Below are 45,991 nucleotides of genomic sequence, written 5' to 3'. Positions count from 1 at the left end.
TCCGGCCCCTCCGCTACGCTACGGGGTTCCCTCGCGCCGGTCTTGCTCCCGGGAGGACGCGCTGCAGGCCCCATCCATGGGGCCTCAGCGCTTGACGGGCATCCATGCCCGTCACCTCCCTCCGCAAGCCCTCTGCTCGGCCTCCTGAAGTCGCGAAGATCAAGATCAAGATCAAGATCAAGATCAAGATCAAGATCAAGATCAAGATCAAGATCAAGATCAAGATCAAGATCAAGATCAAGATCAAGATCAAGATCAAGAGCAAGAGCAAGAGCAAGAGCAAGAGCAAGAGCAAGATCAAGATCAAGAGCAAGAGCAAGAGCAAGAGCAAGAGCAAGAGCAAGAGCAAGAGCAAGAGCAAGAGCAAGAGCAAGAGCAAGAGCAAGAGCAAGAGCAAGATCAAGAGCAAGAGCCGGGGACTTGTCTGGGTTTCAGGTTACTTCACTTTGCATGCACAGTAATCGCCACCAACCGCACAACCACCGGCCTGACCATCAATACACAAACGAACGCCACAGGCATCGCCAACTGGTAAGCCTTCAGCACGTTGCCAAGGTACTCAGGGTTGACCCCCGCATTCGCTGCCGTGATCACGAAACACATCAATAGCGCCATGATCGACGACATGTAAAAGGCAAAAACGTAAGGCGTGGCGGCGGGATGCAATTTGCGTCGGCTGCGTGCCTGGAACAAGTTGCTCATGCGAACTCCTGAAAAGTAAGTAGAGACGCAGGTTAGCAACGCACCTGGCAACAGTTGTAGACCAGTCGTATTGAGTTCTTTATAAAGAGATTCTTACGAATCAAAGGGCTCAGCATGGACCTGCTCAACGCCATTCGCAGCTTCATCAAGGTTGTCGAGGCCGGCAGTATCGCCGCCGGTGCCCGCAACCTGGGCCTGAGCCCGGCTGCGGTCAGCCAGAACCTGGCACGCCTGGAAGGCCACTTGCAGGTTCGCCTGCTCAGCCGCACCACCCGCAGTATGGCGCTGACACCCGCCGGCACCCAGTATTACGAACGCGTCAGGCACATCGAGCGCGACCTGGCCTTGGCCGAACAGGCCGTCACCACCCCCGACAGTGAGCCCCAGGGGCGGCTGTGCATTGCCTCGACGTCCGCCTTCGGTCGCCACGTGCTGGCGCCATTGATACCCGCGTTCAGCGCCCGCTACCCACTGCTTTCGATAGAGTTGGTAACGACTGATCGCCGGGTCAACCACGCGCGGGAGGATGTGGACGTGAGCCTGCGCATTGCCCCGCAACTCGAAGACCAGTTGCTGGCCCGGCATATCGCCCGTATACCGTTCATATGCTGTGCCTCGCCCGGTTACCTGCAAAGCGCCGGCGTGCCGGCCACGCCCGAGGCCTTGCGTGACCACCGCTGCCTGGTGTTCCGCTACCCGGTGGATGGGCGCTTCCTGCGTTGGGGGTTCATGCGCGACGGGCTGCGGTTCGAGGCAGAGTTCGGCGGTGTCCTGATCAGCGACGACATCGATGCCCTGACCCAGATGGCGCTGCACGATGGCGGCATCACCCGCCTTGCCGAGTTCATCGTAAGGCCGCATCTGGATAATGGGGCGCTGGTGCCGTTGTTCGAATACAGCGATAGCGGCCAGGCCTATGCCCAGACCGAGCCGATGGATATCTATCTGTGCCTGGCCGACCGCTTTGCCATGACCGCAAAAGTACAGGTGTTCATGGACTACCTGCGCGAATGCCTGGGCGATGACTGGCAGGTGAAGGTGTAAAAAAACCGCCACGAGGGCGGTTTTCATGTCACGCGTATGAATCAGAAGCGGTAGGTAAGGGATGCACCAATACCGTGAGCACTGTTCTCATACTTGGCCTGATAGGTGCCTTTCAGCGCCTGTTGTGTCGGCGAGCCGGACACATTGTTCACCTTGGTATCCTCTTCCCACAGATACGAGTAGGCAACATCGATGGTCATGTCGTCGTTCGGGCTCCAACCGGCACCAAAGCTGACAGCCTTGCGGTCGCCGGTAGGAATGCGCGGCGAGCGATCATGGTTGTTGGTGGGCGACTGGTCGACGGAGAAGCCTGCACGCAGGGTCCACTCCTTGTTCACCTTGTAGGCAGCACCAATGGCGTGTGCCCAGGTGTCATGCCAGTTTTGCTCTTCGGTGATGGTCTGCAGTGGGTAGCCCGCCGGTGCTTCGTTCTTGACAACGATGCTCTCCAGGCGGCTCCAGCGAGTCCAGGTGCTACCCGCATAGAGTGTCCACTGGTCATCCAGTTCATGGGTGATCGAGAAGTCCACCGATTCTGGCGTCTTTATTTTCAGGCTGGCGTCGAATTTGCCGTTCAGACCGAGGGCTGCAATCGGGTACGACACTCGCGTGTCGCCTTCAAGCTTGTAGTCGACCATCGAGTGATAGGTCAGGCCCAGGCGGGTACGGTCTGTAGCTTGTACGAGGACGCCAATGTTGTAACCGATCGCGGTGTCGTCGCCCTTGATCTTGATTTCGCCATCCGGCCCGTTCGGGCCCAGCAGCGCCTTGCTGGACAGATTCGAGCCCAGTTCACCCTTGATACGGTTGATGGTCGGACCGAAACCGATCGACACCTTGTCGTTGAAGGCATAGCTGATGGTTGGCTGGAAGGTGACGACCTCGACCTTGCTCTTCTTGCCCCAGTAGCGTGCCGCGTCGTCGCTGCCGTAGTCCGTGATCAGGCCGTATGGCACGTAAACGCCGAAACCGACGCTCCAGTGATCATCGATCGGTTTGACGTAATAGCCCATGGGTACACCCACGACCGGGACCATGTCGCCATCGGTTTCCCCCCCGAAATTGCTACCACGACCCGAAATATCAGTTTTGGCAATGACAGCCGCGCCACCCACGGTGACCTGTTCGCGCTTGAGGCGAGACATGCCCGCAGGGTTGCCATACACCGTGCTGGCATCTTCGGCAGAAGACGAACGTCCCGCAAACCCGGTTCCCATGCCGCTGATGCTTTGTTCGTTCAGCGCGAAACCTGCGGCGAGCAGTTGGCTGGAAGCAAGTGCAACGGCTACGCCGAGGGAGGCTTTGAGCATTACTTTTTTCATTATTAGAAAACTCCTTGGGATCTCCGGGGCGAAAAGCTACCAACAAATCACGCGCCGCGCTATAGCCTCAATCGCAGGAGATAGAGCGGTTTTGTAGGACAATCCGACCAAAATTCCCTTTTTTCCGGGCACGTTGTAGGACGCGTCTTAAGATGCCTGCGGCAATCTCTGATCTATGCAGGTATGCCAGGCCTGTGTGAAGTCGCGCAGGCGACCTTGGGGGTTGAAAATCTGTCGCCAGATTCGCGCAAGCGCGAGAAGGTCATCGGCGGCCGGCAGTGGCGTGGCCTGCTCTTCGATGAGCATCCAGGCAATCGCGGTTGAATAACGCAGGTTGACGGTGAGTTCCAGGTGCGGGCCGCCGAGGAAGGCGTGCTGGCTGGCCAGGCCGCGGACCAGGCTGGCCAGGTCGGGGTCACGGGCAAGATAGTCGTCCCAGATAGCCTGGTGACGGTGTTCGCCGATACGGTACAGACCGTGCCCACGACGGTCGTGCAAGGCCGACCCCAGGGCCGACTGGCTGGCGGCGATGCCAAGCAACAAGGCTTCGGCGCTGGCGCAGTGACGGTTCAGGTAGACCAGGGTGGGTCGGATCACATACTGACACAATTCATTCGCCGCGATACCCATGATGCCCTCGAGCAGTTAAGGGCCGGACGGGCGCTGGAGCTTGGCAGCTGGTGAGTGATCAGGCCCGCCGGAAGCGGCAAGCACCGCTCGAGTTGAAGTGTAGTGTGATAATCGTGGTGTAAAGGGCTGTTTTTAAATCGATTGCTGCCTGACGTACTTGGCTATATGCCTTAAGGCAATTACGCCACGAACGTTCAGGCAGGCTTGCGATGGGATGATTCAGCGCTTGAATACCGCAGCATTCGTCGCTCACGCGGTGAGCGACTGGCGGGTTCGGGCGATGACCGCCTGCAGCGGTTCACTGCGGCTGTACTGTTCGGGGTACAGGCGCTCGGTGTGGCAGGCGACACCGTGTTCGTCTACCAGGGTGAAGCTGAAGCTGCCTTTGCGAGGGGCAACGATAAGGCACTTCAACGGCGAGAAGGCCTGGGAGAGGGTGCCAATGGCAGCCTGAATCTGATGATGAGTTTGCATATTGTTGGAGGTTCCTGCTTTAAACACGGGGGTTATGATCCGTGCATGATAGAAACGTTCCAGTGACGCCTTTATTAAGGGACGAACGAACCTGACTGGAACAGGGCAGCCAGAGGGAGCGCAATCAAAGGTGGGCGCGTGGGCTGACTGGTAGGTACTTCAGAGGACAGGCAGCACGCCGGGGCCAAGGTTCTAGGCCGTCGGGGTGGGATCCTGATCAATCTGTCACGTGATTCGTGCTTGAACAGCGCTGGGCTGGCGAGTGAATCATCGGAATGGGCCGGTCCTGGTTTCAGCAGCGCCACCCTTGGGAGGAGTGTGTCTGCAAGGACGCTTGAGGCCAGAATTGACTTTCAGCTTGGTACTAACGATGCGCACCTTAGCGAAAATACAGGTGCTTGGCAAGGACTTCGTGTAAGTACAGGTTAGCCGCGCAGTATGGCGCGTATTTTTCCTGATGGGAAGGGGCTGCAAAAGCCCCGTATCCGGCCTGATGTACCGATTTCGTGCATTCAATTGAAGGTTTTTGGTGCACTTGTTCACATTCGGAGCAGCGCTTGCAACTACCTTGCAGCATGCCATGACAGCCTCGCCAATGCCTTGACTGGCCGGTTAAGTCAATGAAAAAAAACACTATTTTTAGCTGGTGAAAAAATCGTCAGTTTGAGCGAAAGCCCCAATTCATAGGGGTTTGCGAGGGATGCCAGGGGGTTGTCCACCGAGTTATCCACAGGAACTGTGGATTGTCCCTGGCGCTTGCTCTAGGACGGGCGTGCCAGCAATACAGTGAACTGTCCGACAATCGACATACTTCAGAAGGCCAGTTGGTCATCCACTTGAAAACGTCAAGAAAAGATCATTGAAAATTTTTTCAATCCTGCAGAAATCGGAAGGCCATGTCGCAAAAAAAAGGGTAGAGTTGCGCGCCTTTCGAGTTGCCAATCCTGTTGCTCATGAAGTTTCGCGGTAAACACCTCGCCAGCCCTGCTGCATCGACGCCTGCGCCTCCCCCCAAACGTTTCTCCCTCAAAGTGGCCTTGTGGCTGCTCGACAACCCGCGCCTGGGTGACAAGCCGCAGGTCAAGCACTTGGCCGGGCGCCTGTTGAAACAGCCGGCGCGTCAGGGTGTGGTAGTGGCGCAAAGCCGCCTGGGACAGATGTTGTGCCGTGATTGCGGCAACGCCCGTGACCGGCGTATTGGCCATGAACTGCTGCGCCAGGCGGCCCGCGCCGGTGATCGGCGCGCGCAACTGGAGTATGCGCGGCTGTGCCAGCACAACGAGCCGGAGCAGGCGCGGTACTGGCTGGAGCTGGCGGCGGGGCAGGGGTCGCAGGAAGCGCGGCGGCTGTTGCGGCAGTGGTTCCATGCCTGAGGTGTGTTGCCAGCACTGGCCTTTTCGCGGGTAAACCCGCTCCCACAGGAATAGCTATACCTCGGATACTGTGCAATCCCTGTAGGAGCGGGTTTACCCGCGAAGAGGCCTGAACAGGCAACACACCGCTCAGGCTGATAAGCTGCGATGCATTCATCCAGGATCATTCGGGGTAAGCATGACAGTGGATCTGGCCAGCATTCTGCTGGGCTTGGTGGCAGGTGCATTACCTTGCCTGGGTTGGGCCATGCAGTTGCAGCGTCGCCAGGGCACGCGGCAGGGCGAGCAGGCTTTGCTCGAAGAGCGCCTCAATGCTGCCCAGCTGGCCCTGGCCGGCTTGCAGGCGCAACTGGACGCCAGCCGCGATGAAATAAGCGATCTCAGCGAAGCCAACACCGTCAAGCAGACCCAGCTGGCCGCCCAGGGCCGTGAGCTGGAACTGCTGCAGATCGACCGTGACAATGCCCGTGATGCCGCTCACGCCTGGAACCTCGAACGTGCCAACCGCGAAGCCGAACTGCGTCGCCTGGAGGCCCAGACCGCACGCCTGGACGCCGAACTGCGCGAGCAGCAGGAAAGCCACCAGCAGCGCCTGGAAGACCTGCAGGAAGCCCGCGACACCCTGCGCGCCCAGTTCGCCGACATGGCTACAAAGATCTTCGACGAGCGCGAGCAGCGCTTCGCCCAGACCAGCCAGCAGCATCTCGGCCAGTTGCTCGACCCGCTCAAGGAGCGCATCCAGGCTTTCGAAAAACGCGTGGAAGAGAGCTACCAGCAGGAAGCCCGCGAGCGCTTCTCGCTGGGCAAGGAGCTGGAGCGCCTGCAGCAACTCAACCTGCGCCTGTCCGACGAAGCCACCAACCTGACCCAGGCGCTGAAGGGCCAGAAAACCCAAGGCAACTGGGGTGAATTGATTCTCGAACGGGTATTGGAGCATGCCGGCCTGGAAAAGGGCCGCGAATACCAGACCCAGGTCAGCTTGAAGAGCGCCGATGGCGAGCGCTTCCAGCCTGACGTTCTGATCATGCTGCCCGGCGACAAGCAGGTAGTGGTGGATGCCAAGGTCAGCCTCACCGCCTACCAGCAGTTCGTCGCCGGCAACGACGAGGCTGCGCTCAAGCAGCATGTGCAGTCGCTGCGCAGCCACGTCAAAGGCCTGTCGAGCAAGGACTACAACCGCCTCGAAGGCCTGCACAGCCTGGATTTCGTGCTGCTGTTCGTGCCGATCGAGGCCGCCTTCTCGGCAGCCCTGCAGGCCGAGCCGAATCTGTTCCAGGAAGCCTTCGACCGGCAGATCGTGATCGTCAGCCCGACCACATTGCTGGCCACCTTGCGGGTGATCGACAGCCTGTGGAAGCAGGAACGCCAGGGCCAGAACGCCCGCGAGATTGCCGAACGCGCCGGCTGGCTGTACGACAAGTTCGTGCTGTTCATCCAGGACCTGGACGAGTTGGGCAGCCGCCTGCAGCAGGTGGACAAGGCCTATGCTGCCGCGCGTAACAAGCTATGCGAAGGGCGCGGCAACCTGGTCAGCCGCAGCGAACAGCTGAAGCTGCTGGGCGCCCGCGCCAGCAAGAGCCTGCCGGCCGACCTGCTGGAGCGGGCGCTGTCCGATGAGGCGTTGCCGGACGAAGCGCTTACTGAACCAGGCTCAGATGGCGATTGAGCATGGCACGCAGGGCCGCCGGCTTGACCGGCTTGGCCAGGTAGTCCAGGCCAGAGGCATGCACCATGGCGATGGTTTCCTTGCTGCCGTCAGCGCTGATCACCACGCCCGGCACCGGCTCGCCAAGGCGCGCGCGTAGCCAGCCCATCAGCCCGGTACCAGTTTCGCCGTCGTCCAGGTGGTAGTCCACCAGCGCCAGGTGCGGGCGCATGCCCTTGGCCAGCAGAGCTTCGCATTCGGCGCGGTTGCGCGCGGTCCACACCTGGCAACCCCAGCGGCTGAGCAGGCTGTTCATGCCGATCAGGATGCTGTCTTCGTTATCCACGCACAGTACCTGCAGCCCGGCCAGTGGCTGGCCGCCCTGTTCCACCGGGGCGGCGGGCGCCGGTGCGGCCTGGTGGGCAATTGGTACGCTGACGCGGAACACCGTGCCCTTGCCCGGCCACGAGCGCACTTCCAGCTTGTGCCCCAGCACCCGGCACAGGCCGTCGGCGATCGCCAGGCCCAGGCCCAGGCCCTTCTCGGCGCGGGTCTGGTGGCTGTCCAGGCGCTTGAACTCCTGAAAGATCACCTGCAGCTTGTCGTCGGCGATGCCGGGGCCGCGGTCCCACACTTCAAGCCACAACTGTTCACCCTGGCGCCGTGCGCCCAACAGGATCGGGCTCTTGCCGTAGCGCAGGGCGTTGGTCAGGAAGTTCTGCAGCACCCGGCGCAGCAGCTTCATGTCACTGTCCACCCGCAGGCGGCTGCCGCGCAGGCGAAATTCCAGGCCCTTCTCGGCGGCCAGCACCTTGAATTCGGCACCCAGGGTGTCGAACAGCTCGTTGAGGGCAAAGGGTTTGGCATCCGGGGTAATCTTGCCGTTTTCAAGGCGTGAGATGTCCAGCAGGTCGCTGATCAGCTCTTCGGCCGAGCGCAGCGAACTGTCCATGTGCTGCACCAACTGCCGGGCCTCTTCATTCATGCCCTCGGCCTGTTGCGACAAGGCGGCGGAGAACAGCCGGGCCGCGTTCAGCGGCTGCATCAGGTCATGGCTGACCGCAGCCAGGAAACGGGTCTTGGACTGGCTCACCGCTTCGGCACGGCTCTTGGCTTCGGACAACGCCTGGTTCAGTTGTGACAGCTCCTGGGTGCGTTCCGCCACCCGTTGCTCCAGGCGTTCGTTGGCATCGCGCAGGGCCTGCTCGGCCTCACGGAACGGGGTGATGTCGGTGAAGCTCATGACGAAACCGCCGCCCGGCATCGGGTTGCCGATCAGCTCGATCACCCGGCCATTGGGGAACAAGCGCTCGGAGGAGTGCGCACGGCCCTGACGCATCCAGTGCAGGCGCCGCGCCACGTGCACCTGCGCCTCGCCCGGTCCGCACAGGCCACGCTCGGCGTTGTAGCGGATGATGTCGGCGATCGGCCGGCCCACGCTGATCAGCCCGTCGGGGTAGTTGAACAGTTCCAGGTAACGGCGGTTCCAGGCCACCAGGTGCAGGTTCTGGTCGACCACGCTGATGCCCTGGTTGATGTTCTCGATTGCCCCTTGCAGCAGGGCGCGGTTGAACTGCAGCACCTCGCTGGCTTCGTCGGCGATACGCACCACGTCTTCCAGCTGCATGTCGCGGCCTTCGATGGCGGCCTTGACCACGGCGCGGGTCGACGAGGTGCCGAGTACGCCGGCCAGCAGGCGTTCGGTATGTTCGATCCAGTCGCCGTCGGCGTTCTGGTTGGGGTTGAAGCCCTTGCCTTGGCGGTAGGCGAAGCGGATGAAGCTCTGCCGGGCGCGTTCTTCACCAACGAAGCGCGAGGCCAGGGTCAGCAGGTCGTCGATCTGCACCGCCAGCAGCGGCTTGCTACTGGGCCTGGCGCTGGTCTGCTGGCCGATGAAGCGGCCGGCCTGCCAATGCTCGGAAACCCGCGTGCGCGAAAGCACCGAGACCCAGGCGAACAGAGTGAAGTTGCCCGCCAGCGACAGCACGACACCCTGGGTCAGTGGGCTGATCGGCAGGTCAAGCGGGTTGCCGTGCAGCCACGCCAACCCCGGAAACAGCTGCAGCGACCATCCCAGGCTGTGCGCCGCGATCGGCAGGACGAGGGTGTAGAACCAAAGGAAGATACCTGCAGCCAGGCCGGCGAACACGCCGCGGCGGTTGGCCTGCTTCCAGTACAGTGCACCGAGCATGGCCGGGGTCAGCTGGGTCACGGCGGCAAAGGCGATCTGGCCGATGGTCGCCAGGCTGGCGGTGGAACCCAGCAAGCGGTAGCTGACATACGCCAGCAGCAGGATCACCACGATGGTCACCCGGCGTACCGAGAGCATCCAGTGGCGGAATGCCTCGAACGGCCGCTCGGCGTTGGTACGGCGCAGCAGCCAGGGCAGCAGCATATCGTTGGAGACCATGGTCGACAGCGCCACGGCCTCGACGATGACCATGCCCGTGGCCGCCGATGCACCACCGATGAATGCCAGCAGGGCCAGGCTTGGGTGTGCCTCGGCCAGAGGAAGGCTGATGACGAACGAATCGGAGATCACCGTGCCCGGCAGCAGCATCTGCCCGGCCAGGGCGATCGGCACCACGAACAATGCAGCGAGCGCCAGGTACATCGGGAATACCCAGCGCGCCAGGCGCATGTCCTGGGGTTCGATGTTCTCCACCACGGTGACGTGGAATTGCCGTGGCAGGCAGATGATCGCCATCATCGCCACGGCGGTCTGCACCACCATCGACGGCCAATTGATGGTCTCCTGCCAATAGTCCTGAAGGTGGATCGACTGGCGGGCCTGGCTGAACAGGTCGTCGAAGCCGTCATACAGGTTGAAGACGACAAAGATGCCCACGGCGAGGAAGGCCAGCAGCTTGATCAGTGATTCGAAGGCAATCGCCAGGACCATGCCACGGTGGTGTTCGGTCACGTCCAGGCTGCGGGTACCGAAGACGATGGCGAACAGTGCCAGCACCAGGGATACAACCAGTGCGGTGTCCTGTACGCGGGTGCCGGTGGCGTCGGCGTTGGCGCCGATCAGCAGGTTCACGCCCAGCACGATGCCCTTGAGTTGCAAGGCGATGTACGGCAGCACGCCTACCAGGCAGATGAGCGCCACGACCACCGCCAGGGACTGCGACTTGCCATAGCGCGCAGCGATGAAGTCGGCAATCGAGGTGATGTTCTGTTGCTTGCTGATCAGCACCATCTTCTGCAGCACCCAGGGCGCGAAGATCAGCAGCAGCACCGGGCCCAGGTAGATCGGCAGGAATGCCCAGAGCTGTTCGGCGGCCTGGCCAACCGCGCCGAAGAAGGTCCAGCTGGTGCAGTAAACGGCCAGCGACAGGCTGTACACCCAGGCACGCAGCTTCGGCGGCAACGGCGTGCTGCGGCGGTCGCCGTAGAAGGCGATGGCGAACATGATGGCCATATAGGCCAGGGCGACCACGGCGATCAGCCCGCTGGACAACGACATGAAGACTCCGAAACAAAAAGATAACGCGGTCCCGATCAATCAGTCTGGCACGCAGGTGCCGCTTCGTCAGCGCAGACGATGGTTGTAGGAGCGAGCTTGCTCGCGAAGAGGCCGATACAGCCAACATCAATTACTGCGGGTACCCAGCCAATAAAACACCCCCGCCAGTATCACCGACAACACCAGCAGGTAGAAGATCGCCCCCGGCCACAGATGTACCAGGGCAAACCCCACCATCACCGGCCCCAGCGCCGCACCGAGGTTGGACAGGTTCTGCGCGCCGTAATACACCCCACGCAAGTGCTCCGGCGCGATCAGGTCGATGAACATGTACTCGGCCGGGATCACGATGATCTCGCCCAGGGTGAACACCAGCATCGCCAGGCACCACGCCAGCGCCGAACCGGCCAGGGCGAAGCCCAGCAGCCCGGCGATGAACAGGCCCATGCCGGCCAGCAGCCAGGGCATCAGGCGCTGGCGGCTGATGCGGCGGCCGATCAGGTACTGCAGGGCAATCACCGTCACCGCGTTGGTGGTCACCAGGTAACCGATCAGGCGCGCCGCCTCGGCCGGGCTGCTGGTTACCACCAGGTACTGCGACAGGTAAGCAGTGAACTGGCCGAATACTACCGCGCTCAGCACCCCGCCCAGGGTGAAGCATATCAGCCGTCGGTCACGGGCCAGACCCAGCGCCACCTGGCCAAAGCCGACCCCGGGTTTGTCCGGCACACTGGCCTGCAGGCCGCGGTCCCCCAGGCGCCAGTAGGCCAGGCACATACCCAGGCCGAGCAGGGCGGAGGCAATGAACGGCATATGGTCGTTCAGCTCCAGCATGGCCACGCCCAGCAGCGGGCCGGCGGCGTAGCCGACGTTGCTGAGGGTGTACTTGATGGCGAACACTTCGGCCCGTGCCTCCACCGGTAGCAATGCGCAGAAGCCCGCCTTGGCAGCGATGTCGACCACTGCCAGGGCCAGGTTGATCAGTACCAGGCAGATAAAGAACAGCAGCGCCGAGTTGCTGGCGACCGCGCCGACGAAAGCCAGGGCAAACAGCAGGGTGCTGGCGCTGACCAGGGTGTGGTTGCGTAAGGTATCCACAAGGTGGCCGCCATACAGGCTCAGCAGCGAGGCGATGATCAGCGCACCACCGATCAGCAGGCCGATCTGGCTGATCGGCAGCTGGAAGTTGTCAGCCAGGTACACCACCAGGTAGGGCAGGGTAAGGGCACGGGCGACGGTGAGGGTGAAGGTGGTGCCGAGCAGCAGGCGCACGGTGTGCGGGTAGCGTTTGATGGCGGCGAGCATTGCCACGTCCTTGTTGTGGAATAGCCGAATCGGAGCATATGACAAATGGGGGCTGCTCTGCAGCCCATCGCCGGCAAGCCAGCTCCCACCTCGACCGCATTGATCTCAAGCCATGTGCGGTACCTGTGGGAGCCGGCTTGCCGGCGATGAGGCCGGGACAGGCTTGCTACAGAATCACCGCGCTTGCCAGTCAGTGCATTTCCCATGCAGATTTGTGGCTTGTCGCGCCCTGCGCGCCTCCAATTGAAAAGCCCTCAGGACCAAGGACGATGAGTCACTCCTCGCAATTCACCTTGCTCGGCAAGCGGCGTTTCCTGCCGTTTTTCATCACCCAGTCGCTGGGTGCCTTCAACGACAACCTGTTCAAGCAGTCGCTGATCCTGGCGATCCTGTTCAAGCTCAGCCTGGGCGACGGCGACCGTTCGATCTGGGTCAACCTGTGCGCCCTGCTGTTCATCCTGCCGTTCTTCCTGTTCTCTGCGCTGGGCGGGCAGTTTGGCGAGAAGTTCGCCAAGGATGCGCTGATCCGGGCCATCAAGCTGGCCGAGATCGCGATCATGGCGGTAGGCGCGCTCGGTTTCATCACCAACCACCTGGCGCTGATGCTGGTGGCGCTATTCGGCATGGGAACCCACTCGGCGCTGTTCGGCCCGGTGAAGTACTCGATCCTGCCGCAGGCCCTGCGCGAGGAAGAACTGGTCGGCGGCAACGGGCTGGTGGAAACCGGTACCTTCCTGGCCATCCTCGCCGGCACGATCGGCGCCGGGGTGATGATGTCGGCCGACAGCTATGCCACCGTGGTGGCTGGTGGCGTGGTCGGCACCGCCGTGCTCGGTTACCTGGCCAGCCGCTGGATCCCGCGGGCCGCTGCCGCTTCACCGCAAATGCCGCTGGACTGGAACATCTTCAGGCAGTCGTGGGCGATCCTGCGCATGGGCCTGGGGCAGCCGCCGGCGGTGTCGCGCTCGATCGTCGGCAACTCGTGGTTCTGGTTCGTCGGTGCCATCTACCTCACGCAGATCCCGGCCTACGCCAAGGACTGGCTGCACGGTGATGGCACGGTGGTGACACTGGTGCTGACCCTGTTCTCGGTGGGGATCGCCCTGGGTTCGCTGCTGTGCGAGCGGCTGAGCGGGCGCAAGGTGGAAATCGGCCTGGTGCCGTTCGGCTCGTTCGGCCTGAGCCTGTTCGGCCTGCTTTGGTGGTGGCACTCCGGCGATGTGCCGGCTGCGGCGGCCCCGCACGACTGGCTGGCGCTGTTGGGCATGGGCCAGGCCTGGTGGATCCTGCTGTCGATCGTCGGCCTTGGGGTGTTCGGCGGCTTCTACATCGTACCGCTGTATGCACTGATCCAGGCCCGCACCGCCGAAGACCAGCGCGCCCGGGTGATCGCGGCCAACAACATCCTCAATGCCTTGTTCATGGTGGTGTCGGCAGTGCTCACCATCATCCTGCTGGGCCTGGCCGAGCTGACCATCCCGCAACTGTTCCTGGTGGTGTCGCTGCTCAATATCGCGGTCAACGCCTATATCTTCAGGATCGTGCCCGAGTTCACCATGCGCTTCCTGATCTGGCTGCTCAGCCATTCGATGTACCGCGTGCAGCACCGCGACCTCGAACGCATCCCCGACGAAGGCGCGGCGCTGCTGGTTTGCAACCACGTGTCGTTCGTCGATGCACTGCTGCTGGGAGGGGCGATTCGCCGGCCGATCCGCTTCGTCATGTACTACAAGATCTACAACCTGCCGGTACTCAACTTCGTGTTCCGCACCGCAGGCGCCATCCCGATTGCCGGGCGCAACGAAGACCTGGCCATCTACGAACGTGCTTTCGCGCGCATTGCCGAGTACCTGGCCGATGGCGAGCTGGTATGCATCTTCCCTGAAGGCAAGCTGACCGGGGATGGCGAAATCGACGTGTTCAAGGGCGGCGTCAACCGCATCCTCGATGAAACCCCGGTGCCGGTCATTCCGTTGGCCTTGCAGGGGCTGTGGGGCAGCTTCTTCAGCCGTGACCCGGCCAAGGGCTTTTTCAAGCGCCTGTGGTCGCGGGTGACCATCGTGGCAGGCGCCGCGATCCCTGTGGAGGCGGCGCAGCCAGAAGCCTTGCGTGAGCAGGTCAGCCGCCTGCGCGGCAACCTGCGCTAGGGAAGGGCGTCAGCTGGCGCTGACTTTCAGGCCGACCAGGCCGGTAATGATCAGCGCCACGCTGACCAGGCGTACCAGGGCCATGGACTCGCCGAACAGGATGATGCCGGCGATCACCGTGCCGACGGCGCCGACGCCGGTCCAGATGGCATAGGCGGTGCCCAGCGGCAGCTCTTTCATGGCCAGGCCCAGCAGGCCCAGGCTGATGGCCATGGCGGCGACGGTGAGGACGGTGGGCAGTGGCTTGCTGAAGCCGTCGGTGTATTTCAGGCCGACGGCCCAGCCGACCTCGAACAGGCCGGCGAAGAAAAGGATGATCCAGGACATGGTGCGTCTCCATCGTTGTGAATGATGGGGCCGTCCCCGGAATGGTCACGCGGTGCGTCGTGAGGTCGTCCTCACAGTGGGTGCCATGGTGCACATATGCAGCCCTCTGGCCAAACCCGTCCCAGCCCCTTCCGAGACATACCTGCCCCAACAAGGACTGCACAGGTCTGAAGATTGTGGAGATCTCTGTGGGAGCGGGCGTGCCCGCGAAGTGGCCAGTTCAGGCAACATCAATGCCTGGCCGGCTCCCCACCTTCGGCTTCTGCCACAGGTTCCCCCATGCGCCGGAACCAGGTAGACAGCAGCGCCCCGGAAATATTGTGCCAAACGCTGAACAACGCACTCGGCACCGCAGCCAGCGGCGAAAAATGCGCCGCCGCCAGTGCCGCGCCCAGCCCGGAGTTCTGCATGCCCACCTCCAGCGCCAGCGACTTGCGCTGTGCCAGCGGCAGCTTGCACAGCCTGCCGGTCAGGTACCCCAGCAAGTAGCCGAAGCTGTTGTGCAATATCACCACCGCCATGATCAGCAGCCCTGACTCGGCGATCTTCGCCTGGCTGGCCGCCACCACCGCGCACACGATCATCACGATACTCACCACCGACACCAGCGGCAGTACCTGCACCGCCGCCTGCACCCGCGCGCCAAGCAGCCGCTGGGCCAGTACGCCGAGCACGATCGGCAGCATCACCAGCTGCAGGATCGACCAGAACATGTCCATGAAGGACACCGGCAGCCAGGCCGAGGCCAGGAACCAGATCAGCGCCGGGGTCAGCAGCGGGGCGAGCAGGGTGGTCACCGCAGCGATGGCCACCGCCAGCGCCAGGTCGCCACGGGACAGCCAGACCATCACGTTCGATGCCGTGCCGCTCGGGCAGCAGCCAACCAGGATCACGCCCACGGCGATTTCCGGCGGCAGGTGGAACAGCTGGCACAGCAGCCAGGCCATGCCCGGCATGATCACGAAGTGCGCGACCACCCCCAGCATCACCCGCCAGGGCTGGCGGGCGAGGGCGGCGAAGTCATCGAGCTTGAGGGTGAGGCCCATGCCGAACATCACCAGCCCCAGCAGCGGCACGATGGCCACCTTCAGGGCGATGAACCATTGCGGTTGCAGGAAGGCCAGTACGGCGAACACCAGCACCCACAGGGCGAAGGTATTGCCGACGAAGCGGCTGAGGGTGGCGAGGGCACGCATGGGGGGCAATTCCTTTTTGTTTTATCGCTTCAATAATTTCACTGGCCTCTTCGCGGGCTTGCCCGCTCCCACAGGTACACCACAGTACTCAGAAGCTGTGGTGTCCCTGTGGGAGCGGGCAAGCCCGCGAAAGGGCCAGTACGGTCTGAGGATATCTCCCAGGCCAGCACCGGCATTTCAAAACCAGTCAGACCCCTTGCGGAATCTCTTCTCCACCCAGCGCCTCGAACAGCACCGGCAGGAATTCGGCAAAGGTCATCATCATCAGTTGGAAGCTGGCATCGAACTGTTGCGCAGCCTCATCGCCACCATCCTGTTCGGCCTGCTCCTGCAGCAGCTCTTCGAACTTCAGGCGCTTGATCACCATCTTGTCATCCAGAATGAACGACAGCTTGTCCTGCCAGGCCAGGGCCAGCTGGGTGACCACCTTGCCAGTGCTCAGGTGCAGCTGAATTTCCTCGCCGGTCAGGTCCTGGCGCTTGCAGCGCACGATGCCGCCGTCTTCGGCAGTGTCGCGCAGTTCGCACTCGTCCAGCACATAGAAGCCTTCGGCAGCTTCCTGCGACTTGACCCACTCGGTCATGGTGGCAACCGGTGCGATTTTCACGGTGGCCGGGCGCACCGGCAGCGAGCCCATCACTTCACGCAAGGTCGACAGCAGGTCTTCGGCACGCTTGGCGCTGGCCGAGTTGACCAGGATCACGCCCAGGCGCGGGGCGATGGCGGCGAAGATCATCGAGCGGCGGATGAACGCGCGCGGCAGGAAGGCCTGGATGATCTCGTCCTTGATCTGGTCGCGTTCCTTTTTATAGACCTTGCGCATCTGCTCGGTCTCGATCTCTTCGACCTTTTCCTTCACCGCGTCGTTGACCACGCTGCTGGGCAGGATGCGTTCTTCCTTGCGCGCGGCAATCAGCAGGTACTCGCCGCTGACATGCACCAGGGGAGCGTCTTCGCCCTTGCCGAATGGCGCGACGAAACCATAGGTGGTCAGCTCCTGGCTGGCGCAGGGGCGGGCCGGCTTGCTGGCCAGGGCCGCTTCCAGCGCTTCAGGCTCGAACGGGACTTCCTGGGTCAGACGGTAGGTCAGCAGGTTCTTGAACCACATGAGGGGCAATCTCTCCTTAATGCATAAGGCGGGCATTATTCTCCGAGCGGTGCTCTCAGGCCAACCCTGTCGGAGTGCCAGTAGCTGTAGCTGAATGTAAAGATGCACGTGGCAACGCTAGGTCTTTGAAAGGCATGAGGTTTTTTTTGAAAAAAGTTAAAAAAGTGCTTGCCAGGGTACGGGGTCGTCCGTAGAATGCGCGCCACACCGAGACGAAGGGTGATTAGCTCAGCCGGGAGAGCATCTGCCTTACAAGCAGAGGGTCGGCGGTTCGATCCCGTCATCACCCACCACTCGATGTTTAGCGCAGCGGTAGTTCAGTCGGTTAGAATACCGGCCTGTCACGCCGGGGGTCGCGGGTTCGAGTCCCGTCCGCTGCGCCATATTTCACTTCCAGGGCCTACTGAACACCCGGAAGTAACAGAGAAAGCGACCTCAGGGTCGCTTTTTTTGTGCCTGCGATTTGGTGTTTCGCGAATTTTGCAAAAAGTTTGATAAGTGCTTGCCAGAGCGCCAAGTCGCCCGTAGAATGCGCGCCACACCGAGACGAAGGGTGATTAGCTCAGCCGGGAGAGCATCTGCCTTACAAGCAGAGGGTCGGCGGTTCGATCCCGTCATCACCCACCACTCGATGTTTAGCGCAGCGGTAGTTCAGTCGGTTAGAATACCGGCCTGTCACGCCGGGGGTCGCGGGTTCGAGTCCCGTCCGCTGCGCCATATTCCACTTCCAGGGCCTACTGAACACCCGGAAGTAACAGAGAAAGCGACCTTAGGGTCGCTTTTTTTGTTTCTGCATTGAGCAAAAAACTATCTTGTACCTGTCAGGGCCTCATCGCCGGCAAGCCAGCTCCCACCTCGACCGCATTGATCTCAAGCCATACGCTATCCCTGTGGGAGCTGGCTTGCCGGCGAATGGGCTGCAAAGCAGCCCCGGCAATTTCAGCGGCGACGCTCTTCTTCCCGTAAGGTCAGCACCTCGACCCCATCCTCGGTCACCGCCACTGTATGCTCCCACTGCGCCGACAAGCGGTGGTCGCGGGTAATCACTGTCCAGCCGTCCTTCAGCGTGCGCGTCCCGCGTCCGCCCTGGTTGATCATCGGTTCGATGGTAAACACCATCCCCGGCTTCAACTTCAGGCCCATCCCGCGCTGGCCAATGTGCAGCACCTCGGGCCCTTCATGCATCTGTTGGCCAATGCCATGCCCGCAGTACTCACGTACGACGCTGTAGCCCGCCGCTTCGGCATGGGTCTGGATGGCATGCCCGATATCACCCAGCGTAGCCCCGGGGCGTACCTGTTCGATGCCTTTCCATAGCGCGTCATAGGTGGTGTCGACCAGGCGCTGCGCCTCATCGCTGATCGGCCCGATGCTGTACATCTTCGACGAGTCGGCGATATAGCCGCCTTGTTCCAGAGTGATGTCGACATTGATGATCGAGCCTTCCTTCAGCACTTCATCGACCTTGGGCATGCCATGGCACACCACATGGTCCACCGAGGTGTTGAGCGAATAGGGGAAACCATACTGGCCCTTGCTCGCCGGGCGGGCCTTGAGCGTGCCGACGATGAACGCCTCGGCGCGGTCGTTGATCTGCATGGTGGTCACGCCGGGGCGGATGAAGCTGTCGAGGTCGGCGAACACCTGGGCAAGCAGCTGGCCGGCGCGGCGCATCAGGTCGAGTTGGGCGGGGGTCTTGATAATCACCTGGGACATGGGGGGAGGGCAGTGGCTCGTGCTGGAATGTGCCCCAGCATAGCGCCATGGGGTGCGGGGTTGCCATCGCATGGTGCACAGCCTGTACCGGCCTCTTCGCGGGCACGCCCGCTCCCACAGGTGCAGCACCGCCCTCAGGCCTTGCGATATCCCTGTGGGAGCGGGCATGCCCGCGAAGAGGCCGGTACAGCTGGCCCATAAATTGCTGTTTCACCTCCATCCAGGGCTATCAATGTCGACAGCCCACAAAACTTCACGACAAAGGCGCCGTGTTGCCCCGCTTGCCCAGCAAGCAGGGGCAGCCGGCGCCTTTTTGCGTTCCCTACAGGAGCCCGCCCATGGCCAACAGCGAAGTGCGCAGCGTCTGCCCCTACTGCGGCGTCGGTTGCGGCATCGTCATGAGCGTCGCCGATGGCAAGGTCGGCAAGATCAGCGGCGACAAGCAGCACCCCAGCAACTTCGGCCGCCTGTGCACCAAAGGCCTCACCGCGCACCTGCCGCTGACCGCCGCCGGGCGCATGGAGGATGCCTATGTGCGCCAGCAGCGCAGCCAGCAGCCAGCGCGTACCGGCATCGACCAGGCCATCGCTGCCGCCGCCGGGCGCTTGCGCAGCATCATCGACCAGCACGGCCCCGACGCCGTGGCGCTGTACGTGTCCGGGCAGATGTCGCTGGAGGCCCAGTACCTGGCCAACAAGCTGGCCAAGGGCTTTATCCGCACCCGCCACATCGAGTCCAACTCGCGCCTGTGCATGGCCAGCGCCGGCAGCGGCTACAAGCTGTCGCTCGGTGCCGATGGCCCGCCCGGCAGCTATCAGGACTTCGAGCACGCCGACGTATTCCTGGTGATCGGCGCCAACATGGCCGACTGTCACCCGATCCTGTTCCTGCGCCTGCTCGACCGGGTCAAGGCGGGGGCCAAGCTGATCGTCGTCGACCCGCGGCGTAGTGCCACCGCCGACAAGGCCGACCTGTTCCTGCAGGTGCGCCCCGGCAGCGACATGGCCTTGCTCAACGGCCTGCTGCACCTGCTGCTGCGTAACGGCCACACCGACCCCGACTTCATCGCCCGCCACACTGAAGGCTGGGACGAACTGCCGGCCTTTCTCGATGACTACACCCCTGACCGCGTGGCCGCCATTACCGGGCTGGCCGAGGCCGACATCATCAGGGCCGCCGAATGGATCGGCAGCGCCAGCAACTGGATGAGCTGCTGGACCATGGGCCTGAACCAGAGCATCCATGGCACCTGGCACACCAATGCGATCTGCAACCTGCACCTGGCCACGGGCGCGATCTGCCGCCCGGGCAGCGGCCCGTTCTCGTTGACCGGCCAACCCAATGCCATGGGCGGCCGCGAGATGGGCTACATGGGCCCCGGCCTGCCAGGCCAGCGCTCGGCGCTGGTAGCGCAAGACCGTGCCTTCGTCGAGCAGCAGTGGCAACTGGCCCCGGGCAGCCTGCGCAGCGAAGGCGGTGAGGGCACGGTGGCGCTGTTCGAGCAGATGAAAAGCGGCGCGGTAAAGGCCTGTTGGGTCATCTGCAGCAACCCGGTGGCCAGTGTCGCCAACCGCCAGCAGGTGATCGACGGCCTGCGCCAGGCTGAACTGGTGATTACCCAGGATGCCTTCCTCGACACCGAGACCAACCGCTACGCCGACATCCTGCTACCGGCTGCGCTGTGGGCCGAAGGCGAGGGCGTGATGATCAACAGCGAGCGCAACCTCACCCTCATGCCACGTGCCGTCGAACCGCCCGGGCAGAGCCTGCCGGACTGGCAGATCATCGCTCAAGTCGCTTGTGCCATGGGCTATGCCGACGCCTTCGACTACCCCGATGCGGAAGCTGTGTACGAGGAAATCCGCCGCTTCCACAACCCGGTCACCGGCTACGACCTGCGGGGCATCGGCTATGCCGAACTGCGCGAGCAGCCACACCAGTGGCCCTGCGCCCCGGGCCGCGACAACCCGCGCAGCCCGCTGCGCTATCGCAACGACGGCAGCAGCCAGACGCTGTTGCGCGATGCCCAGGGCGAGTGCCCGGTGTTGGCCTTCCCGACCGCCAGCGGCAAGGCCCGCTTCTTCGCCCGGCCCTGGTTGCCGGCGGCGGAGCTGCCGGATGCCGATTACCCCATGGTGCTGAGTACCGGCCGCGTGCAGCACCAGTGGCACACCCTGACCAAGACCGGCAAGGTAGCGGCGCTGAACAAGCTGGAGCCCGGCCCCTTCGTGGAAATCCACCGCGACGATGCTGCCCGGCTGGGCATTGCCGAAAAGGACCAGGTGGCCATTCGCTCGCGCCGCGGGCAGGCCGTGCTGCCCGCGCGAATCAGCGACCGGGTCATGCCTGGCAACTGCTTTGCCCCGTTCCACTGGAACGACCTGATCGGCGAGCAACTGGCGATCAATGCCGTGACCTGCGATGCGGTCGACCCGCTGTCGCTGCAGCCGGCGTTCAAGCATTGTGCCGTGACCCTGGAGCGGGTTGCCGGTGAGCGCATCGAAGCCCTTGATCTGAACACTGCCAATCCGGAGCCTGCCCGCATGCCGACCGCCACCCTGTCCCGTCTGCTTGGCCTGGACACCCTGCCAGCTCCGGTGCTGGCCGAGGAAGAGCGCCATTACCTGCAAGGCTTTCTGCTGGGCCTGGACCAGGCTCGCGCCGAGGGCGTGCCCTGTCTGCCGGCCAGTGCGCCGCTGGCCGCCAACCGCCGGTTGTTCGTCGATGGCTTGCTGGCCGGGCTGTTCGCCCAGCCGGCGGTGCTGCCCGATGCGGCGTTGATGGCACCACGGCACCAGGTGCTGTGGGCTTCGCAAACCGGCAACGGCGAGCTGTTGGCCGAACGCTGTGCCGAGCGCCTGCGCGGTGCCGGCCTCGACGTGCAGCTCAGCTGCATGGAAGCGGTCAGCCCGCGCCAGCTGCAGGGCGCCGCCAGCGTGGTGCTGATCGCCAGCACCTTTGGCGATGGTGACGCGCCCGACAGCGCAGCGGCATTCTGGCAAGCCTTGCAGGGCGAGGAGGGCGCCCACTGCGCCGAACTGCCTTTTGCCGTGCTGGCCCTGGGCGACTCCAGTTACGACCAGTTCTGCGGCTTTGGCCGCAAACTCGACCAACGCCTGGCCGAGCTGGGCGGGCGGCGCCTGCTGCAGCGGGTGGACTGCGAGCCGGACTTCGACGACGCCTTCGCCGCCTGGCTGGATGCGCTGCTGCCCACGCTAAGCAGCGCTGCTGCACCGCAACCGGTCACCGAGCCTGCGCCCGTGGCGGCCTATGGCAAGCAGCAACCCTGGGCTGCCACCTTGCTGGAAAACCGCCTGCTGAACGGCCCGGGTGCTACCAAGGAAACCCGTCAACTGGTGTTCGACCTCAGCGGCAGCGGCTTCACCTATGCCGCCGGTGATGCCCTGGGCGTGTGGCCGCGCAACTGTCCCGCCCTGGTCGACGAACTGCTGGCGCTAATACAGCTCGATGGCCAGACCATGGTCGAGCTGAAAGGCCAGCCCGCCATGCCGCTGACCGAAGCCCTTCAAGCGCACCTGGAAATCGCCAAGGTCACCACGCAGCAGCTGCAGGCCTTCGCCGGCAATGCTCCGGACCTGCAGCGCCTGCTGCAGCCCGAGTGCAAGGCCGAGCTGCAGGACTGGTTGTGGGGGCGGCAACTGGTCGATGTTCTGCGCGCCTTTCCCCAGCAACTGCCGTTGGCCAGCTGGCTGGAGCTGCTCAAGCCCTTGCAGCCGCGCCTGTACTCGATCAGCTCCAGCCCGCTGGCGCACCCGCAGCAGGTGCACCTGACCGTTTCCACGGTGCGCTATGGCGCGCGCAAAGGGGTGTGTTCAAGCTTCCTTGCCGACCGTGCGCAGGCGCTGAAGGTTGCCATCTTCCCGCAGGTGTCGAAGCACTTTCGCCTGCCCGAGGACGACAGCGTGCCGGTGATCATGGTCGGCCCCGGCACCGGTATTGCGCCGTTCAGGGCCTTCCTCGAAGAACGAGAGGCACGTGGGGCGAAAGGGGCTAACTGGCTGTTCTTTGGCGAGCAGTACGCGGCCACCGATTTCTATTACCAGGAGCAGCTACAGGCCTGGCAGGCTGCAGGGCACTTGCGCCTGGACACAGCGTTCTCGCGCGACCAGGCCGAGAAGGTCTATGTGCAGCAGCGCATGCTCGAACAGGGCGCGCAGTTGTGGCAGTGGCTGGAGGCGGGGGCGTACTTCTATGTGTGTGGCGATGCGCAGCGCATGGCCAAGGATGTGGATGCGGTGTTGCGGGCGATCGTCGCCGAGCATGGCGGCATGGATGCAGCGGCGGCTGCGGCTTATGTCGAAGCGCTGGGCAGGGCCAAGCGGTATCGGCGGGATGTGTATTGATGTGCTCCAAGATGGGGAGTGATGCACTTGGAATGTGCATTTGCTGTACTTGCCTCTTCGCGGGCACGCCCGCTCCTACAGGTACTGCACAGGTCTGAATAAACGTGGAGAACCCTGTAGGAGCGGGCGTGCCCGCGAAGAGGCCGGTACAGGAAACAGGGTTGGCACACTCCCTGCTTTATCCCAGTTACAACAAAGCCCACTGATCAACGGCGATCAACCCGGGCCCCCTACCGTGATGAATACAGGCAAAGGCGCCTGGAGCTTCGGCTCCAGGCGCTTTTTTTTTGATCGAGGATCGGCTTATGAAGGCAACAGCGAGCAGCGGGCAACGAGAGCGACTGGTCATCGTCGGCAACGGCATGGTCGGCCACCATTGCGTCGAACAACTGGTCAGCCGCGGCGCCTTGCAGCGCTTCGAAGTGCATGTGTTCGGCGAAGAGCGCCAGCGTGCCTACGACCGCGTGCACCTGTCCGAGTACTTCGGCGGCAGCTGTGCCGAAACCCTGGCCCTGTGCGGGCAGGACTTCTACGGCGCCAACGGTGTGCACCTGCACCTCGGTGAAGCGGTGCTGGAAATCGACCGTGAGCACGCCGAAGTGGTTACCGCCGAGGGCCGTTACGGCTACGACCAGTTGGTGCTGGCCACGGGTTCCTATCCCTTCGTGCCACCGATCGAGGGTTCCAGCGGCAATGCCCGCCTGGTCTACCGCACCCTCGACGACCTCGACGCCATCCGCGCTGCCGCAGCCAGTGCCCGACGTGGCGTGGTAGTGGGCGGTGGCCTGCTTGGCCTGGAAGCAGCCAACGCCCTCAAGTCGCTGGGCCTGGAAGCCCACGTGGTGGAGTTCGCCCCACGGCTGATGCCGGTGCAGCTGGACGGCGAGGGCGGTGCCGCGCTCAAGGCACAGATCGAAGCGCTGGGTGTTGGCGTGCATCTGTCGCGGGCCACCCAGTCGATCAGTGCGGGTGAAGACTACCGCTACCGCATGAACTTCGATGGCGGCGAGCACCTGGAAACCGACCTGATCGTGTTCTCCGCAGGTATCCGCCCGCAGGATGCCCTGGGCCGTGCCTGTGGCCTGGACATCGCCGCGCGTGGCGGCGTGGTGATCGACAACCATTGCCGCAGCAGCGACCCACGCATCTTCGCCATCGGCGAGTGCGCCTCGTGGAACGGCAGCGTGTTCGGCCTGGTCGCCCCTGGCTATAGCATGGCGCGCAACCTGGCGGCTTTGCTGATGGGTGAGGCCGCTGGCGAATTCACCGGTGCCGACATGTCGACCAAGCTCAAGTTGCTGGGCGTGGATGTCGGCTCCATCGGCGATGCCCATGGCGCCACCCCGGGCGCACGCAGCTACCGCTTCATCGACGAAGCCAACAGCGCCTACCGCCGGCTGGTGGTGGATGCCAGCGGCAAGCACGTGCTCGGTGCGGTGCTGGTGGGCGACAACAGCTACTACGACACCCTTCTGCAATACGCCCAGAACGGCATCGCCCTGCCAGCCGACCCCGCGGCACTGATCCTGCCGCAAGGCGGCGGCGCACCGGCCCTGGGCGCCGATGCGCTGCCCGATAGCGCGACCATCTGCTCGTGCCACAACGTCAGCAAGGGCGCGGTCTGCGCCGCCATAGACAGCGGCTGCGGCGACCTTGCCGCAGTCAAGGGCTGCACCAAGGCCGCCACCGGTTGTGGTGGTTGCGCGGCACTGCTCAAGCAGGTGTTCGAGCACGAGCTGACCGCCCGTGGCGTGGCGGTGGACAGGAGCCTGTGCGAGCACTTCGCCTACACCCGTCAGGAGCTGTACGGGCTGGTTCGGGTAGAGGGTATCCGCACCTTCAACGAACTGCTCGAACGCCACGGCAAGGGCCACGTTGGCTGCGACATCTGCAAGCCGGCGGTGGGCAGTATTCTCGCCTCGTGCTGGAACCAGCCGATCATGGACCCGGCGCTGGTGCCGCTGCAGGACACCAACGACACCTTCATGGCCAACATGCAGAAGAACGGCACCTACTCGGTGGTGCCGCGCATCCCCGGTGGTGAAATCACCCCCGACAAGCTCATCGTGATCGGCCAGGTGGCGAAAAAGTACGACCTGTACACCAAGATCACCGGCGGCCAGCGCATCGACCTGTTCGGCGCCCAGTTGCACGAGCTGCCGCTGATCTGGGGCGAGCTGATCGAGGCCGGCTTCGAAACCGGCCACGCCTACGGCAAGTCGACCCGCACGGTAAAGTCGTGCGTCGGCAGCAACTGGTGCCGTTATGGCGTGCAGGATAGCGTCGGCATGGCCCTGCGCCTGGAAGACCGCTACAAAGGCCTGCGCAGCCCGCACAAGCTCAAGTTCGCGGTGTCCGGCTGCACCCGCGAATGCGCCGAGGCACAGAGCAAGGACATCGGCGTGATCGCCACCGAAAAGGGCTGGAACCTGTACGTGTGCGGCAACGGCGGCATGCGCCCGCGGCACGCCGAACTGTTCGCTACCGACCTCGACGACGAAACCCTGGTGCGCCTGATCGACCGCGTGCTGATGTTCTACATCCGCACCGCCGACAAACTGCAGCGCACCTCGGTGTGGCGCGAGAGCCTGGAAGGTGGGCTGGACTACCTGAAGCAGGTGATCCTCGACGACAGCCTGGGCCTGGCCAGCGAGCTGGAGGCGCAGATGCAGCATGTGGTCGACCAGTATGAATGCGAATGGGCCAACGCCCTCAACGACCCCGAGAAGCTCAAGCGCTTCCGTACTTTCGTCAACGACCGCCGCGCCGACCCGGACGTGCACTTCGTGCGCGAACGCGAACAGCGCCGGCCTGCTGCGCCACTGCACCTGATCCCAACCGTCGAGGAGGCTGTCTGATGAACTTGTCCAATGCTGCTGTGAAAACCCACGAGAACTGGCAGGCGGTGTGCCAGGCGGATGACCTGGTGGCTGATTCCGGGGTGGTGGTTTGGCTCGACGGGGCCCAGGTGGCGCTGTTCTACCTGCCGGGGCAGGCGCAGCCGCTGTACGCGGTGGACAACCGCGACCCGAGGTCCGGCGCCAACATCATCGGTCGCGGCCTGGTGGGCAGTGTGCAGGGCGAGCTGGTGGTGGCGGCGCCGTTGTACAAGCAGCACTTCAGCCTGGAGAGCGGGGAGTGCCTGGAGGATAGCGGGCAGCGCCTGCGGGTGTGGCCGGTGCGGTTGAACGGGGAGGCGGTGGAGTTGGCTGTGGCCTGATAGTCATCTGCCGCCTGCACCGGCCTCTTCGCGGGCACGCCCGCTCCCACAGGTACTGCGCAGGTCTGGAGAGCTGTGGAGATCCCTGTGGGAGCGGGCGTGCCCGCGAAGAGGCCGGGACAGGCAATATACATAACCAGACCCAGCAATGCGGTAAGCTTGAGCCCATGAACCTCGACACCCGCATCAAGTACCGCCACCTGCTGTGCTTCCTGGAGATTGCCCGGCAGGGCAGCCTGGCCAGGGCTGCCGACATCCTGGCAATCAGCCAGCCAGCCATCTCCAAGACCCTCAAGGAACTCGAAGACCTGCTGGAAACGCGCCTGTTCGCGCGCAGCCGCCAGGGCGTCGAGCTGACCCCGGCCGGTACGCGTTTCATGCGCTATGCCGGGCCCAGCGTGCAAGCCCTGCGCGATGGCGTCAGCAGCCTGCGTGGCGAGGCGCGGGCGCCGTCGCAGGTGCGCATCGGTGTGCTGTCCACGGTCGAAGGCCTGCTCATGCCCGAAGTGCTGTGCCGCCTGCACCAGCGGCATGAGGCGCTGGTGATCAGTGTGGTCACCGGGGTCAGCGCGCAGCTGCTCGGCCAGTTGCGCCTCGGCGAACTGGAACTGGTGGTCGGGCGCATGACCGACAGCCCGCAGATCCAGGGCCTGTCGTTCGAGCACCTGTACAGCGAGTCGATGAGCCTGGTGGTGCGGCCCGGCCACCCGCTGCTGACCAGCAAGCCAGTAGAGCGCGGGGAGGTTGGACATTACCCGCTGGTGCTGCCGCCAGCCGGCACCACCATCCGCCAGCATGCCGACAGCCTGTTCGTGCAATGTGGCATCCAGATGCCCGCCCAGCGCCTGGAAACCCTGTCGCTGGCGCTAAGCCGGCGCTACCTGCTGGGCAGCGATGCAGTGTGGGTGGCGCCGCGCGATGCGGTGCTGCTCGACCTGCGCCGGGGCGAGTTGGTCGAGCTCGACCTGGGTGTGCGCGAGCCGGGCGGCTCGGTCGGCATCTGTCGCAATGCTGCCTTGCCGCAGAGCCTGCCGGGGCAGTGGGTGTGCGAGGTGCTGCGTGAGGTGGCAGGGCAGTACCGCGAGGGGGCCTACCCTTGAGCCCGCTCCCTCAACAGGGCACTGAGTGCCCTGTTGAGGTTGTCGTCGCTCAGGCTGCCGCTGGCCGCCATCAGGAGTAGGCGATTGCGGCTATCACGGCATCTACGCTTTTGTCATCGTTGTAAAAATTCTGCCCGCAAACCAGCATGCGTCCAGAGTTGGCTACAAAGGCAACAGAGGCGTCATAATCGGGTTCGAATCCACCAGCACCGACTGGTATATCGAGCATGCCATATCCGTCAGGTGGAACGAAGCTTGTATCCAGTTGGCCTTCAAGTGTGTAGCAAACAGCGCGATTATGCGTGTAGAAACCGCCCCATCCCATCAGGCGGCCCTCGAACTCATGCATGTGATCCCAGCCACCGGGTGCGGTGAATCGAAGGGGGTTACCCTCGTTGAACTTCTCGTGAGGCTTGCCGTCTGCGTCTAGCCTCTGCACCTCAGGAAACTCTGTTTTAAAGTCGTCAAACGTATGGGAGCCGTAGACAGTGATCACCTGCGATGACGCATCGACGGACAAGTTGTGGTACAGGGTGCCGTGTTCTGCCGTATAGCGACCGCGGTCCGCAAATTGGGTATCAAGTTTTCCATCGTGGGCTATTTTGACCACTTGGGAGTAAAAGTTATCGTCAGCATCGTTCAGGATCGCTGTTACGATGCAGTTTCGGCCCAAGACAGCCATGCACAGTCCCAAGCTGCCGATGACGGGCTGCGAAAATATGGACGCCAGATCGACGGTTCCACGTTGTCCAAAGTCCTCGTTGATACTTCCATTCGACGCCAGTGCAAGCAACTTGTGTGTCCCACTCTGGCCAGTAACAAAGTACCCGTCGGCGCTTGCCCAGATCTGAATGAGGCCCGACAGATTGAGGTCATCAGCTTCGATGTAACCTTTGCCTGCAAAGCCGGTGTCCAAGGAACCATCATCATTGAACCGCCAGATACGACTGGCGGTGCTACCGTTCACAGTTGCGGTACCATGGCACAATATTTTGCCGTTTGCGTCTGCAATCAGCTGCTTAGGCCAGAATGTTCCTTCACTCAGATGATCCTCGATCTTCACGAGGCGTTTTTCGACCTTGCCGTTCGCATCAAGGCGCACGATGAATGTGTCATCTTGGTTGTCTGCAGTTCGATAAAATGATGCCACAGAATAAAATACGCCCGCTTTGATCGGGCTTTGAACGATGTCGGCACACAGCGAGTGGCGCGCGGAGTCCTGATCCACCACATAGCAGTAACCCTGGTCACCAAAATTTTCATCCACCGGGGCCACTTGCAGTTTTGCCGCGCTGGGGCGGCGTGGTTGTAGGCGGGTTTTGAAATGTTTGACCTGGTACTTGGTTGGCATGGCTGTTAGCTCCTATGCTTGGGCTTTCGCATCAATATTTTCAACTTGCCCTGCGATTAGGCGCCTGCGCATCGGTTGGTGCTACTGGCAGAAATGCCAGTTGCCAAGGAAGAAGACAGTGTCAAGTACCATACTGGCCAGTGGCTGCAATCGGGAGAATGAAGATGTCTTCACTTACTGAACTTCCTTACCAAAACTCGCTCCTATGCCGGTAGCCATTGGTCATGGCCGCCTGCTAAGCTCGCGGCTTTACCCTGATTGCCCTTTTGGCGCATGAACAAGGAAATAGCATGAAACAGCATCGTTTGGCGGCTGCGGTTGCCCTGGTAGGCCTGGTACTGGCTGGCTGTGATCAACAGACCAGCAGCCCCGAGCTGAAGACTCCGGCACAGAAAGCCTCCTACGGTATCGGCCTGAACATGGGCAAGAGCCTGGCTCAGGAAGGCATGGAAGACCTTGATTCGAAAGCAGTAGCCCTCGGCATCGAAGACGCCGTTGGCAAGAAGGAACAGCGCATCAAGGACGAAGAGCTGGTAGAAGCCTTCACTGCGCTGCAGAAGCGTGCCGAAGAGCGCCTGGCCAAGGCCAGCGAAGAAGCCGCCTCCGCCGGCAAGAAATTCCTCGAGGAAAACGCCAAGAAGGCAGGCGTGGTCACCACTGCCTCGGGCCTGCAGTACGAAGTGGTCAAGAAGGCCGATGGCCCGCAGCCCAAGGCGACTGATGTGGTCACCGTCCACTACGAAGGCAAGCTGATCGATGGCAAGGTGTTCGACAGCTCCGTCGAGCGCGGCAGCCCGATCGACCTGCCCGTCAGCGGCGTGATCCCGGGTTGGGTCGAAGGTCTGCAACTGATGCATGTCGGCGAGAAGTACAAGCTGTTCATCCCGGCTGAACTGGCTTACGGCGCACAAAGCCCAAGCCCGCTGATTCCGGCCAACTCGGTTCTGGTGTTCGACCTGGAACTGATCGCCATCAAGGATCCGGCCCAGTTGCAGGGCGCCGAGCCGGAAGCGGACGCTCCTGCTGAAGCCCCGGCCGAAGCGCCTGCCAAGTAACACTGGCTGGCTCACGCACAACGCCCCGTCCTGACGGGGCGTTTTCGTTTGTGCCGGGTAGTTGGACGAACCTGCAACTGCTGATACTGTCCGAGGAAATGCAGCGTGAAGCAGCAGGATGCTTCTGACGCAAATCGTTTGCGGCGTACGCACCCACGGTGTGAAACGACTGTGTAAAAAACGCCCGATCTGACCGAGGCCCTTGCCTGGCAGGCACCTGGGGTCAGAAACGTCGCCCTGTTCACAAGGTTATCCACAATAAATGTGGATAACCTTTTCCTCTGGAGGCTCCATGAGCGCACCCTGGAATTTTGCCCGTTTCCTGCCGTTGGCCGAGCGCCTGCTCAGCCGCGGCCGGTTGCCCGCCTTGCTGTTCGCGGTAGCTCGCAAAGGCCCGCGCATCGGCCAGCTGCGTGAAGACGTGAAGTTGCTGCAGTCGCTGTGCCTGGCCTGGTGGCGCGGCGAGTACCGTGCCATCAGCCCCAAGGCGCTGGTCACCATCGTCGCCGGGCTGCTGTATTTCGTCAGCCCCATCGACGCCATCCCCGACTGGCTGCTGGGCGTGGGTTTCCTCGATGACATCGCGGTGCTGGGCTGGGTACTGAAGACCGTGGCTGACGAACTGGCGCGCTTCAAGGCCTGGCGCGACAGCCAGGCGCCCGAACGGCTGCGCGTGGTCGAACGCCTGCCGGCTACCCCCGAAGCGCTGCGGTTGGAACGCAACACGCAGTGAAACTGGCCGCAACCGCAGCGCAACTGCACAGACCCCAGAGTTGGTAATATAATTGGCATAAGGGTTATGCCTACGGATTACATGCTGTAATCCTTTTTAAAGGGGTTTGTAATGGGTATTCAGGTCATCAGCCGGGACGGTCAACCCGAGTACGCCGTCGTTCCCTGGGAACAGTACCAGGCACTGCTCAAGGCCGCAGGGCAGGCACCAGCCGAGGTAGTTGCCAGTGAAGCGCAGGGCGATGTAGCCAGTGCGCCATTGCCGGCCTTCAGCGAAGTGGCACAGATTCGCCAGGCAAAGGGCATTGCCCCTGAGCAGTTGGCGCGCAATGTCGGGGTAAGCCCGGCATACCTGGCCATGATCGAATCAGGTGAACGCCAGCCGGATGCTGCTATCCGCCGTGCTCTGGCCTGGCATCTGGGGGTGGCTGGCTGGAGCGAACCATCATGAGCCAGGTCAGGATCAGCCGTCAGCACTGGGATAACCTGCTGGGCGAGCTTGACCTGGCCCGTCGTCAACGTCACTTGCTGACCTATCGAGCGCTGATCGAGCGCTTGCAGTTGCCCAGCCCGGCCATGCAGACGCTGACGGCCGCGCTGGAGTATCTGGCGGTGCTGGATGCCCGCGCCGAGCAGCCATTGCGCAGCTCGCTGGTGATCAGTCAGGGTGCCAGCCGTTTGCCGCGTACCGGGTTTTTTGAGTGCGTTGAACGGTTGGGCCGATTTTCCGGGCCGGTCGACGGCATGGAAGCGGCCTCATGGCATGCCTCCGAGGTGGTCAGGGTGTTCGAGTACAGCTATCCCGAAACGGCCTGATTCGTTGCCTGTCCCGGCCTCTTCGCGGGTAAACCCGCTCCTACAAGGTACTGCACAAGGTTCAAGATGTGTGGTGAGCCTGTGGGAGCCGGCTTGCCGGTGACAGGGCCGGAACAGGCAGTGCATCCCTGTGAATCAATCCACAAGCCCTGCCATCGGCATCCACCACCTCCAATACCTCCAGGTGCCGGTGTCGGCCAAACAACTCCAGCAACTGCCCAATCGTCGCATTGAGCCGCACCGTCGGCTGTTCGGCCTGCGGAACGTTCATCAGCGCCGGTAGTGGCCGGCTTTCGCGCACCCCCAGCTCCTGCGGCCGCCCCAGCAGATAGCCCTGCACCAAGTCCACCCCCATTTCCACCAGCACCGCCAGCTCCTCCGCCATCTCGATGCCTTCGGCAATTACCTGCGCGTTCGACGCTCGGGCAATCTGCAATATCGAACCGACAAATTCACGCTTGAGCGGGTCGCGGTGGATGCCGTCGATGAAGTGGCGATCGATTTTCACATATTCAGGGCGCAGCTCCGACCACAGGCGCAGGCTCGAATAACCCGCTCCCAGATCGTCGATGGCAATCGAGAAGCCCATGTCCCGGTAGTGGTGCAGGGCGTTGGACAGCAGCTGGAAGTCGTCGGTCGGGGTGTGTTCGGTCAGCTCGATTACCACCCGGCTAGGCGGTAGGCCGACCTGTCCGAGCAGTTTCAGGGTCTGCCCGGACGGGTAGTGCGGCTCGAGCAGCGATTCTGGCGAGATGTTGAGAAACAGTTTGCCCTGCAACTGCTGTTCGCTGAAACGCCGGCAGGCGCTTTCCCGGCAGGCAGCCTCCAGTTCGGTCAGGCGGCCGGCCTGGCGGGCGATGGTAAACAGGTTCAGCGGTGCGTGCAGCGGGCTGTTGGACGGCCCGCGGCTCAACGCCTCATGGCCGAAAACCCGTTGCTCGCTCAGGCACATGATCGGCTGGAACAGACTGTGGATGCTGCGTTGAGCCAGGATGGCACTCAAGGCACTGAGCTGTTCGGCGACGGTCATGGCGTATTCCTGAAAATGAAAGGGCCGGGCGATTCCACGCCCGGCCCCTCTATTTCACGACAGCGCGATGACTGTTTGATGACAAGTAAAGCTAATTTGCCATCATTGCCACAGTCTTACTTCTTGGCCACCTTGGTGCTTGCACTCAGGTAGTCGATAAGGATGCGGCCGGTTTCCGACAGGTAGGCATCGTCTTCCGGCTTGGTGTTTTCATCCTCGGTCGGCAGCGCATCCTCGTCCTCTTTCTTCAGCTCCTTCAGCGGCTCTTCACCCTTGGCCTTGCGGCGGATGTTCTCCAGTGCCAGCTGCTTGGCCTCGATTGCATCGTGGCGTGCACGACGGTCCTGCTCGTTGAGGCTGACGGTCTTTTCGTTCATCAGCTTCTGGGTCAGGGCCAGGCGGTCGCGGATGTAGGTGAACTCTGCATCCTTGTCGCTGCGCGCTTCATGCTGCGCCTTGAGTTGGGCCAGGAACGGCTTGAACGGGTCGGCCGCCGGCTTGACCACCGGGCGAATGGTGTCCCACGGCATGGCCTCGGGCAGGGCGCTCTCGCCGATCTCCTTGGTATCGATGATCGACGGGTAGTCGATGTCCGGCAGCACGCCCTGATGCTGGGTGCTCTGCCCGGAAACCCGGTAGAACTTGGCCAGGGTAAGCTTCAGCTCGCCATGGTTGAGTGGCTGGATGGTCTGCACGGTGCCTTTGCCGAAGGTCTGGCCGCCGATGATCAGCGCACGGTGGTAGTCCTGCATGGCACCGGCGAAGATCTCCGAAGCCGAGGCCGACAGGCGGTTGACCAGCAGTGCCAATGGGCCCTTGTAGAAGGCACCGGGGTTTTCGTCTTCCAGCACGTCGACACGGCCGTCGCTGTTGCGCACCAGCACGGTTGGGCCTTTCTCGATGAACAGGCTGGTCAGCTCGGTAGCTTCCTGCAGCGAGCCGCCGCCGTTGTTGCGCAGGTCGATGACCACGCCGTCGACTTTTTCTTTCTGCAACTCGGTCAGCAGCTTCTTCACGTCACGCGTGGTGCTCTTGTACTCCGGGTCACCGGCGCGATAGGCCTTGAAGTCCAGGTAGAAGGCCGGGATCTCGATGATGCCCAGCTTGTAGTCACGCCCGTCCTGCTTGAGCTTGAGCACCGACTTCTTCGCTGCCTGCTCCTCGAGCTTCACCGCCTCGCGGGTGATCGACACGATCTTGCTGGTCTGGTCGCTAGGCGCGTTACTGGCGGGGATGATCTCCAGGCGCACCACCGAGCCTTTCGGGCCGCGGATCAGCTTGACCACTTCATCCAGGCGCCAGCCGACCACGTCGACCATCTCCTTGTTGCCCTGGGCCACACCGATGATCTTGTCGGCCGGTGCCACCTGCTTGGTCTTGGCCGCCGGGCCTGCCGGCACCAGGCGCACGATCTTGACCTGGTCATTGTCGCTTTGCAGCACTGCGCCGATGCCTTCCAGCGACAGGCTCATGTTGATATCGAAGTTTTCCGCATTGTCCGGCGACAGGTAGTTGGTGTGCGGGTCGTAGGATTGGGCGAAGGTATTGATGTAGGCCTGGAAGATGTCCTCGGCACGGGTCTGGTCCAGGCGCGACAGTTGGTTCTTGTAGCGCTTGGTCAGGGTTTCCTGGATCTGCTTGGGTTCCTTGCCGGCGATCTTCTGGCGCAGCACTTCGTCCTTGACGCGCTTGCGCCACAAATCGTCGAGCTCGGCCTGGTCCTTCATCCACGGGGCGTCCTTGCGGTCGATCAGCAAGGTTTCCTTGGCGTTGAAGTCGATCTTGTCCACGCCCTTGTTCAGCTCGGCCAAGGCAAAGTCCAGACGTTGCTTGACGCGGTCCAGATAGCGTTTGTAGATGGTGAAGCCCGGGTCCAGGTTGCCGCTCTTGAGGAAATCGTCGAATTGCGTTTTCCATTTGTCGAATTCGGCGATGTCGGCAGCGGTGAAGTAGCTGCGCGCCGGGTCCAGCAGCTTGATGTAGCTGTCATAGATGATGACCGAACGGGCGTCGTCCAGCGGCGGCTTGCTGTAGTGGTGGCGCTTGAGCAATTCCACCACGTTGAGGCTGGCGACGATCTCGTCGCGGTCCGGCTGCAGGCTGTCCCATTTGTTGGCGGCCGCCGCATTGCCGCCGAGCGTGAGGCTGCCCAGGCCGATCATCAGCGCCAGGGCGGTGCTTGGGAGGAAATGCTTCATGCTGATTCGACGTGGAGACAATTGATCACGCATAGTAGGCCGTCTTTTCTGTTCACCGGTTGCAAAAAACCGGATGCATACTGCAAAAAGCCTGGGGACTTGGCGTTCCCAGGCTCGGTCATATGATTCAACTATGGAGGCACTGTGAAGGCATTGCAAGGCGTTGACGGACATGTGGCTTGGGTCGAGGCCGAGCGCCCGGCCTGCGACGCGGGTCAAGTGCGCATTCGCGTGGCTGCTGCGGGGCTGAACCGCGCCGATCTGCTGCAGATGAAAGGTTTGTACCCACCACCGCCAGGCGCCAGCCCGTACATGGGCCTGGAGTGCTCCGGGGTGATCGAGGAAGTGGGGGCCGGTGCCGACTGGCGGGTGGGTGACCGGGTGTGCGCGCTGCTGGCCAGCGGCGCCATGGCCGAGGAAGTGGTGGTGGATGCCCGCCACGTGCTGCCGGTGCCCGAAGGCCTGAGCCTGCACGAAGCGGCTGCGTTGCCGGAGGTATATGCCACTGCCTGGCTGAACATCTTCCAGCTGGGTGGCGTGAAAGCTGGCGAGAAGGTGCTGGTGCACGCTGGCGCCAGTGGCGTTGGCTCGGCCGCCATCCAGCTGTGCAAGGCGTTCGGCAGCCCGGTGTGGGTCAGCGTCGGTTCCCAGGACCGCCTGGCCTACTGCGAGGCGCTGGGCGCCGCCGGTGGTGTGGTACGTAACGAAAACCTGGAAGCGCTGGAAGGTTTCGGCCCGTTCGACGTGATTCTCGACCCGGTGGGCGCCAGCTACGGCGAGCTCAACCTCAAGTTGCTGGCGCGTGACGGGCGCTGGGTGATCATCGGCCTGATGGGCGGGCGCAAGTTCGAGCTGGACCTGGCACAGGTACTGGGCAAGCGCCTGGAGATTACCGGTTCCACACTGCGCAACCGCGATGACGGCTTCAAGGCCGAACTGCTGCGCGAGTTGCAGCAGCAGGTGTGGCCGCTGTTTGCCGAAGGGCGCCTGTCGCCGCAATTGGTGGACACCTACCCGGTGGAGTTTGCCCAGGCGGCGTATGCCGAGCTTGAGACCAACCAGGTGTCGGGCAAGCTGGTGATGGTGATAGACCCTAGCCTGGTGTAAGCAGGCCTGGCCCTTTCGCGGGCACGCCCGCTCCTACAAGGACCCCACAATATTCGAGTTTGTGGTGATTCCTGTGGGAGCGGGCGAGCCCGCGAAGAGGCCCACACAAATCTTCAAGTCCAGCTCAGAATCGGCCAGCCATTGATCTCGGCATGCTCCCGCAACACCGCATCCGGGTTCACCACATGCGGATGATCCACCTTCAGCAACAGCGGCAAATCGTTGCGCGAGTCGGAATAGAAAGTCGCCCCTTCCAGGTTCTCCTGCTCCTGGTCCAGCCATTCCAGCAACCGCGTGATCTTCCCTTCGCGATAGGTCAGCACCCCGTGGGTCTTGCCGGTATAAACCCCGTTCACCGCCTCCAGTTCGATCGCCAGGTATTCGTCCACCCCCAGCCGCGCCGCAATCGGCCCGACCAGGTGCGTACCCGACGCCGAAATGATCAGGATGCGATCCCCGCGCTTGCGGTGCTCGGCAATGCAGCGGCAGGCGTCGCCGTAGATGATTGGCTCGATCACCTCTTCGACCCACGGTGCTACCAGGTGCTCGACCTCTTCCAGGGTGCGCCCGGCAATCGGCTCCAGGCTGAAGGCCATGTAGTCCTCCATCCGCAGGTGGCCCTTGCCATAGGCTTCCATCAACTCATGGTCGCGGCGCAGGAAGGCTTTGCCGTCGACCCAGCCCAGCCGGGCCATCTGCTCGCTCCACAGTGAGGCGCAGTCGCCGTGGATCAGGGTTTCGTCCAGATCGAAAATTGCCAGTGCCATGGTGTTGATTCTCCTTAGGCCACTTCCCGTAGCGCCGTGGGGTCGATCGACAAGCTTACCCGTTGCCCGTCCGCGTGCAGGTCGGACGGTGAGCGGTTGAGCACGTCGACCACCAGTTCCACCTCGCGCACCCGCACCCGGTAGCGGATCACGTTGCCCAGCAGGCTGTGGCTGCGCACTTCGGCGTCCAGTTCACCGTTGATGCCCAAGGTAATCGACTCGGGGCGTATCGCCAGGCGGCTGGCCACCGGGCGCTGCAGCAGGCGGCTGGCGCTGTCGGCGTCGAGCAGGTTGTAGTTGCCGATGAAGCCGGCGGCAAACAGGTCCACCGGCGCGGTGTACAGGGTTTCGGCATCGCCGCTCTGGACGATGCGCCCCTGGTTCATCAGGAAGATGCGGTCGGACATGGTCAGCGCCTCTTCCTGGTCGTGGGTGACGAAGATGGTGGTCAGCCCCAGCTCGCGCTGGATGGCGCGGATCTGCTCGCGCAGGTGCTTGCGGATGCGCGCATCCAGCGCCGACAACGGCTCGTCGAGCAGCAGCAGGCGCGGGCGGGTGACCAGCGAGCGGGCCAGGGCAACGCGCTGGCACTGACCGCCGGACAACTGGTGCGGGTAGCGCCCGGCGAAGTTGCCCAGTTCCACCAGTTCCAGCGCCTCGCGCACCCGGGCCTGGCTTTCGTCGGCCTTGACCTTCAGCATGCGCAGGCCGAAGGCGACGTTCTGCTCCACGGTCATGTTGGGGAACAGCGCATAGCTTTGAAACACCATGCCGATGCCACGCTTTTGCGGGCTCAGCGGTACGATGTCATGGCCGTCGAGCAGGATCTGCCCGCTGTCCACCGGGGTCAGCCCGGCGATGCAGCGCAGCAGCGTGGACTTGCCGCAACCGGACGGGCCAAGCAGGGTGACGAACTCACCGCGTTCGATATTGCAGTCGATGTTCTCGAACACCGGGCTGCCGGCGTAGCTTTTTTGCAGTTTCTGTACGCTGACGAAGCTCATGTCAGGTCTTGTCCTTGTTCAGGCGGTTGGCGACCCAGGTCAGTACCAGCACGAAGGCGAAGTACGAGATCACCAGCGCGCTGTTGAAGTGGCCGCTGCTGTTGCGCATGTTGTTCAGGTACACCTGCAGGGTCTCGTAGCGGGTGCCGACCAGCAGGTTGGCGAACACGAACTCGCCGAACAGGAACGAGAACGACAGCAGCAGTGCCACCATCAGGCCCTTGCGCAGGTTCGGCAGCACCACCAGCAGCGCCGCCTGCCAGGTGCTGGCGCCCAGCAGCTGGGCGGCGTCCATCAGGTCGCGCAGGTTGATCGCCTGCAGGTTGTTGGTAATGGCCCGGTACATGAACGGCAAGGCGATGGTGAAGTAGCAGCCGATCAGGATCCACGGTGTACCGACCATGGCCATGGGCCCGCTGCCATACAGCTGCAGCAGCCCCACCGACGACACCACCGGCGGCACCGCGAACGGCAGCAGGATGAGGATGTTCATCAGCGCATCGAGCCTCGGGAAGTGGTAGTGCACCACGAACAGCAGCGGCAGGATAAGCACCACCGACAGCAGCAGCGCGCCCACGCACACCAGCAGCGACTGGCCGAAGGCGGCCAGGAAGCGCGGCTCACTCCACAGCGCGATGTACCACTTGAAGGTCAGGCCGCTGGGCAGCAGGCTGGCCGACCAGCTGGTGGCCAGCGAGTAGAGCAGGGTGCCGGCCAGCGGCAGCAGCAGGATGAGGAACAGCAGGTAGACCACGGCGCGGTGGTACCAGCCGCCGGAACGGGCGTCAGCGCGCATGGTAGCTCCTTTTCAGCAGCCATTGGTGCACCACCGTGACCAGCGTCATCAGCCCCACCAGTACCATCGCCAGGGCGCTGGCCAGGTTGGGATCGAGGCTGATGTCACCTGCCACCAGGCCGGCGATGCGGATCGGCAGTACGTTGAAGTTGCCGGTTGTCAGCGCGTACACGGTGGCGTAGGCACCGAGGGCGTTGGCCAACAGGATGACGAAAGTGCCCAGCAGTGCCGGGGTCAGCACCGGCAGGCCGATGTGTCGCCAGAATTGCCAGTGGCTGGCACCCAGCAGTGCGGCCGACTCGCGCCAGTCTTCGCGCAGTGCGTCGAACGCGGGGTACAGCAGCAACACGCCAAGCGGGATCTGGAAGTAGGTGTACACCAGGATCAGCCCGCTCTTGGAATAGATGCTGAAGTCCTCCAGCAGGCCGACCTGCTTCAGCAGCAGGGTCAGCGCGCCGTTGAAACCGAGCAGGATGATGAAGGCGAAGGCCAGCGGCACCCCGGCAAAGTTGCTGGTCATGTTGGCGAAGGCGCTGACGAAGTCGCGCAGCTTCGAGTCCACCTGGCGTAGCGAGTAGGCGCCCAGGGTGGCGATGACGATGCCGAACAGGCTTGACCAGAAGCTGATTTCCAGGCTGCGTTGCAGGGCCTGCAGGTAGAACTTCGAGGCGAATACCTTGCTGAAGTTGTCCACGCCCCAACCCGCTTCCGATTGCAGGCTGTTGATCGCCACCCAGGCCAGCGGGGCGATCTGAAAGATGACGAAGAACACGGCGAACGGTAGCAGGCAGAGCAGGGCCAGGTAGCGGCCACGGGTGTTGCTGCTCTTGGGGGTGGTCACTTCAGCAGCTCCCGGCAGACGGTCTTGTCATGCGGCGCGCCGAGCAGCTCGCAGATGGTCCCGCACAACTCGGTCTGCAGCGGTTTGGCCGCAGGATCCAGGCTGAAGGCATCGCCGAAGACGAACAGCGGCACTTCGCGCTCCTCGGTCAGCAGGCCATTGTGCGAGCGGTCGTTGTTCATGCCGTGGTCGGCGGTGACCAGTACCTGGTAGCCCTCTTCGAGCCAGCCTGGCAGGTAGTCTGCCAGCAGGATGTCGGCGCTGCGTGCGGCGTTGCGGTACTGGCTGCTGTCCAGACCGTGGTGGTGGCCGACATCGTCGATGCTCATCGGGTGCACCAGCAGGAAATTGGGGGCGTGGCGGCGGCGCAGGTATTCGCCATCGGCCAGCAGGTGCGAATCGGGGTAACGGTCGTCCCAGTAGAACAGCCCGTGCTGGATCGGCAGCTTCGGTGCGTGGGTATGGCGGTCGCGCTGCGGGTCGAAGGGCGAGCGGTTGTACAGCTCGCTCATCCAGTGATATGCCGCAGCCGCAGTGCCCAGGTTGGCCTCGCGGGCGTAGTGGAACACGCTGCGCTGGTTGGACAGACGGTTGACGTTGTTGTGCACGATGCCGCTGTCGATCGGCGGTACACCGGTGAGGATGCACTCGTACAGCGGCCGCGACAGCGACGGCAGTTCGCATTCCACGCGGTACAGCGCGGCACGATCGGCCTCGACGTAGGCGTGCAGGTGGCCCATGGCGTGATGCGCGACCTGGTAGTTGAGGCCGTCGAGCAGGACCAGGATGACGTTGTGTTGCATGGTGGCTCCAGTCATCGCCGGTAGGAAACCGCGTGGGCTTCTTCGCGGGCTTGCCCGCTCCCACAGGTTGATCACTGCCTTTCAGGCTTGTGCTGTACCTGTGGGAGCGGGCATGCCCGCGAAAGGGCCGGATCAGGCACTACAAAAGCTAGCCCCTTACTCCATCTCGATGATCACCTGCTCCTGCCACATCTGCGGCAGTTTCTTCGAGCTCGCTTCCCAGGCCTCGGCATTCTTGATCGGCTGCGCAGCCTTGTACTGTTCGTTGGGCAGCAACTTGGCCTGCACATCGTCCGGCAGCTTCAGGTGCTCGGCACGGATCGGCCGCGCATGCCCTTTGGCCAGGTTGATCTGCCCGGCATCGCTGAAGATGTATTCACGTGTCAGCTTGGCCGCATTCGGGTGCTTGGCGTACTTGTTGATGATGGTGGTATAGCCGGAGATCACCGAGCCATCCGACGGGATCAGCACTTCGAAACGCTTGGGGTCGATCTGTTCACGGTAGCTCAGGCCGTTGAAGTCCCACACCACGCCCACTTCCACCTCGCCCTTCTCCAGGGTCTGGATGGTCGGGTTGGCCAGCGACAGGCGCTTCTGCTGGGCCAGCTTGGTGAACAGTTGCAGGCCCGGTGCCAGGTTGGTCTCGTCACCCTTGTAGGCGATAGCCGCTGCCAGCACGCCGTTGGCGGCCTGGGCTGCGGTGCCGACGTCACCGATGGCAACCTTGTACTTGCCTTTTTCCAGGTCGTGCCAGGTCGTTGGCCGCTCGCCTTCCTTGACCAGGTCCTTGTTGATGATGAAGGCGATGGTGCCGGTATAGGCCAGCGCCCAGTGGCCGTCCTTGTCCTTGGCCCAGGTCGGCACCTGGTCCCAGGTGCTCGGCTTGTACGGTTGGCTCACGCCCTTGCTCACGGCGATCGGGCCGAAGGCGGCACCCACGTCGCCGATGTCGGCGCTGGCGTTGTCCTTCTCGGCTTCGAACTTGGCGATTTCCTGGGCCGAGCTCATGTCGGTGTCGCTGTGCTTCAGGCCGTACTTGCTGGCCAGGTCTTCCCAGGTGCCTTTCCAGTTGGCCCAGGCATCGGGCATGCCCACGCTGTTGACGTTGCCTTCCTTGCGGGCGGCGTCTTCCAGGGCCTTGAGGTCGGTATCGGCGGCCATGGCCGTGGTACACAGGGCGATGGCCGAACCGAGCAGTGACGCCATGAACAACTTTTTCATCCGAAGCTCCTTGGTGGGTGCCTTTAGCGATGGTTGTTATGAGTGAAGCCGTTGTCTGGTGACCGTTGGTCTAGGTCAGCAAACCTTGAGCCAAGGTAGGCTGCTTGCGTGACAGTTTGATGTAGGGAAGGGCCGGTGAAGGCCCTGAAGCTACAGCGTAGACCACGGAACCGCCCCGGTTCTGCTGGCTTGGCGCGTTTCTGGCAGTGTTTGGCCAAAGCCTTGTCACAGGATGTTCATCAGCCCTGCCTAGGCTTGCACTATTCTCCAAGTGCCCTGTTCTGGGGCTGGACTAGTCCAGATAGGTAACCTTTGATGCAGCCGATGCCACCGCGTGCGGTAACAGCCATCTGTCACGCCCTGCAGGAACAGATAGAGCACGGCCTGCTGGCGCCGGGCGGCAAGCTGCCGGCCGAGCGCAAGCTCAGCGAGGTGTTCGATACCACGCGCATTACCCTGCGTGAGGCGCTGGTGCAGCTGGAAGCCCAAGGGCTGATCTACCGCGAAGAGCGTCGCGGCTGGTTCGTCGCGCCCGAGCGGCTGACCTACGACCTGATCGAGCGCAGTCACTTCCATGCCATGGTCCGCGACCAGGGGCGGGTGCCCAGTACCGAACTCTTGTCAGCTCGGCTGCAGCCGGCGTCGGCGGCCATCTGTGCGCGCTTGCAACTGCCGGCGTTGTCCAGCGTGGTACGTATCTGCCGGTTGCGGCGGATCGATGGGCGGGCGGTGCTGTATGCCGAGCACTACCTCAACCCCCGGTACTTCCCGGAGATTCTCGAACAGGACCTGGCCCAGTCGCTGACCGAGATTTATGGGCGGGTGTACGGTATCCAGTATGGGCAGGTGTGCTTCGAGATCTTGCCGACGGCGTTGCCGGTGGAGGCAGCCGGTGCCTTGAAGGTGTCGGCGGGAAGCCCCGGGTTGCATATCACCCGGGTCAACAGTGATCAGCATGGGCACCTGATCGACTGCGACCTGGAGTATTGGCGGCATGATGCCATCCGCATCCGCGCTCAGGCGGGTTGAGGTGTTGGCTTCTTCGCGGGCTCGCCCGCTCCCACAGGGACGCCACAGCATCTGACCTGGCGTCATCCTGTGGGAGCGGGCAAGCCCGCGAACAGGCCCTAACTGGCGGAACCGGTTTGCGCCATCCCGCCACCCCCGGCCGTCACCACCTGCACCGACAATCGCGGCGTCGCCAGGTCCAGCCCCGCCTCATCCAGCTGCCGCTTCAACGCCAGGTTGAACGCCCGCGACACTTCCCACTGCTTGATCGGCGCAGTCTTGAACCGCGCTCGCAAGATCGCCGACCCCGACTCGAAGCTCTCCACCCCCTGCAGCTCCAGCGGCGACCAGATATTGCGGCGCATCAGCGGGTCGTTGCGCAGCTTCTGCCCCACTTCGCGAATCAGCGTGATGGCCTGGTCGATGTTCATGCTGTGCGGGATCGCCACGCGGAAGATCGCGTAGCCGAACTCGCGCGAGTAGTTCTTGATGCTCTTGATCTCGCTGAACGGGATGGTATGAACGATGCCGTCGATGTCACGCAGGCGCACGGTACGGATGGTCAGCCCCTCCACCGTGCCCAGGTGGCCGCCCACATCCACGTAGTCGTCGATGGCCAGCGAGTCCTCGATGATGATGAACAACCCGGTGATCAGGTCGGCCACCAGCGACTGGGCACCAAAGCCGATGGCCAGGCCGATCACACCGGCACCAGCCAGCAGCGGGGTGACGTTCATGCCCATGTTGGCCAGGGCGACAATCACCGCGATGATGAAGATGACCACGAACATCACATTGCGGATCAACGGCATCATGGTTTGCGCGCGGGCGTTGGCCAGGCCCCGGCGCGAGCGCACCAGGGCGTGGTGCACGGCGGTGTCGGCAAGGATCCACACCAGCCAGGCGACGATCAGCGTGCCGGCCAGGCCCAGCAGACGCACGCTTATGTCGTGACCGTCGCCTTCGGCGAAGCTGATCATCGACAGGCCCCACACACGCAGCCCCAGTTCGATGAACACCAGCCAGATGAACAGGTGCACCAGCAGGTAGCCGAAGTTGCGCAGGCGTTCGGCGTACACCGCCTGGCGCTTGCTGGCGCGCTTGGGGTTGGCGGCGTGGCGGCGCACCAGGCCGTTGAGCACCATGCACACCACCACCAGCACCGTGCACATCAGCGACTGGCGCAGGGCGGTGCTGGTGTCGCCGGCCGAGATAAAGGTAGCGAACAGCGAAATCGCCACCAGGATCAGTGCTGGCACGAACCAGAAGCTGCCGAGGATCTCGATGGTGTCACTGAGGGTGCGCCGGGTCAGGCGCCGTGACAGCGGCTGGTTGCGGATCAGGTGGGCGATCGGGCGACGGAAGCGCAGGATGAACAGCCCGGTACACAGCGCCGCGATCACGTTGGCCAGGGTGGCCAGGGCGTGGGCCAGGTGGGTGCCGAGGGCGACCATCAGGCGCGGGTCGCTCATCGCTTCGCCAAACGCGGCGAAACTGCCGATCAGCCACAGCGGGCGGAAGGCCTGGTGGCGCAGGATGTACAGGGCGCGGTGGCGGTGGGGGCCGTCGAGCAGCGAGAAGGCAATCACGCAGATGGCCGAGAAACAGGTGCCGACCACCAGTGCGTAGGCCAGCACCATGGCCAGCGACTTGCCCAGCGACGGCGGCAGCACGAAGCTCAGGTACACGGTGAACACCAGCGCCACCAGCCATGGGCCCAGCTTGCGCAGGGCAAAGCGCACCAGGTCCCAGGTGCGCGGGTGCTGCGGCAGTTCCTCGCTCAGGCCAAAACGCAGGCGTACCCGATGCCCGACCCAGTTGAAGGCGTAGGCCAGCACGCTCCAGACGGCGATGACGGCGGCAAAGCCGAACAGAATGGCCGGCCACTGGTGCACCGGCACCATCAACTCGGTCAGTTCGGCCTGGGCCTGTTCGATTTCCGCGGCCCAGCGATGGAACGGGCTGGCATCGCCGCTGAACTGCTTTTCGAAGTCATGCAGGGCGCCGCCGATCAGGCCGAGCACGCCCTGTTCAACGGTGGGTTGCGATTGCCTGGTGGCGTCGCGCAGCTTTTTCAGGTCGGCCAGGAGTTTGGCCCGCTGCTGGTCGTTTTCCAGGTTCTTGATCACCTCGTCCAGCGACTTGCCCAGCGGTTCGCTGGCTTCTGGCTGCGCGGGCGCGCTGCCACCCAGCAGGCCTGGCAGGCCCGCAGCCTGTAACGGGGTGACAAACAGGAACAGCAGCAGGAACAGGCAACGCAGGAGAGCAGGCACTGGCAAAACTACCTCAGGTCAAACGATTGACCGAGTGTAGAGGTTCACGACGGCAGTTGCTCCAGGATTTTCCAGCAGGTGAGGCCGAAGATACCCAGTGTGCCGACCCACATCATCACAACGCCGATATTGCGCTCGCGCAGGCTGAAACCGATGGTCAGCAGCAACAGGAACAGAAACACCGGCACGAACAGGGACAGGAACGGGGACATAGACAGCAATCCTTTTGCAGTGGGGCCATGTAACAAGCATAGCGGGTGGTAGACGAAGCGGGATTGACCTTGAGCAGGCCCGGCCTCTTCGCGGGCATGCCCGCTCCCACAGGTACTGCACAGTCCTTGAATGCTGTGATGATCCTGTGGGAGCGGGCGAGCCCGCGAAGAGGCCGGGCCTGGCTACATCAAAGCATCAAGGCAACTCGCGGCAACGGTAGAAGGCGCTCAGCACCTTCACCAGGTGCGCCAGGTCATGGCTGCCGCACAGTTCGCGAATCGAATGCATGGCAAAGGTCGGCAAGCCGATATCCACCGTACGCACGCCCAGGTGGCTGGCGGCAATCGGCCCGATGGTCGAACCACAGCCCATGTCGCTGCGTACCACGAAGCTCTGCACCGGCACTTCCTCGGCCATGCACAGGTGACGGAAGAACCCGGCGGTTTCGCTGTTGGTAGCGTAGCGCTGGTTGTTGTTCACCTTGATTACCGGCCCGGCGTTGAGTTTGGGCCCGTGGTTGCCGTCGTGCTTGTCGGCGTAGTTGGGGTGCACGCCGTGGGCGTTGTCGGCCGACACCATCAGCGAGCGCTGGATGGTGCGCACGTAGGCGTCGCCATCCGGCAGCAGGCGCTGCAGGGTCTGCTCCAGCATCGGCCCGTCGGCGCCACAGGCCGAGCAGCTACCGACTTCTTCATGGTCGTTGCACACCAGTACGCAGGTTTCGTCGCTGTCGGCGGCCAGCAGTGCCTGCAGGCCGGCATAGCACGACAACAGGTTGTCCAGGCGCGCGCCGGCGATGAAGTCGCCGTTCAGGCCGACCAGCGCGGCGTTTTGGGTGTCGTAGAAGCTCAGCTCGTAATCCAGCACCACGTCGGCAATCAGCTCGTGCTCGCGGGCCAGTTGCTCGGTGAGCAGGGCGCGGAAGTCGATGCGCTCGTCACCCGCCACCTGGGCCAGGATCGGCGGCAGCTCGTTCTGCGGGTTGATCGCCCAGCCTTCGTTGGCGGTGCGATTGAGATGGATTGCCAGGTTGGGGATGACCGCGATCGGCAGCTTGAAGTCGATCAGCTGGCTTTCGACCTTGCCGTCACGGCGGTAGGTGACCCGGCCGGCCAGCGACAGGTCGCGGTCGAACCATGGCGCCAGCAGGGCGCCGCCATACACTTCGACGCCCAGCTGCAGGAAGCCCTGGCGCTGCAGCTCGGGCTGCGGCTTGACCCGCAGGCACGGGCTGTCGGTGTGGGCACCGACCATGCGGATGCCGTTCAGCAACGGTGCCTGCTTGCCCAGCTTGATGGCGATGATCGACGAGTCGTTACGGGTGACGTAGTAGCGGCCGCCAGGTACCGTGGCCCAGCTGTCGCGCTCGTCCAGGCGCTGGTAGCCGGCAGCTTCCAGGCGCTGGGCCAGGCTGGCGGTGGCATGGAAGGGCGTGGGGGAGGCCTTGAGGAAGTCGATAAGGCCAGAATTCAGTGCGTCGCGCATAGCTCACTCCAGACAGCAGTGGCGCGAGTTTAGCGTATTAGGTCGACAAATTGTGTCCGCCTCTTCGCGGGGTCGCCCGCTCCCACAGGTACTGCACAAAGTTCCCATGCAAGGTTCTCCCCTTTGGGGAGGGGAAAACCACCAAAAAG

Annotated in this window: 37 protein-coding genes and 4 tRNA genes; 19 read left to right on the top strand and 22 right to left on the bottom strand. The window is 63.1% G+C overall.

Annotated features, from left to right (window positions below; translation table 11 throughout):
- Window positions 1-104 precede the first annotated feature (104 nt).
- Window positions 105-461: a hypothetical protein gene (locus ACLCGK_RS11325; protein WP_410952013.1), complete on the top strand. Its 357-nt coding sequence runs from the start codon at window positions 105-107 to the stop codon at window positions 459-461.
- Here ACLCGK_RS11325 and ACLCGK_RS11320 read toward each other — a convergent pair.
- Complete coding sequence (locus ACLCGK_RS11320; RefSeq protein ID WP_410952012.1) at window positions 442-702, bottom strand: DUF2798 domain-containing protein; 261 nt, start codon at window positions 700-702, stop codon at window positions 442-444. The genes ACLCGK_RS11325 and ACLCGK_RS11320 overlap by 20 nt on opposite strands.
- Window positions 703-816: 114 nt before the next feature.
- On the opposite strand from ACLCGK_RS11320, the gene ACLCGK_RS11315 reads away from it, so the two are divergent.
- The gene (locus ACLCGK_RS11315; RefSeq protein ID WP_264209790.1) at window positions 817-1,746 is read left to right on the top strand and encodes a LysR family transcriptional regulator; all 930 of its coding nucleotides are present in this window, start codon (window positions 817-819) and stop codon (window positions 1,744-1,746) included.
- Window positions 1,747-1,787: 41 nt separating this feature from the next.
- On the opposite strand, the gene ACLCGK_RS11310 is transcribed toward ACLCGK_RS11315, so the two are convergent.
- From ACLCGK_RS11310 to ACLCGK_RS11300, 3 genes are all read right to left on the bottom strand, one after another.
- A complete protein-coding gene (locus ACLCGK_RS11310) occupies window positions 1,788-3,068 on the bottom strand; it encodes an OmpP1/FadL family transporter (RefSeq protein ID WP_013971392.1) in 1,281 nt (426 codons plus the stop codon).
- Window positions 3,069-3,215: 147 nt separating this feature from the next.
- Window positions 3,216-3,698 (bottom strand): hypothetical protein, encoded by a 483-nt coding sequence (locus ACLCGK_RS11305; RefSeq protein WP_367245485.1) that lies wholly within the window; start codon window positions 3,696-3,698, stop codon window positions 3,216-3,218.
- 249 nt (window positions 3,699-3,947) lie between these two features.
- On the bottom strand, window positions 3,948-4,172 hold the full coding sequence (locus ACLCGK_RS11300; protein WP_003257337.1) for a hypothetical protein: 225 nt from the start codon (window positions 4,170-4,172) through the stop codon (window positions 3,948-3,950).
- A 953-nt stretch (window positions 4,173-5,125) separates the two neighbouring features.
- Between ACLCGK_RS11300 and ACLCGK_RS11295 the strand changes: the two genes are divergently transcribed.
- On the top strand, window positions 5,126-5,545 hold the full coding sequence (locus ACLCGK_RS11295; RefSeq protein ID WP_024086418.1) for a tetratricopeptide repeat protein: 420 nt from the start codon (window positions 5,126-5,128) through the stop codon (window positions 5,543-5,545).
- A 292-nt stretch (window positions 5,546-5,837) separates the two neighbouring features.
- Window positions 5,838-7,211 carry a DNA recombination protein RmuC gene (rmuC, locus tag ACLCGK_RS11290; protein ID WP_161551463.1) on the top strand — a complete coding sequence of 458 codons (1,374 nt, stop codon included), beginning with the start codon at window positions 5,838-5,840 and terminating at the stop codon, window positions 7,209-7,211.
- Here the strand turns inward: rmuC and ACLCGK_RS11285 are convergent.
- On the bottom strand, window positions 7,183-10,659 hold the full coding sequence (locus tag ACLCGK_RS11285) for a NahK/ErcS family hybrid sensor histidine kinase/response regulator (protein WP_410952011.1): 3,477 nt from the start codon (window positions 10,657-10,659) through the stop codon (window positions 7,183-7,185). The genes rmuC and ACLCGK_RS11285 overlap by 29 nt on opposite strands.
- A 126-nt stretch (window positions 10,660-10,785) precedes the next feature.
- On the bottom strand, window positions 10,786-11,964 hold the full coding sequence (locus tag ACLCGK_RS11280; protein ID WP_410952010.1) for an MFS transporter: 1,179 nt from the start codon (window positions 11,962-11,964) through the stop codon (window positions 10,786-10,788).
- Between the two features lie 269 nt (window positions 11,965-12,233).
- On the opposite strand from ACLCGK_RS11280, the gene ACLCGK_RS11275 reads away from it, so the two are divergent.
- Complete coding sequence (locus ACLCGK_RS11275) at window positions 12,234-14,111, top strand: MFS transporter (RefSeq protein WP_410952009.1); 1,878 nt, start codon at window positions 12,234-12,236, stop codon at window positions 14,109-14,111.
- Between the two features lie 9 nt (window positions 14,112-14,120).
- On the opposite strand, the gene sugE is transcribed toward ACLCGK_RS11275, so the two are convergent.
- From sugE to rdgC, 3 genes are all read right to left on the bottom strand, one after another.
- Window positions 14,121-14,438 carry a quaternary ammonium compound efflux SMR transporter SugE gene (gene sugE, locus ACLCGK_RS11270; protein WP_009686221.1) on the bottom strand — a complete coding sequence of 106 codons (318 nt, stop codon included), beginning with the start codon at window positions 14,436-14,438 and terminating at the stop codon, window positions 14,121-14,123.
- A 230-nt stretch (window positions 14,439-14,668) separates the two neighbouring features.
- Window positions 14,669-15,634 (bottom strand): bile acid:sodium symporter family protein, encoded by a 966-nt coding sequence (locus tag ACLCGK_RS11265; RefSeq protein WP_013971400.1) that lies wholly within the window; start codon window positions 15,632-15,634, stop codon window positions 14,669-14,671.
- Window positions 15,635-15,821: 187 nt separating this feature from the next.
- Window positions 15,822-16,742, bottom strand: a complete 921-nt coding sequence (gene rdgC, locus ACLCGK_RS11260) for a recombination-associated protein RdgC (RefSeq protein ID WP_013971401.1) — start codon at window positions 16,740-16,742, stop codon at window positions 15,822-15,824.
- 217 nt (window positions 16,743-16,959) lie between these two features.
- On the opposite strand from rdgC, the gene ACLCGK_RS11255 reads away from it, so the two are divergent.
- From ACLCGK_RS11255 to ACLCGK_RS11240, 4 genes are all read left to right on the top strand, one after another.
- Window positions 16,960-17,035, top strand: a tRNA-Val gene (locus ACLCGK_RS11255).
- Between the two features lie 13 nt (window positions 17,036-17,048).
- A tRNA-Asp gene (locus ACLCGK_RS11250) sits at window positions 17,049-17,125 on the top strand.
- Window positions 17,126-17,293: 168 nt separating this feature from the next.
- Window positions 17,294-17,369 (top strand) — tRNA-Val (locus ACLCGK_RS11245).
- Between the two features lie 13 nt (window positions 17,370-17,382).
- A tRNA-Asp gene (locus ACLCGK_RS11240) sits at window positions 17,383-17,459 on the top strand.
- A 222-nt stretch (window positions 17,460-17,681) separates the two neighbouring features.
- Here the strand turns inward: ACLCGK_RS11240 and map are convergent.
- Window positions 17,682-18,530 (bottom strand): type I methionyl aminopeptidase, encoded by an 849-nt coding sequence (gene map / locus ACLCGK_RS11235; protein WP_410952008.1) that lies wholly within the window; start codon window positions 18,528-18,530, stop codon window positions 17,682-17,684.
- A 266-nt stretch (window positions 18,531-18,796) separates the two neighbouring features.
- On the opposite strand from map, the gene ACLCGK_RS11230 reads away from it, so the two are divergent.
- The 4 genes from ACLCGK_RS11230 to pcaQ all read left to right on the top strand — a co-directional run bounded on the left by ACLCGK_RS11230 (window position 18,797) and on the right by pcaQ (window position 27,142).
- Window positions 18,797-22,822 carry a molybdopterin-dependent oxidoreductase gene (locus tag ACLCGK_RS11230; protein WP_410952007.1) on the top strand — a complete coding sequence of 1,342 codons (4,026 nt, stop codon included), beginning with the start codon at window positions 18,797-18,799 and terminating at the stop codon, window positions 22,820-22,822.
- A 305-nt stretch (window positions 22,823-23,127) separates the two neighbouring features.
- On the top strand, window positions 23,128-25,680 hold the full coding sequence (gene nirB / locus ACLCGK_RS11225; protein ID WP_410952006.1) for a nitrite reductase large subunit NirB: 2,553 nt from the start codon (window positions 23,128-23,130) through the stop codon (window positions 25,678-25,680).
- Entirely contained in the window at window positions 25,680-26,042 is a 363-nt protein-coding gene (gene nirD / locus ACLCGK_RS11220; RefSeq protein WP_196174337.1) for a nitrite reductase small subunit NirD, read from the top strand. Before nirB ends, nirD begins: the two co-directional genes overlap by 1 nt.
- A gap of 167 nt (window positions 26,043-26,209) precedes the next feature.
- Window positions 26,210-27,142 (top strand): pca operon transcription factor PcaQ, encoded by a 933-nt coding sequence (gene pcaQ, locus ACLCGK_RS11215; RefSeq protein ID WP_410952005.1) that lies wholly within the window; start codon window positions 26,210-26,212, stop codon window positions 27,140-27,142.
- A gap of 70 nt (window positions 27,143-27,212) precedes the next feature.
- On the opposite strand, the gene ACLCGK_RS11210 is transcribed toward pcaQ, so the two are convergent.
- On the bottom strand, window positions 27,213-28,493 hold the full coding sequence (locus ACLCGK_RS11210; protein ID WP_410952004.1) for a delta-60 repeat domain-containing protein: 1,281 nt from the start codon (window positions 28,491-28,493) through the stop codon (window positions 27,213-27,215).
- 290 nt (window positions 28,494-28,783) lie between these two features.
- On the opposite strand from ACLCGK_RS11210, the gene ACLCGK_RS11205 reads away from it, so the two are divergent.
- The 4 genes from ACLCGK_RS11205 (at window position 28,784) to ACLCGK_RS11190 (ending at window position 31,096) form a co-directional block, all read left to right on the top strand.
- Window positions 28,784-29,548 (top strand): FKBP-type peptidyl-prolyl cis-trans isomerase, encoded by a 765-nt coding sequence (locus ACLCGK_RS11205; RefSeq protein WP_410952003.1) that lies wholly within the window; start codon window positions 28,784-28,786, stop codon window positions 29,546-29,548.
- A 292-nt stretch (window positions 29,549-29,840) separates the two neighbouring features.
- Entirely contained in the window at window positions 29,841-30,281 is a 441-nt protein-coding gene (locus tag ACLCGK_RS11200; RefSeq protein WP_015269270.1) for a YkvA family protein, read from the top strand.
- A gap of 111 nt (window positions 30,282-30,392) precedes the next feature.
- Window positions 30,393-30,731 carry a multiprotein-bridging factor 1 family protein gene (locus ACLCGK_RS11195; RefSeq protein WP_015269271.1) on the top strand — a complete coding sequence of 113 codons (339 nt, stop codon included), beginning with the start codon at window positions 30,393-30,395 and terminating at the stop codon, window positions 30,729-30,731.
- Window positions 30,728-31,096 (top strand): hypothetical protein, encoded by a 369-nt coding sequence (locus ACLCGK_RS11190; protein WP_013971408.1) that lies wholly within the window; start codon window positions 30,728-30,730, stop codon window positions 31,094-31,096. The genes ACLCGK_RS11195 and ACLCGK_RS11190 overlap by 4 nt, the downstream gene beginning before the upstream one ends.
- Before the next feature lie 61 nt (window positions 31,097-31,157).
- Here the strand turns inward: ACLCGK_RS11190 and ACLCGK_RS11185 are convergent, their stop codons facing one another.
- Both ACLCGK_RS11185 and ACLCGK_RS11180 read right to left on the bottom strand, forming a co-directional pair.
- Window positions 31,158-32,126, bottom strand: a complete 969-nt coding sequence (locus tag ACLCGK_RS11185; protein ID WP_410952002.1) for an EAL domain-containing protein — start codon at window positions 32,124-32,126, stop codon at window positions 31,158-31,160.
- A gap of 116 nt (window positions 32,127-32,242) precedes the next feature.
- Window positions 32,243-34,324 (bottom strand): carboxy terminal-processing peptidase, encoded by a 2,082-nt coding sequence (locus tag ACLCGK_RS11180; RefSeq protein ID WP_013971410.1) that lies wholly within the window; start codon window positions 34,322-34,324, stop codon window positions 32,243-32,245.
- A 144-nt stretch (window positions 34,325-34,468) separates the two neighbouring features.
- On the opposite strand from ACLCGK_RS11180, the gene ACLCGK_RS11175 reads away from it, so the two are divergent.
- Window positions 34,469-35,431 carry an NAD(P)H-quinone oxidoreductase gene (locus ACLCGK_RS11175; protein ID WP_397461929.1) on the top strand — a complete coding sequence of 321 codons (963 nt, stop codon included), beginning with the start codon at window positions 34,469-34,471 and terminating at the stop codon, window positions 35,429-35,431.
- A gap of 113 nt (window positions 35,432-35,544) precedes the next feature.
- On the opposite strand, the gene ACLCGK_RS11170 is transcribed toward ACLCGK_RS11175, so the two are convergent.
- From ACLCGK_RS11170 to ACLCGK_RS11145, 6 genes are all read right to left on the bottom strand, one after another.
- A complete protein-coding gene (locus tag ACLCGK_RS11170) occupies window positions 35,545-36,198 on the bottom strand; it encodes an HAD family hydrolase (RefSeq protein ID WP_015269274.1) in 654 nt (217 codons plus the stop codon).
- Between the two features lie 14 nt (window positions 36,199-36,212).
- Window positions 36,213-37,202, bottom strand: coding sequence for an ABC transporter ATP-binding protein (locus tag ACLCGK_RS11165; RefSeq protein ID WP_410952001.1), 990 nt, complete (start codon window positions 37,200-37,202; stop codon window positions 36,213-36,215).
- 1 nt (window position 37,203) lies between these two features.
- A complete protein-coding gene (locus ACLCGK_RS11160) occupies window positions 37,204-37,998 on the bottom strand; it encodes an ABC transporter permease (RefSeq protein ID WP_013971414.1) in 795 nt (264 codons plus the stop codon).
- Window positions 37,988-38,839, bottom strand: coding sequence for an ABC transporter permease (locus tag ACLCGK_RS11155; protein WP_039614575.1), 852 nt, complete (start codon window positions 38,837-38,839; stop codon window positions 37,988-37,990). Before ACLCGK_RS11155 ends, ACLCGK_RS11160 begins: the two co-directional genes overlap by 11 nt.
- A complete protein-coding gene (locus ACLCGK_RS11150) occupies window positions 38,836-39,642 on the bottom strand; it encodes an alkaline phosphatase family protein (RefSeq protein WP_013971416.1) in 807 nt (268 codons plus the stop codon). The genes ACLCGK_RS11155 and ACLCGK_RS11150 overlap by 4 nt, the downstream gene beginning before the upstream one ends.
- Window positions 39,643-39,798: 156 nt before the next feature.
- A complete protein-coding gene (locus tag ACLCGK_RS11145) occupies window positions 39,799-40,863 on the bottom strand; it encodes an ABC transporter substrate-binding protein (protein WP_024086428.1) in 1,065 nt (354 codons plus the stop codon).
- 315 nt (window positions 40,864-41,178) lie between these two features.
- Between ACLCGK_RS11145 and phnR the strand changes: the two genes are divergently transcribed.
- Window positions 41,179-41,892: a phosphonate utilization transcriptional regulator PhnR gene (gene phnR / locus ACLCGK_RS11140; RefSeq protein ID WP_013971418.1), complete on the top strand. Its 714-nt coding sequence runs from the start codon at window positions 41,179-41,181 to the stop codon at window positions 41,890-41,892.
- Window positions 41,893-41,990: 98 nt separating this feature from the next.
- On the opposite strand, the gene ACLCGK_RS11135 is transcribed toward phnR, so the two are convergent.
- The 3 genes from ACLCGK_RS11135 to ACLCGK_RS11125 all read right to left on the bottom strand — a co-directional run bounded on the left by ACLCGK_RS11135 (window position 41,991) and on the right by ACLCGK_RS11125 (window position 45,842).
- Window positions 41,991-44,144, bottom strand: coding sequence for a mechanosensitive ion channel family protein (locus ACLCGK_RS11135; protein ID WP_367245488.1), 2,154 nt, complete (start codon window positions 44,142-44,144; stop codon window positions 41,991-41,993).
- 44 nt (window positions 44,145-44,188) lie between these two features.
- On the bottom strand, window positions 44,189-44,356 hold the full coding sequence (locus tag ACLCGK_RS11130; RefSeq protein WP_003260099.1) for a hypothetical protein: 168 nt from the start codon (window positions 44,354-44,356) through the stop codon (window positions 44,189-44,191).
- A 196-nt stretch (window positions 44,357-44,552) separates the two neighbouring features.
- Entirely contained in the window at window positions 44,553-45,842 is a 1,290-nt protein-coding gene (locus tag ACLCGK_RS11125) for a M18 family aminopeptidase (protein ID WP_247727188.1), read from the bottom strand.
- Between the last annotated feature and the right edge of the window lie 149 nt (window positions 45,843-45,991).

This window comes from Pseudomonas sp. S1(2024), assembly GCF_046557535.1.
This window is presented reverse-complemented; position numbering and strand designations above follow the sequence as displayed.

Coding starts and splice junctions, on each gene's coding strand:
- ACLCGK_RS11325 (WP_410952013.1), top strand. CDS start 105: ATGCCCGTCACCTCCCTCCGCAAGCCCTCTGCTCGGCCTCCTGAAGTC.
- ACLCGK_RS11320 (WP_410952012.1), bottom strand. CDS start 702: ATGAGCAACTTGTTCCAGGCACGCAGCCGACGCAAATTGCATCCCGCC.
- ACLCGK_RS11315 (WP_264209790.1), top strand. CDS start 817: ATGGACCTGCTCAACGCCATTCGCAGCTTCATCAAGGTTGTCGAGGCC.
- ACLCGK_RS11310 (WP_013971392.1), bottom strand. CDS start 3,068: ATGAAAAAAGTAATGCTCAAAGCCTCCCTCGGCGTAGCCGTTGCACTT.
- ACLCGK_RS11305 (WP_367245485.1), bottom strand. CDS start 3,698: ATGGGTATCGCGGCGAATGAATTGTGTCAGTATGTGATCCGACCCACC.
- ACLCGK_RS11300 (WP_003257337.1), bottom strand. CDS start 4,172: ATGCAAACTCATCATCAGATTCAGGCTGCCATTGGCACCCTCTCCCAG.
- ACLCGK_RS11295 (WP_024086418.1), top strand. CDS start 5,126: ATGAAGTTTCGCGGTAAACACCTCGCCAGCCCTGCTGCATCGACGCCT.
- ACLCGK_RS11285 (WP_410952011.1), bottom strand. CDS start 10,659: ATGTCGTTGTCCAGCGGGCTGATCGCCGTGGTCGCCCTGGCCTATATG.
- ACLCGK_RS11280 (WP_410952010.1), bottom strand. CDS start 11,964: ATGCTCGCCGCCATCAAACGCTACCCGCACACCGTGCGCCTGCTGCTC.
- ACLCGK_RS11275 (WP_410952009.1), top strand. CDS start 12,234: ATGAGTCACTCCTCGCAATTCACCTTGCTCGGCAAGCGGCGTTTCCTG.
- sugE (WP_009686221.1), bottom strand. CDS start 14,438: ATGTCCTGGATCATCCTTTTCTTCGCCGGCCTGTTCGAGGTCGGCTGG.
- ACLCGK_RS11265 (WP_013971400.1), bottom strand. CDS start 15,634: ATGCGTGCCCTCGCCACCCTCAGCCGCTTCGTCGGCAATACCTTCGCC.
- rdgC (WP_013971401.1), bottom strand. CDS start 16,742: ATGTGGTTCAAGAACCTGCTGACCTACCGTCTGACCCAGGAAGTCCCG.
- map (WP_410952008.1), bottom strand. CDS start 18,530: ATGCGATGGCAACCCCGCACCCCATGGCGCTATGCTGGGGCACATTCC.
- ACLCGK_RS11230 (WP_410952007.1), top strand. CDS start 18,797: ATGGCCAACAGCGAAGTGCGCAGCGTCTGCCCCTACTGCGGCGTCGGT.
- nirB (WP_410952006.1), top strand. CDS start 23,128: ATGAAGGCAACAGCGAGCAGCGGGCAACGAGAGCGACTGGTCATCGTC.
- nirD (WP_196174337.1), top strand. CDS start 25,680: ATGAACTTGTCCAATGCTGCTGTGAAAACCCACGAGAACTGGCAGGCG.
- pcaQ (WP_410952005.1), top strand. CDS start 26,210: ATGAACCTCGACACCCGCATCAAGTACCGCCACCTGCTGTGCTTCCTG.
- ACLCGK_RS11210 (WP_410952004.1), bottom strand. CDS start 28,493: ATGCCAACCAAGTACCAGGTCAAACATTTCAAAACCCGCCTACAACCA.
- ACLCGK_RS11205 (WP_410952003.1), top strand. CDS start 28,784: ATGAAACAGCATCGTTTGGCGGCTGCGGTTGCCCTGGTAGGCCTGGTA.
- ACLCGK_RS11200 (WP_015269270.1), top strand. CDS start 29,841: ATGAGCGCACCCTGGAATTTTGCCCGTTTCCTGCCGTTGGCCGAGCGC.
- ACLCGK_RS11195 (WP_015269271.1), top strand. CDS start 30,393: ATGGGTATTCAGGTCATCAGCCGGGACGGTCAACCCGAGTACGCCGTC.
- ACLCGK_RS11190 (WP_013971408.1), top strand. CDS start 30,728: ATGAGCCAGGTCAGGATCAGCCGTCAGCACTGGGATAACCTGCTGGGC.
- ACLCGK_RS11185 (WP_410952002.1), bottom strand. CDS start 32,126: ATGACCGTCGCCGAACAGCTCAGTGCCTTGAGTGCCATCCTGGCTCAA.
- ACLCGK_RS11180 (WP_013971410.1), bottom strand. CDS start 34,324: ATGAAGCATTTCCTCCCAAGCACCGCCCTGGCGCTGATGATCGGCCTG.
- ACLCGK_RS11170 (WP_015269274.1), bottom strand. CDS start 36,198: ATGGCACTGGCAATTTTCGATCTGGACGAAACCCTGATCCACGGCGAC.
- ACLCGK_RS11165 (WP_410952001.1), bottom strand. CDS start 37,202: ATGAGCTTCGTCAGCGTACAGAAACTGCAAAAAAGCTACGCCGGCAGC.
- ACLCGK_RS11160 (WP_013971414.1), bottom strand. CDS start 37,998: ATGCGCGCTGACGCCCGTTCCGGCGGCTGGTACCACCGCGCCGTGGTC.
- ACLCGK_RS11150 (WP_013971416.1), bottom strand. CDS start 39,642: ATGCAACACAACGTCATCCTGGTCCTGCTCGACGGCCTCAACTACCAG.
- ACLCGK_RS11145 (WP_024086428.1), bottom strand. CDS start 40,863: ATGAAAAAGTTGTTCATGGCGTCACTGCTCGGTTCGGCCATCGCCCTG.
- phnR (WP_013971418.1), top strand. CDS start 41,179: ATGCAGCCGATGCCACCGCGTGCGGTAACAGCCATCTGTCACGCCCTG.
- ACLCGK_RS11130 (WP_003260099.1), bottom strand. CDS start 44,356: ATGTCCCCGTTCCTGTCCCTGTTCGTGCCGGTGTTTCTGTTCCTGTTG.
- ACLCGK_RS11125 (WP_247727188.1), bottom strand. CDS start 45,842: ATGCGCGACGCACTGAATTCTGGCCTTATCGACTTCCTCAAGGCCTCC.